This window comes from Streptomyces flaveolus (genome assembly GCF_014648815.1).
GTDB lineage: Bacteria > Actinomycetota > Actinomycetes > Streptomycetales > Streptomycetaceae > Streptomyces > Streptomyces flaveolus.
Genome location: NZ_BMRV01000002.1, coordinates 167,773 through 223,745 on the forward strand (window position 1 = coordinate 167,773; position 55,973 = coordinate 223,745).

Here is a 55,973-nt window from a genome sequence, read left to right on the forward strand (position 1 = left end):
GCCAGTGGATGGGCACCATCAGCACCAGCCCGACGCCGACACCGCCGACCGCGGCGATCAGGAACTCGCCGATCCCGCCGGCCCAGGTGGCGCCCTCGCCGACCGCCGCCGCGAGGGCGACCTTGTAGGCGGTGATCGCGGTGGCGTCGTTCACCAGGGACTCGCCCTGGAGGATCGTGGTGATCCGGGACGGCAGTCCCACCCGGCGCGCGACCGCCGTGGCCGCGACCGCGTCCGGCGGGGCCACCACCGCACCGAGCACCAGCGCGGCGGTCAGCGGCAGCCCCGGCACGATCAGGTAGGCGGCGCAGCCGACCACGAAGGTCGCGAAGAGCACGTACCCCACGGACAGCAGCGCCACCGGCCGCAGCTGGGCCCGCAGGTCGAGGTAGGAGCTGTCGGTGGCCGCCGTGTACAGCAGCGGGGGCAGCAGCAGGGGCAGGACGATGTGCGGGTCCAGGGTGTAGTCCGGCACCCCGGGCACGTAGCTGACCGCCAGACCGGCCGCGACCAGCAGCAGCGGCGCCGGAACCGGGGTGCGCCGGCCCGCCGCGGCGATCGCGGCACTCCCCGCCACCAGCAACAGCAGCGGCATCACGTCCATGGTCCTCGCCCACCCTTTTCCTTCGCGCGGTCATCCGCACGCCCGTCGTAACCTGGCAATCATGAAACAGTGCACGCACGCCGACGCGCTGCCGCACCCGGAGCCGAAGCCGCTGGGCGACACCTGCCCGGAATGTCTGGCCGAGGGGACGGATCCGGTGCAGCTGAGGCTGTGTCTCACCTGCGGCCACGTCGGTTGCTGCGACTCCTCGCCGAGGCAGCACGCGACGGCGCACCACAAGGAGACCGGCCACCCCGTGATGCGGACCTTCGAGCCCGGGGAGACCTGGCGCTGGTGCTTCGTCGATCACGTGCTCGTGTGACCCCTGTACGACTGCGCCGGGGGACGGTTCGACCGTCCGGCGCCTGGGTACGTCAACCCGGCGCGCGCTCTCCCGATTTGGGCCCGCCGAACCCCTAGCCACTGTGCGTGTTCATGTGTTTACTATGAGTGACAGCAAGGGGTTGGGGTCTCGGGGACAGGAAAGTTCGGAGCGCGATAACGTCACCGCTGAACCACGCGTCGCGTTACCCCGGGGGGCGACCCTCGGCCCTGTAACGCTTGTACCACCTTGGAGGTGAGGGTGTCCCAGATCGCAGGCGAGCCCGCGACCCAGGACTTCGTGGAAGTCCGGCTGCCGGCCGCGGGTGCCTACCTGTCGGTGCTGCGTACGGCGACGGCCGGCCTCGCAGCCCGTTTGGACTTCACCCTCGACGAGATCGAGGACCTGCGCATCGCAGTGGACGAGGCCTGCGCGATCCTGCTGCAGCAGGCCGTGCCCGGCTCGGTGCTCAGTTGTGTCTTCCGCCTCGTCGACGACTCGCTCGAAGTCACTGTCTCGGCGCCGACCACGGACGGTCACGCCCCCTCACGGGACACCTTCGCCTGGACCGTCCTGTCCGCTCTCGCGGGCAAGGTCTCCTCCGCCGTGGACGAGGACAAAACCGTTTCGATCAGCCTCTACAAACAGCGCGGCGCGGGACCCGGGCCGACGTGAGGAACGGGGACGGGCCGGTGCGGGACGAAGAGCGCGGCACACGAGAGCGGTCGGCCGAGGGCGCACGTTCTGAGAACGAGGCCCCGCGCATGGCGGACGGCATCGACGGCATTCCCGAGCAGGCCCGGCAGCACCCGGAGGACGAGGTCCCTCCGGGGGCCGGGGGCGGTGCCGTGCGGAGCGCGCCCACGGCCGGGCGGACCGGGGGCACGCCCGCCCGGCCCGGCCGAGCGGAGGCGAGGGCTCGGGAAAGGGCGACGGGCGGGACGATGAGCGAGCACGAGCGACACTCCGACGACCGGGCGCCTGGCGCGCGCGGCACGCAGGGCACGCGGCACGACCCGCAGGACCGCAGCGGGGCGCGGGCCCTGTTCTTGGAGCTGCGCACGCTGACGAAGGACACCCCCGAGTACGCGGAACTGCGCAACCGGCTGGTCCGCATGCACCTGCCGCTCGTCGAGCACCTCGCGCGCCGCTTCCGCAACCGGGGCGAGCCCCTGGACGACCTCACGCAGGTCGCCACCATCGGGCTGATCAAGTCCGTCGACCGCTTCGACCCGGACCGCGGGGTGGAGTTCTCCACCTACGCGACGCCCACGGTCGTCGGCGAGATCAAGCGGCACTTCCGGGACAAGGGCTGGGCGGTGCGCGTCCCGCGCCGGCTCCAGGAGCTGCGGCTGGCCCTGACGACGGCCACGGCGGAGCTCTCGCAGCTGCACGGCCGCTCCCCCACGGTCCACGAGCTCGCCGAGAAGCTGGCGATCTCGGAGGAGGAGGTCCTGGAGGGCCTGGAGTCCGCCAACGCGTACTCCACGCTGTCCCTGGACGTCCCGGACACCGACGACGAGTCGCCGGCGGTCGCGGACACCCTCGGCGCCGAGGACGAGGCGCTGGAGGGCGTCGAGTACCGGGAGTCGCTCAAGCCGCTGCTGGAGGACCTGCCGCCGCGCGAGAAGCGGATCCTGCTGCTGCGTTTCTTCGGCAACATGACCCAGTCGCAGATCGCGCAGGAGGTCGGGATCTCCCAGATGCACGTGTCGCGGCTGCTGGCGCGCACACTGGCGCAGCTGCGGGAGAAGCTGCTGGTCGAGGAGTAGCCGTCGGCGCCGGTCGCGCCCGTTACTTCTCGACGCGGCCGGGACCGCGGATGCCGAGGGCCCGGGTCGTCGTGGGGTTCACGAGCAGGACCAGCGCCGTGACGGACACCACGGCGAGCACGATCCCCGCCGGGATGGCCACGCTGTCGGCCTGCAGCAGGTTGTAGGCCACCGGCAAGGCCATGATCTGCGTGATCACGGCGGGCCCCCGGCTCCAGCCGCGCCGCGCGAGCAGCCCGCGCGCGGCGAGCAGCGGCAGCAGGGCGAGGACGATCAGGGTGACGCCGCCGGTGACGGCCGAGGTCCGGTCGTCGGGCTGCCCCGTGAGCCCCTCCACGAGCATCCAGGCGCCGCCGACGACGAGCGCCAGCCCCTCCAGCGCGGCGAGCGCGGCCGCGGCGGTCAGCCGGCCGGGGCGAGGGCCCGCCTCTTCGGCGGCTTCGGCTTCGGGGGTGGGGTTCTGCTCACTGCTCACCCCTGCAGGGTAGCCCGCACGACGCCGGTGTCCGCGGCCCGGTCCCGCGCCGGTCTCTTACCTGATCCCTACCTCGGTCTGGGCCGGGGTACCGCCCAGTAGGTACCCTGCACACCATGCGTGCACTTCTCGTGGTCAACCCGGCGGCAACCACCACGAGCGCGCGCACGCGCGACGTGCTGATCCACGCGCTCGCGAGCGAGATGAAGCTGGAGGCGGTCACCACCGAGTACCGCGGCCACGCACGCGACCTCGGCCGGCAGGCGGCGCTGAGCGACGACATCGATCTCGTGGTGGCCCTCGGCGGCGACGGCACGGTGAACGAGGTCGTCAACGGCCTGCTGCACGCCGGACCCGACCCGGAGCACCTGCCCGGCCTCGCGGTCGTGCCCGGCGGTTCCACCAACGTCTTCGCCCGCGCCCTCGGCCTGCCCAACCACGCGGTGGAGGCCACCGGCGCCCTGCTGGACGCGCTGCGCGAGGGCAGTGAACGGACCGTCGGTCTGGGGCTGGCGTCCGGCACGCCGGGCTCGGAGGACGAGGCCGTGCCGGCCCGCTGGTTCACCTTCAACGCCGGACTGGGCTTCGACGCCGGTGTGGTCGGCCGGGTCGAGCAGCACCGCGAACAGGGCAAGAAATCCACACACGCTCTCTACGTCCGCCAGGTGGTGCGCCAGCTCATCGGTGAGCCGCACCGCCGCAGCGGCACCATCACGCTGGAACGCGCCGGTGAGGACCCGGTCACCGATCTGGTGCTGTCCATAGTCTCGAACACGTGCCCGTGGACGTTCCTCGGGAACCGTCCGATCTACGCGTCGCCCGAGGCGTCGTTCGACACCGGGCTCGACGTGTTCGGACTCAGCCGGCTGTCGACGGCCGCGGTCGCCCGGTATGGCACCCAGTTGCTCACTTCGTCCCCCGAGCGCGGCCCCCGCGGAAAGCACGCCGTCTCCCTGCACGATCTGAGTGCCTTCACCTTGCATTCGAAGGTGCCCCTGCCCCTCCAGATGGACGGTGACCACCTGGGGCTGCGGACGAGCGTGACGTTCACAGGCGTACGCCGTGCACTGCGTGTGATTGTGTGAGCAGAACCGGCAAAAGTCCTTTCACTCGAACGTTTAGACCAGGGTCCACCCCATAGAAGTACGGCTGTGACCTAGTCGACACCGAAGAATCAAAAAAAACTTTCCGGAAGGGGTTGTATCCACCGCCGAGGTTTGCGAGTCTCTTCTTGGCGATCGGGACGGCCCGCAACACCAGCCTCCACAGATCACCGGAACCCCTCTTCAAACCCAAGGACCACGCCGGGAACCTGGCGGTAGGCCCTTCCCTTGTTGAGGGATTCGTGAAAGCGTTCACATTCACAAGCATCCTGCACAGTCATACCAAGGAGAGGTAGCAGCCATGGACTGGCGTCACCGCGCCGTTTGCCGCGAGGAAGACCCCGAGCTCTTCTTCCCCATCGGCAACACCGGTCCCGCGCTGCTGCAGATCGAGGAAGCCAAGGCCGTCTGCCGTCGCTGCCCTGTCATGGAGCAGTGCCTGCAGTGGGCGCTCGAGTCCGGTCAGGACTCCGGCGTCTGGGGTGGTCTCAGCGAGGACGAGCGCCGCGCGATGAAGCGCCGTGCCGCCCGCAACCGGGCTCGTCAGGCTTCCGCCTGACCAGTCACCCCTGCTGACAGCCTGAGCTTGGCGGCGCGTACAGCGAGTACGCAACTCCCGCCCCCGAGCCGCAGCGCGCAGTACCCCGATGCTCCGCATCGCATGAGCACTGGCCTCGGACCCTCACCGGTCCGGGGCTTTTTGCTGTCTCCGGCCCCCCGCTCCCCCTCCTGCTTCCGCCCCGGCCCCCGCCGCTCCTACTTCTCCGCCGGAACCGGGATGTCCAGGATCACGCGGGTGCCGCGCTCGGGGGCCGGGACCATGTCGAAGGTGCCGCCCAGCTCACCCTCGACCAGCGTGCGGACGATCTGCAGCCCGAGATTGCCGGAACGGTGCGGGTCGAAGTCCGCGGGCAGGCCGACACCGTCGTCCTGGACGGTGACCAGCAGCCGTGCTTCCTTCGTCGTCCCCCCGCGCACCGCGGAGACCTCGACCGTGCCGGTGTCGCCCTCGCGGAAGCCGTGCTCCAGCGCGTTCTGCAGGATCTCGGTCAGCACCATCGACAGCGGGGTGGCCACCTCGGCGTCCAGGATGCCGAAGCGGCCGGTGCGCCGGCCGGTCACCTTGCCGGGCGAGATCTCGGCGACCATCGCCAGCACCCGGTCGGCGATCTCGTCGAACTCCACGCGCTCGTCCAGGTTCTGAGACAGCGTCTCATGCACGATCGCGATCGAGCCGACCCGGCGTACCGCCTCCTCCAGCGCTTCGCGGCCGCGCTCGGACTCGATGCGCCGGGCCTGGAGCCGGAGCAGGGCCGCCACCGTCTGGAGGTTGTTCTTGACCCGGTGGTGGATCTCCCGGATGGTGGCGTCCTTGGTGATCAACTCTCGCTCACGGCGGCGCAGTTCCGTGACGTCGCGCAGCAGCACCAGCGAACCGATGCGCGTGCCCTTGGGCTTGAGCGGGATGGCGCGGAACTGGATCACCCCGTCGTGCGCCTCGATCTCGAACTCGCGCGGCGCCCAGCCGCTGGCCACCTTGGCGAGCGCCTCGTCCACCGGGCCGCGGGAGGGGGCGAGTTCGGCCGTGGTCCGGCCCAGGTGGTGGCCGACCAGGTCGGCGGCGAGGCCCATCCGGTGGTAGGCCGACAGCGCGTTCGGGGAGGCGTACTGGACGATGCCGTCCCCGTCGACGCGGATCAGGCCGTCGCCGACCCGGGGCGAGGCGTCCATGTCGACCTGCTGGTTCTCGAAGGGGAAGGCCCCGGCGGCGATCATCTGCGCGAGGTCGGAGGCGCTCTGCAGGTAGGTGAGCTCCAGACGGCTCGGCGTGCGCACGGTGAGCAGGTTGGTGTTACGGGCGATGACGCCGAGGACGCGGCCCTGGCGCCGTACGGGGATGGATTCGACGCGGACCGGGACCTCCTCGCGCCACTCCGGGTCGCCCTCGCGCACGATCCGGCCCTCGTCCAGGGCGACGTCCAGCATGGGGCGCCGGCCGCGCGGGACCAGGTGGCCGACCATGTCGTCCTGGTACGAGGTCGGGCCGGTGTTGGGCCGCATCTGGGCGACGGACACGTACCGGGTGCCGTCGCGGGTGGGGACCCACAGGACCAGGTCGGCGAAGGAGAGGTCGGAGAGGAGCTGCCACTCCGAGACCAGCAGGTGGAGCCACTCGAGGTCGGAGTCGTCGAGGGCGGTGTGCTGGCGTACGAGTTCGTTCATGGAGGGCACGTGGCCGAGCGTACCTGGCGGTACGGACAGCGATCGAAATCGGCCAGATTCCGCGGCGTCGGGGCCCGGAAACACCCGCGGGCCGCGGCGCCTGGGAGGGACCCTCAACCCTCCCGGCACCGCAGCCCGGAGCAACATCGGCCGATGGGGTGTGCGGTCCCGGTCGGCCGAAGGATGAGGAGCCGGGGCAGTCAGGGCAGAGAGCTCCGGTTCCTCGGTCCGCCCTCCTGTGCGGGGAAGGCGGAAGTCCGACGTCCATCTCGCATGAGAGTCGCGGCCAGTGTCTCGGTGACCATTGTGGACTAGACCACTAGCCATGTCCATGCGGTGGACGGTCTTTGCAGTTGTCGTGTTCCGACGACCACCCGGACGTCCGGGTGGTCGCCTGAAGCCTAACCCTGTTGGCTCACGAGCGGGGCCGGACAGCCGGGGCAATTTCCGCGCGCACGTCGGCGCGCGTCCCGGTCCGGCCGCCGTTTCGACACGCCTGCGGGGCCCTCCTCTGTTAGATTGGTCTAAACCACATAGCCAGTCCCGGGCACCGGGTGGGTCCCTTACTTCGAAACGGCAGGCAAGCGTGGAAGTTGTCATCGTTCCCGACGCCAGGGCGGGCGGCGAGCTCATTGCCGAGGCCATGGCGCAGTTGCTGCGGCGCAAGCCCGACGCCCTGCTCGGGGTCGCCACCGGCTCGACGCCGCTGCCCGTGTACGAGGCGCTGGCGGCCCGGGTGCGTGCGGGCTCCGTGGACACCGCGCGGGCGCGGATCGCCCAGCTCGACGAGTACGTGGGGCTGCCGGCGGAGCACCCGGAGTCGTACCGCTCGGTGCTGCGGCGCGAGGTGCTCGAACCCCTCGGGATCAGCATGGACGCGTTCATGGGTCCGGACGGCACGGCCGCCGACGTGCAGGCCGCGTGCGAGGCCTACGACCGCGCGCTCGGCGAGGCCGGCGGGGTGGATCTCCAGCTGCTGGGCATCGGGACCGACGGGCACATCGGGTTCAACGAGCCGTGCTCCTCGCTCGCCTCACGGACCCGGATCAAGACGCTGACCGAGCAGACCCGCGTCGACAACGCGCGGTTCTTCGACGGCGACATCGAGCAGGTCCCGCACCACGTGATCACGCAGGGCATCGGCACCATCCTGGAGGCCCGGCACCTGGTGCTGCTGGCCACCGGCGAGGGCAAGGCGGACGCGGTCGCCGCGAGCGTGGAGGGCCCGGTCGCGGCCGTGTGCCCCGCCTCCGCGCTGCAGCTGCACCCGCACGCCACGGTCGTCGTCGACGAGGCCGCCGCGAGCAAGCTGAAGCTCGCCGACTACTTCCGGCACACCTACGCCCACAAGCCCGACTGGCAGGGCATCTGACCGACAGGTCCGCGCACACCACCTGCGGACCCGAAGGCGGAAGGCGCCGCACCCCCCGATCGGAGGGTGCGGCGCCTTCGTCGTGACGGGCCGGGTGCTCGGGTCAGACGCCCGCGACGACCTCCGCCGCCGCCCGGCCGCAGACGCGTGCCGCTCCGTGGGTGGCCACGTGCAGGGCACCGCGGGGCTCGGCTTCGGGGACGCCCATCTCGACCACGATCGTGTCGGGCCGGGCCGCCAGCAGGGTGTCGAGGGCCGCCGCCATCCAGGGGTGGCGGTGCTCGTCGCGGACGACCGCCACGACGCGGCGCGAGCCGGCCGCCGCCAGCACCTCGTCCCCGGCCTGCGCTCCGGCGAAGCTGCCGGTCTCGGTGCCCGGGAGCAGGCGGCCCAGCTCGGCGGCGACACCCCAGGGGGTCTCGTCGCCGACCGCGATGTTGGCGACGGGGGTGAGCGCGGCGACGTACGGCGGTGCGGTGAGGGGGGTGAAGCCCTCGGCGCCGGTGACGCGCAGGGCGCGGCGGGCGGCGCGCAGGCCCACGTCGCCGTCGGCGGTCACGGACCGCGAGGCGTCCGCCCGGGCCGCCGACGTCCAGCGGGCCAGGGCGCGCACCCGCTCGGCCGCGTCGGCCAGGCGTTCCTCGGGCAGCTCGCCCGAACGGACCGCCTCCACCAGGGCGTCGCGCAGTCGCCGTACGGTCTCCTCGTCGGCGAGGCCGCCGCCCACGCAGATCGCGTCGGCGCCGGCCGCGACGGCCAGCACGCTGCCGCGTTCGATGCCGTAGGTGCCCGCGATGGCCCGCATCTCCATGCCGTCGGTGACGATCAGACCGTCGTAGCCCAGCTCGCCGCGGAGCAGGTCGGTCAGGATGCGGCGGGACAACGTTGCCGGACGGTCCGGGTCCAGGGCCGGGACCAGGATGTGGGCGCTCATCACCGCGCGGCTGCCGGCGGCGACGGCCGCGCGGAAGGGCACCAGGTCGCGCTCGGCCAGCACCGAGGCGTCCACGTCGATGCGCGGCAGGGCGTGGTGGGAGTCGACGGCGGTGTCTCCGTGCCCCGGGAAGTGCTTGGTGCAGGCGGCCACGCCCGCCGACTGCAGCCCGGTGACGTAGGCCGCGGTGTGCCGGGCGACCAGGTCGGTGCCGGCGCCGAAGGAGCGCACGCCGATGACCGGGTTGCCGGGGTTGGAGTTGACGTCGGCGGACGGGGCCCAGTTCAGGTTGACGCCGCAGGCGGCGAGGCGGCGGCCCAGTTCCGCGGCGACCTGCCGGGTGAGCCCCACGTCGTCCACCGCGCCGAGGGCGAGGTTGCCGGGGAAGGAGGAGCCGGCGCGCACCTCGAGACGGGTGACGTCGCCGCCCTCCTCGTCGATGGCGACCAGCACGTCCTCGCGCTCGGCGCGCAGCTGGGCGGTGAGGGCGGCCAGTTGTTCGTCCGAGGCGATGTTGCGCCCGAAGAGGCCGACGGAGGCCAGGCCCTCTCCGAGGCGGCGCAGCACCCAGTCGGGGGCGGTGGTGCCGGTGAATCCGGGCTGGAGGACGGTCAGCGCGTCGCGTGTGAGCGTGTCGGTACCGCTGGCGATTGTCGTCATCGGATGGCGTTATCCCTTCACGGCGCCGGCGGTCAGGCCGCTGACGGCCTTGCGCTGCAGGAAGACGAAGAGGATCAGGATGGGGACGGCGAAGAGGGAGGAGGCGGCCATGGTCGCACCCCAGTTGTCGCCGAAGACGGTCTGGAAGCTGGTCAGCCACAGCGGCAGGGTCTGGGACTCCGCCTCCTTGTTGACGACCAGGACGAGGGGGAGCTCGTTCCAGGCGGTGATGAAGCCGAACATCGAGGTGGACATCAGGCCCGGGGCGAGCAGCGGCAGGATGACCAGGCGGAACGACTGGGCGCGGGTGCAGCCGTCGACCATCGCGGACTCCTCCAGCTCCTTCGGCACGGCGGCGACGAAGCCGCGCAGCGTCAGGATGGTGAAGGGCAGGATCATCATCATGTAGAAGAGCGTGAGCGGGACGAGGCTGTTCAGCATCGACGCGTCGCGCACGATCATGTAGATGGCGATGACCATGACTTCCCAGGGCGCCATCTGGGCGAGCATGAAGCCGACGATGAAGCCGCGCCGCCCCTTGAACCGCATCCGCGCCAGGGCGAAGGCCCCGGCCAGCGCGATGATCAGCGAGAAGACGACCGCGCAGACGGTGACGATGAGCGAGTTGGTGACGTAGGTCCAGAAGTGGTCGGCGTCGACCGCGGTCTTGAAGTGCTCGAAGGTGATGTCGGTCGGGAACCAGACCGGGTCCTCCGAGATGATGTCGCCGGTCGGCTTGAAGGCCGTGGCGAACATCCAGTAGACGGGGAAGACGAGGCCGATGAACAGGACGACGGCCGTGACGTTGGGCCACAGGCGGCCGAAGAGTGAGCGCTTCACAGCTCGTCCTCCTCTTGCTTGAGCACGATCCTGAGGTAGTAGGCGGTCAGGCCGAGCAGGATCAGGATGGTCAGGACCGCGATCGCGGCGCCCATGCCGTAGTGCTGGTTGCCGACGCCCTCGATGTAGGCGTAGACGGGCAGGATCTCGGTGAGACGGTCGGGGCCGCCGCCGTTGAACGTGTAGACCTGGACGAACGCCTTGAAGATCCAGATGATCTCCAGGAAGGTCGTCGCGTAGAGGAACGGCCGCAGGAACGGCAGGGTGACCGTGGTGAAGCTGCGCCAGACGCCGGCCCCGTCGAGGGAGGCGGCCTCGTAGAGCTCGCCGGGGATGGTGGTGGTCGCGGCGTACAGGTTGATCGCGACGAACGGGACGGACATCCAGACGATCAGCACGGTGACGACGAAGAAGGTCGACATCTGGCTGCCGGTCCAGCTGAAGTCGGCCATGGAGTGCCAGCCGAGCTTGTCCAGGACCCAGTTGACGACGCCGAAGCGCTGGGCGAAGAGCCACTGGTAGACGGTGGTCGCGGCGACCACCGGCATCGCCCAGGCCAGCACCAGGCCGATCATCAGCACGAACCGCATCACCCTGCCGAGGCGGGCGAGCAGCAGGCCGATCAGGCCGCCCAGCACCATGGTGAGGACGACGTTGACCGCGGTGAAGAGGATCGAGCGGACGGTGACCCGCCAGAAGTCCTCGCCGGTGAGGACCTCCTTGTAGTTGTCGACGCCGGTCCACTCGGTGACGTGCTGGATCAGCTGCGCCATGTTGAGGTTCTGGAAGGACAGCAGGCCGTCCTTCAGCAGCGGCCAGCCGAGCAGCAGCACAGTGGCCGCGCAGGCCGGCAGCAGCAACAGGTACGGGACGAGCGCGCCGGCGCGGGACGCGGCTCTCGGTTTCGCCTGGCCGGTGTTCCCGCCGTCCGCCTTGCGGACGTCCGACGGGCCTCGGGGCGGCCGTTCGGTCTGCACGGTCATGCTCGCGGTCTCTCTTCTTCTCGACCTGTCCAACTCAAGCCGGGGCGGGGGCCGTCGTGTGCCAGCCCCCGCCCCGGCTCACCCGGTGTTACTGCTGCTGCGCCAGGCGCTTGTTGAACTCGCCCTCGACCTGCTTGGCGGCCTCCGCCGGGGACTTGCCCTTCATGACGGCCGTCAGGTACGTCTTGATCGGGTTCGGGTCGTTCTCGACCGCGGCCCACTCCGGGATCAGCGGCGTGGTGCCGCCGGTCCCCGCGGCCGGCGCCGCGGCCTCGGCGGCGGCGTTGCCCTTCAGGTTGCTCTGCAGCGCCTCCTTGTTCGGGATGACGCCGTTGGCCTTGGCCAGGCCGCCCTCGTACTTGTCGGAGAGCGCGAGCTTCAGGAACTCCTTGGCGAGCTCCTGCTTCTTGCTGCCCGCGGCAACGGCCAGGTTGGAGCCGCCGAGGAAGACGCCCTCGGGCTTGTCCGCCGAGGCACCCGGGATGGTGAAGTAGCCGAGGTCCTTCTCGATCGCCGGGTTGGTGGCGATCGCCGTGGCGCCCTCCCAGCCCATGCCGATGAAGGCGCCGGTCTTGCCCTTGGCGAAGATCTCACCCTGCTGCGGGGTGGCCTCGTCCTTGTCCTTGGGGGCCTTGGAGAGGGCCTGGAACTTCTTGTAGGTCTCGGTGGCCGCGGCGACCTTCGGGTCGGACAGGTTGGAGACGTACTTGTCGCCGTCCTTCTTGACCAGCTCGCCGCCCTCGCCGACGACCAGGCCCACGAAGTGGTACCAGTTCTGGCCGGGCAGGTAGATCGGCTCGGCGTCGGTCTTCTCGCCGATCGTCTTGAGGTCGTTGTAGAACTCGTCGCGGGTCTTGGGCAGCTCCTTGATGCCCGCGTCCGCCCAGATCTTCTTGTTGTAGACGACGACGCGGTTGACCACGAACCACGGGGCCGCGTACTGCTTGCCGTCGAAGACGGCGGACTTGTTGAGGGACTCGGACCAGTCGGTACCGATCTCGCTCTTGAGGTCGCTCAGGTCCGCGAGGCCGCCGGTCTTGGCGTAGGCCGGGGTCTGGGTGTTGCCGATCTCGAAGACGTCGGGCGGGTTCTCCTCGGAGAGGGCGGTGGTCAGCTTCTGCTGGATACCGTTCCACTTCTGGATCTCGAACTTGACCTTGGCCTTGGTCTTCGCCTCGAACTCCTTGGCGAGGTCCGACTGCCACTGGTCGGGCGAGGAACCGTCCATCACCCACACGGTCAGCGTCTGGCCGGCGTAGCCGTCCGCTCCGGCCTTCTTGCCGTCGTCGCCGCCGTCGTCGCCCCCGCACGCCGCGATCGAGACCATCATGCCCGCGATACCGATCGCGGCTATCAGCTTGCGCTTCACGCCACCCTCCTCAGGGATGCCACAAAACCCCCCTGCCTCCCCGCGGTTGCTCGTCGACGCGGACCGCCCATGGGGCCGGGACCTGGACCAATGGTGTAGACCAGTACGGGGAGCTTGGCCCAGACCAATAGGGCTGTCAAGGGTGTTCAAGCGCCCTCCGGGCGTCCGTGATGCGACCGAGATATGCAGGGACCTTTCATTGCGCAAGCGACACATCGGACGGACCGGTGCCGGGTGTACCACCGTCGCCGGACGCGGCGCCGGGACCGGCCGGACGGCGCGTACCAATGACCTCGGGCGGCGCGGTGGACTAGACCAACGGGGGCCTCGGAGGTATACAGAAGGGATCACGGAGCGTGCGGGACACTCCCGGCACCAACCCGTGCCACGATGTGAGCCGTGGCCGATAGGGGATGTCGGTCGCTTCGGCACCCGGAGCCGGGAAGGCAGAGCATGAGCACCGACGTCAGCAGTGCGGAGAACGAGGGTGGGGCGACCGTCCGTACCGCGCGCGTGCCCAAGTACTACCGACTGAAGAAGCACCTGCTCGACATGACCCGGACGCAGGCGCCGGGCACGCCGGTCCCGCCCGAGCGCACACTGGCCGCGGAGTTCGACACCTCGCGCACCACCGTGCGCCAGGCCCTGCAGGAACTGGTCGTCGAGGGCCGCCTCGAGCGCATCCAGGGCAAGGGCACCTTCGTCGCCAAGCCCAAGGTGTCGCAGGCGCTGCAACTCACGTCGTACACCGAGGACATGCGGGCCCAGGGCCTCGAACCCACGTCGCAGCTGCTGGACATCGGCTACATCACCGCCGACGAGCGGCTGGCGGAGCTGCTGGACATCACGGCGGGCGGGCGGGTGCTGCGCATCGAGCGGCTGCGCATGGCCAACGGCGAGCCCATGGCCATCGAGACGACCCATCTGTCGGCGAAGCGCTTCCCCGCGCTGCGCAGGTCGCTGGTGAAGTACACGTCCCTCTACACGGCCCTCGCCGAGGTGTACGACGTCCATCTCGCCGAGGCCGAGGAGACCATCGAGACCTCGCTGGCGACCCCGCGCGAGGCCGGCCTGCTCGGCACCGACGTCGGCCTGCCGATGCTGATGCTCTCCCGGCACTCGCTGGACCGGACGGGCCAGCCGGTGGAGTGGGTCCGGTCGGTGTACCGGGGCGACCGCTACAAGTTCGTGGCCCGCCTCAAGCGTCCCCAGGACTGAGGGGTGCCGCTCCCCTCCGGCACGCGACATTGCGGTTGAGGACCGATATACGGACGAGGTCTTCCGCTCTCTTGACGCCGTCACCTACATTTTCGTGCGCACTGCACCAGGTGATCAGCGAGGGGACGGAGCCACCGCATGTCACAAGCCCCAGAAGTGAACAGAGGGCCGACGGTGACGCCGGTGCGCGTCGTCATCGCCCTCTGCCTTGTCGCACCGTTCGTCGCCATGCTGTGGGTCGGTTCGTACGCCAAGACCGACCCCACGTTCATCGGCATCCCGTTCTTCTACTGGTACCAGATGGCGTGGGTGCTGATCTCCACCGTGCTGACGGTGATCGCGTACAAGCTCTGGCAGCGTGACCAGCGCGCCCGCCGGGAAGGCGGTGCCAAGTGAACGACGGCGTGAACGGCGTCGCACTCGCCGTCTTCATCTTCTTCTTCGTGCTCGTCACCGCGATGGGCTTCCTGGCCGCCCGCTGGCGCAAGGCCGAGAACGAGCACAGCCTCGACGAGTGGGGCCTCGGCGGCCGCTCGTTCGGCACCTGGGTCACCTGGTTCCTGCTGGGCGGCGACCTCTACACGGCGTACACCTTCGTGGCCGTCCCGGCGGCGATCTACGCGGCGGGCGCGTCCGGCTTCTTCGCGGTGCCGTACACGATCCTCGTCTACCCGCTGATCTTCACCTTCCTGCCCCGCCTGTGGTCGGTGTCCCACAAGCACGGCTACGTGACGACGTCGGACTTCGTGCGCGGCCGGTTCGGCTCCAAGAGCCTGTCGCTCGCGGTCGCCGTCACCGGCATCCTCGCCACGATGCCGTACATCGCGCTCCAGCTGGTCGGCATCCAGGCCGTACTGGACGTGATGGGCGTCGGCGGCGGCGAGGACACCAACTGGTTCGTCAAGGACCTGCCGCTGCTGATCGCCTTCGGTGTGCTGGCGGCGTACACCTACTCGTCGGGTCTGCGCGCTCCCGCGCTGATCGCGTTCGTGAAGGACACGCTGATCTACATCGTGATCGCGGTGGCGATCATCTACATCCCGATCAAGCTGGGCGGCTTCGACGACATCTTCGCCAAGGCGGGCGAGGCGTTCAGCCAGACCAACGAGGCGACCGGGAAGCCACGCGGCGCGGTGGTACCGCCCGAGGCGGGCCAGTGGACGTACGCCACGCTGGCGCTCGGTTCGGCGCTCGCGCTCTTCATGTACCCGCACTCGATCACCGCGACGCTGTCCTCCCGCAGCCGTGAGGTGATCCGCCGCAACACCACGATCCTGCCGCTGTACTCCCTGATGCTCGGCCTGCTCGCGCTGCTGGGCTTCATGGCGATCGCGGCCGGGGTCAAGGTGAGCAACGGCCAGCTGGCGATCCCGCAGCTGTTCGAGGACATGTTCCCGGACTGGTTCGCGGGCGTGGCCTTCGCGGCGATCGGCATCGGTGCCCTGGTCCCGGCGGCGATCATGTCGATCGCGGCCGCGAACCTCTTCACCCGCAACATCTACAAGGACTTCATCAAGCCCGACGCCACCCCGGCGCAGGAGACCAAGGTCTCCAAGCTGGTGTCGCTGCTCGTGAAGGTGGGCGCGCTGGTCTTCGTCCTGACGATGGACAAGACGGTCGCGATCAACTTCCAGCTGCTCGGCGGCATCTGGATCCTGCAGACCTTCCCGGCCCTGGTGGGCGGCCTGTTCACCCGCTGGTTCCACCGCTGGGCCCTGCTCGCCGGCTGGGCGGTCGGCATGGTCTACGGCACGGCCGCCGCGTACGGGGTCGCCTCGCCGACGCAGGCGCACTTCGGCGGCTCCTCGAAGGAGATCCCGGGCATCGGCGAGATCGGCTACATCGGTCTCACCGCGTTCGTGCTGAACGTCCTGGTCACCGTGGTCCTGACCTTCGTCCTGAAGGCCGTCAAGGCGCCCGACGGCGTCGACGAGACCCGGCCGAGCGACTACACGGCGGACGCGGGCGACCCCGGCGTCCAGGTGGAGCTGCCCCCGGCCACCGCGGGCACCTCGCACTGATCCCCCCGCGAGCGACGGGCCGTCGGAGAAATCCGGCGGCCCGTCGTCGTGCCCGTCGGGCACACTCGGCCCATGGACTTCGCGATCCGGCCGGCGTCACCCGACGAGTACGGGACCCTCGGCAGCATCACCGCCCACGCCTATCTCCACGACGGCCTCCTCGACTTCGGCGAGAGCGACCCCTACCTCGGCGAACTGCGGAACGTCGCCGCGCGGGCCGCTTCCGCGGAGCTCCTGGTCGCCGCCGCGGACGGCCGCGTCCTCGGCGGCGTGACCTTCGTGCCGTCCGGCGGCCCCATGGCCGACATCGCCCGGCCCGGCGAGGCCGAGATACGCATGCTCGCCGTCGCCCACGACGCGCGGGGACGCGGCGTCGGCGAGGCCCTCGTACGGTCCTGTGTCGACCGCGCGCGGGCCGTCGAGGGCTGCGTACGCGTCGTGCTGTCGACCCAGCGGACCATGCGCACCGCCCACCGGCTCTACGAACGCCTGGGCTTCACCCGCACACCGGACCGCGACTGGAACCCGCTGCCGGAGCTCGACGACATCACGCTGCTCACCTATCAACTGACGCTCTGACACCGGCGCGGCACAACATCTGGGGGTGCTCGCGGAACCCGGCACAAGATGTATGCTCATGCTCGCTGTCGCCGCAGGGGAATCCGGTGCGAATCCGGAACTGTCCCGCAACGGTGTACTTGTGTGTGTTCGCGTACCCGCGTGAGCGCGCACGGGCTTCAGTCCGAGGACCTGCCGACAGTGCGCCCGGCCGTCCCGGTCCGGGTGCCATGACGTCCGGGCCTCGCGGAATGGGCCGGTGGACGCGACGCCGCGTGCGCTCGTGAGCTGCCCCTGCCCTCCGCCTGGCCCCGTGCCGAGCGAGGGAGTGCCCCACGTGACCATCGCGCCAGCCGACCCGGTTTCAGCGTCCGCTGCGACGGCTTCTGCGACCCCCGTGACCGAGGAAGCCGACGGACCCGGTGCCGCCCTGCTGCGGACCCTGACCGACCTCACCGCCGACCTCCCCGACGCCGACCCCGGCCGGGTCGCCGCCGCCGCCCTGCGCGGCCGGTCCGCGCGGGCCGACGAGGCGGAACTGCGGGAGCTGGCCACGGAGGCCGCGGCCGGTCTGATCTCGGAGGACCCGGTCTACTCCCGGCTGGCCGCCCGGCTGCTGACCATCGGCATCCGCGCCGAGGCCGCCTCCCAGGGCGTCACCTCCTTCACCGAGTCCGTCGCCACCGGCCACCGCGAGGGCCTGATCGCCGACCGCACCGCCGAGTTCGTGCGGCTGCACGCGGCCCGCCTGGACGCGCTGACCGACCAGGCCGCCGACGACCGCTTCGGCTACTTCGGGCTGCGCACGCTGTACAGCCGTTATCTGCTCCGGCACCCGCTCACCCGCAAGGTCGTCGAGACGCCCCAGCACTTCCTGCTGCGCGTGGCCGCCGGGCTCGCCGAGGACGACACACTCCGCTCGGTGGACGAGGTCGCCGCGCTCTACGGGCTGATGAGCCGCCTGGACTACCTGCCCTCCTCCCCCACCCTCTTCAACTCCGGCACCCGGCACGCCCAGATGTCGTCCTGCTACCTCCTCGACTCCCCCAAGGACGAGCTGGACTCCCTCTACGACCGTCTCCACCAGGTCGCCCGACTCTCCAAGCACGCCGGCGGCATCGGCATCGCCTACTCCCGCGTGCGCGCCCGGGGTTCGCTGATCCGCGGCACCAACGGGCACTCCAACGGCGTCGTCCCGTTCCTGAAGACCCTGGACGCCTCGGTCGCCGCGGTGAACCAGGGCGGCCGGCGCAAGGGCGCGGCGGCGGTCTACCTGGAGACCTGGCACGCCGACATCGAGGAGTTCCTCGAGCTGCGGGACAACACGGGCGAGGACGCCCGCCGCACGCACAACCTGAACCTCGCGCACTGGATCCCGGACGAGTTCATGCGCCGGGTGGACGCGGACGGACCCTGGTCGCTGTTCTCGCCCTCGGACGTCCCGGAGCTGGTCGACCTGTGGGGCGCGGAGTTCGACGCGGCCTACCGGGAGGCCGAGGCGAAGGGCCTGGCCAGGAAGACCCTCCCGGCCCGCGAGCTGTACGGCCGCATGATGCGCACCCTCGCGCAGACCGGCAACGGCTGGATGACCTTCAAGGACACCGCCAACCGCACCGCCAACCAGACCGCCGAGCCGGGCCACACCGTCCACTCCTCCAACCTGTGCACGGAGATCCTGGAGGTCACCGACGACGGGGAGACCGCGGTCTGCAACCTCGGGTCGGTCAACCTGGGCGCCTTCGTGGCCGGCGGCGACATCGACTGGGAGCGGCTGGACGCCACCGTCCGCACCGCCGTGACCTTCCTGGACCGGGTCGTCGACATCAACTTCTACCCGACCGAGCAGGCGGGCCGCTCCAACGCCCGCTGGCGCCCGGTCGGCCTCGGCGCGATGGGCCTGCAGGACGTCTTCTTCCAGCTGCGCCTGCCCTTCGACTCCCCCGAGGCCAGGACCCTGTCCACCCGCATCGCCGAGCGGATCATGCTCGCCGCGTACGAGACGTCCGCCGACCTCGCCGAGCGGAACGGTCCGCTGCCGGCCTGGGAGAAGACCCGTACCGCCCGGGGCGTGCTGCACCCCGACCACTACGACGTGGAGCCGGCCTGGCCGGAGCGCTGGGCGGCCCTGCGCGAGCGCATCGCGACGACCGGGCTGCGCAACTCGCTGCTCCTCGCGATCGCGCCGACCGCCACGATCGCCTCCATCGCGGGCGTCTACGAGTGCATCGAGCCGCAGGTGTCCAACCTGTTCAAGCGCGAGACGCTGTCCGGCGAGTTCCTCCAGGTCAACTCGTACCTGGTCGACGACCTCAAGCGGCTCGGCGTGTGGGACGCCCGCACCCGGGAGGCGCTGCGCGAGGCGAACGGCTCGGTGCAGGACTTCGCGTGGATCCCCGAGGACGTGCGCGCGCTGTACCGCACCGCCTGGGAGATCCCGCAGCGCGCACTGATCGACATGGCCGCCGCCCGCACCCCGTACCTCGACCAGGCCCAGTCGCTGAACCTGTTCCTGGAGACGCCGACCATCGGAAAGCTCTCCTCGATGTACGCGTACGCCTGGAAGCAGGGCCTGAAGACCACGTACTACCTGCGTTCCCGGCCGGCGACCCGCATCGCCCGCGCCGCCGGCCGGGCCACCGTGCCCGTGCAGGCCGCCCCGGACCCCGAAGCGGTCGCCTGCTCCCTGGAAAACCCCGAGTCCTGCGAGGCCTGCCAGTGATGAACGACACCACGAAGAACCTGCTCGACCCGGGCTTCGAGCTGACCCTCCGCCCCATGCGCTACCCGGACTTCTACGAGCGCTACCGCGACGCCATCAAGAACACCTGGCACGTGGAGGAGGTCGACCTCCACTCGGACGTCGCCGACCTCGCGAAGCTCAGCCCCGAGGAGCAGCACCTCATCGGACGGCTCGTGGCCTTCTTCGCGACGGGCGACTCGATCGTCGCGAACAACCTCGTGCTGACCCTCTACAAGCACATCAACTCCCCGGAGGCGCGGCTGTACCTGAGCCGGCAGCTGTTCGAGGAGGCCGTCCACGTCCAGTTCTATCTGACGCTGCTCGACACCTACCTGCCCGACCCGGACGACCGCGCCGCCGCCTTCGCGGCCGTGGAGAACATCCCCTCGATCCGGGAGAAGGCGGAGTTCTGCTTCCGGTGGATGGACTCGGTCGAGTCGATCGACCGCCTGGAGACCAGGTCCGACCGCCGCCGCTTCCTGCTCAACCTCATCTGCTTCGCGGCGTGCATCGAGGGCCTGTTCTTCTACGGCGCCTTCGCCTACGTCTACTGGTTCCGCAGCCGGGGCCTGCTGCACGGCCTGGCCACCGGCACCAACTGGGTGTTCCGCGACGAGACGATGCACATGTCGTTCGCCTTCGACGTGGTCGACACCGTCCGCAAGGAGGAGCCGGACCTCTTCGACGACGAGCTGCGCCAGCAGGTCACCGACATGCTGCGGGAGGCGGTCGAGGCCGAGCTGCAGTTCGCGCGCGACCTGTGCGGTGACGGCCTCCCCGGGATGAACACCGACTCGATGCGGCAGTACCTGGAGTGCGTGGCCGATCAGCGTCTGGCGCGGCTCGGCTTCGCCCCGGTGTACGGCTCCGAGAACCCCTTCTCCTTCATGGAGCTCCAGGGTGTTCAGGAGTTGACCAACTTCTTCGAGCGGCGTCCCTCCGCGTACCAGGTGGCGGTGGAGGGCACCGTCGACCTGGACGAGGACTTCTGAGTCTCCCTCCGTGTGACGGACTCCGGGGCCTGCCGGGCCTCCCGGTCCTCCTGGGCCTTCCTGATCTGACGGTCGATGCGCCGGTCGCGCACGATGCCGATCACCGAGGGGAGGACCATGAGGACCAGGAGTCCGAAGGTCAGGAGCATTCCGATCAGGGCTTCTGTCTGGTCTGCGTTCATAGACACCACTGTCGCGCTCCAGACTCCTTACCGTGAGTGGCAGGACTGCCGTAGGACCTCGATTTCCTGCCACTTCCGAGGCACACTGGCGGCATGCTGAAGAACGTGGCCGCCGTTCTGCTGGACGGCGCGCATCCCTTCGAACTCGGCGTCGTCTGCGAGGTCTTCGGCGTCGACCGCAGCGACGACGGGCTGCCCGTGTACGACTTCGCGGTGGTCTCCGCGGAGGGCCCGACGCTGGGCACCCATGTCGGGGGGCTCACCGTCTCGACGCCGTACGGGCTGGACCGGCTCGACGAGGCCGACCTGATCACCGTGCCGGCCGGGAGCGACTACGCCCGCCGCGCGTACCCGCCCGCGCTGCTGGACGCCCTGCGGCGGGCCGTGGACCGGGGGGCGCGGGTGCTGAGCGTGTGCTCCGGGGTCTTCGTGCTCGGCGCCGCGGGGCTGCTGGAAGGCCGGCGGTGCGCGGTGCACTGGCACCACGCCGACGAGCTGACCCGGCAGTACCCGGGGGCGCGGGTCGAGGCGGACGTGCTCTACGTCGACGAGGACCCGGTGATCACCTCCGCCGGCACCGCCGCCGGGATCGACGCCTGTCTGCACATCGTGCGCAAGGAGCAGGGTCCGGAGGTCGCCAACAAGATCGCCCGGCGCATGGTCGTACCGCCCCACCGGGACGGCGGCCAGGCGCAGTACATCGAGCGGCCGCTGCCGCGCTCCTCCTGCGACACCGTCGGCGAGGTGCTGTCCTGGATGGAACAGCACCTCGACCAGGAGGTCACCGTCGAGCAGCTCGCGGCGCGGGCGCACATGTCGCCGCGCACCTTCGCCCGCCGCTTCCAGCAGGAGACGGGCACGACCCCCTACCGCTGGATCCTGCGCCAGCGCGTGCTGCTGGCCCAGCGGCTGCTGGAGGCGACGGACGAGACGATGGACGCGGTGGCGTGGCGCGCCGGCTTCGGTACGGCGGCGGCCCTGAGGCACCAGTTCGTCCGGGCTCTCGGCACCACCCCGCACGCCTACCGGCGCGCCTTCCGGGGCCCCGGAGCCGCCGCCTGAGACGCGTCCCCGCCGTGCTCACCTCGCCACGGGCCGGACCAGCAGGTCGTGGGGACGCAGCGTGATGCCGACGCGCACCGCGTCGTTCGAGCCCGCCACCTGCTCGAAGCGGTACCTGGTCGCGAGGGCCGCCGTGATCAGCGTCAGCAGTGCCATGGAGAAGTGGTCGCTGGGGCACTTGCGATTGCCCAGGCTGAACGGCCGCATGGCGTATTTCGGCAGTTCCTTCACGCGTTCCGGAAGCCATCGGTCCGGGTCGAACTCCAGGTTGCGGGCGTACGACTTCGGATCGCGCTGGATTGCGTACGGACTGTAGATGATGTCCGCACCGGCCGGAATGCGATAGCCACCGAGTTCCGTCTCGACCACGGCGCGCCGCGTCAATACCCATACCGCGGGGCGCAAACGCATGGCCTCCACGATGACATTGGCGGTGTGCGTGAGCTTGCGGACGTCCTCGAATGCCACAGGGCGCCCACCGGTGACCGCTTCGACTTCGTCGCGTATGCGGTCGGCATGTTCCGGGTGTTCGGCAAGTGCCTGAAGCAACCACATGATCGTGGAGGCGATGGTTTCACTGCCGGGGGTGAGTATCGCGACGACCTGGTCGTGGATCTCCTGTTCGCCGATCGGGTCGCCATTGTCGTCCTCGGCCTCCAGCAAAGCCGTCAGCAAATCGTCCGGCTTTTGACCGGATGCGCGGCGCTCGGCGATGATCTCGTCGACCAGGAGGTGCAGATCGGCCAGCGCGTTGTTGAATTCGCGATTGGCCGGCAACGGCAGCCGGTACAGCGGCCCGAGCGGGACGACCATCCGCTGGTACATGCCGCGGAACACGGTGGCGAGGGCGACGCACAGGCGCTCGGCGCGCTCGTCCATGTACTGGCCGCGCAGCAGGCAGCGGGCCGCGACGCGCACGGCGACGCGGAAGGACTCGGAGGTGGCGTCGATCGTCTCCCCCGGCCGCCAGCGCTCGGTGAGCGCGTGCGCCTCCTCCTCCATGATCGGCCCGTAGGCGGGGATCGCGTCGAGCTTGAAGGCGGGCTGGATGGTGCGCCGCTGACGCCGGTGCAGCGGGCCGTTGGCGGTGGCCACGCCCTCCTTGCCGAGCAGGCCCTCCAGCGACTCCCACAGCGGGCCGGCGATGTGGTAGTCGGGGCTCAGCGCGAGGGCGCCGGTGAGCGCCGGCGTGGTGACCGCGTACACGGTCTTCGGGCCGAGCCGGATGCGCACGACGTCGCCGTGGTCGCGCAGCTGGGCCATGAAGGCCAGCGGGTCGCGGGCCAGCTTCCAGCCGTGGCCGAGGAGCGGGACGCCGCCGCCCGCGACGGGCGGCTCGCGCAGCTCCGGCGCGCGATCGGTCCGGATATCGGGGTTGACGGACTCGACGGTCATTTCTCACCTGCCGCTTCGTTGTTGACGTACGGGGGCGTGGACCGGTCGTCCCAGCTGTCGACCATGTACCGGCCGGACTCGTGGTGGAACCAGTAGACGGAACTGAACCAGTTCCGCATATTGCCGACGTTGGCCCGCACGGCGCCGCCCAGTTCCTTTCCGCGTACGGTTCCGTCGTCTAGTTCGTCGGCGAACCGTAATACGTCCCGTTCGACGACGAGGAATTCCGTGATGCATTCCTCCACGCGTCGCCGGACTTCTTCTATCGCTTCTTCCAGGGTCAGTTGGTGATGGCTGATGAGACTGATTCCGAGATTGTGGACCTCGTCGCCCGCTATTTCCTTCGGGAGCGAGCAGAGGTCGTTGTACCAGGCGGCGAATTCCTGGCTCAGCAGTGCCGCCCGCCGGTATGCGGGGTGCTTTCGCACGGCGTCGGGCAGTTCGCACCCCGCACTCGGCTCCAGCAGGTCGGTCCAGATCCAGTGCGCGAAGGTGAGCCGGCGCAGTGCGAGGTACTCCTCGACGCCGGGCACGATTCCGTGGGTGCGGTTGTGGAATTCGCGGTCGTACGCCTCGATCACCGCGTGGAAGTGCCGGGCGAACCGGGCGTTCCACGTCGGCGTCAGGAAGGCGTACAGCCGCAGCACGCTGTCGGCGAATCCGGCGACCAGCGCGTCCTCGTGGTGCAGGTGGTCCACGGGTGAGTCCAGTGCCGTGTGCAGCCGGTCGCGCAGCTGCCGCCAGGCGGCCGGACGGCCGTGGACGATGTCCCGGTCGTGCCGGTCGTCCCAGACGAAGAACCACGCACTGTAGTCGGCTATCGCCTGAAGGACCTCGTCGGGGGCGCCCAGGTAGTACCCGGCCATGAGGTCCGTGTAGCACAGGCCGTCGGCATATTCCTCGACCTTGTCCGCCGGCATGAGCCGCTTTTCGAGCAGCCAGGTGCGGGTCTTCTCCTGGAGCTTCGGCCAATACGGGTGCAGTTGCCGGGGAAATTCCGCCTCGATCACCGGGAGTGAGAGCTGCGGTGGAACTGCGGTCGCGGTCGGTGTCGCTGTGGTGCCGTGTGGGAAAGCATGCACGAACAAACCCCTCTCAGCCGCCGGTGGCGCACTCCTCCCGCTGAGCGGGGCGTGCGCCGTTGCGTATCCCCGCTCTTCCATTCAGCACCACAACTGACCGTTCTGGGAACGGATTTGCTCCATTCACTACCCGACGGCGCCGGAATTTTCCTGTTGTGTGTCGGCTTTTGGATCTCCGGGCGGGCGACAGGGATCGAACGGGTGACGGGCAGACGAACGGCGCCCGCTCGGGTCGGACCCGAACGGACGCCGTGCGCCTGGGGCTTGTGAGGCCGGGGTGAGGTCTCAGTCGTTCGCGACCACGGGGTAGCGCGGCTCGTTCTCGGCCATCTGCCGCAGCGCGTCCTTGCGTTCGCGCTTGGAGAGCCGGTCGATGTAGAGGTACCCGTAGAGGTGGTCGGTCTCGTGCTGCAGACACCGCGCGAAGTAGCCGGTGCCGCGCACCTTGACCGGGTTGCCCCGCTCGTCCTGACCGGTCACCTCGGCGTAGTCGGGGCGGGCGAGCGGCGCGTAGGCGGTCGGCACGGACAGGCAGCCCTCGTTGCTGTCGTCCAGACGACGCCGGTCGGCGGGCAGTTCGACGAGGCGCGGGTTGCAGACCACGCCGACGTGGCGGACGCCCTCGTCGTCGGGGCAGTCGTAGACGAAGACCTTCTTGTCGACGCCGATCTGGTTGGCGGCCAGGCCCACGCCCTCGGCGGTGCGCTGGCTGGCGAACATGTCGGCGACCAGCTGCTGGAGCTCCTCGCCGAAGTCGGTGACGTCCTGGCACTCCTTGTGCAGTACGGGATTGCCGACCACCGTGATCGGACGCGAGGTACCGCGCTCACGCCAGGCCGTCTCGCGCTCCTCGCAGTCCTCGGTGTCGACGACGAAGCCCTCGTCGTCCACGGGGAGCACGCCCGCGTGCTGCTGATCGGTGTCCTGCTGCGCCATGACCGACGTACGCCTTCCTCATGAAACCCGGGTTGATGCCTGTTACAGGGTACGGGGAACGGGACGACGACCTCAGCAGACCTCTTCGAGGTCCCGCCAGTCCCGGGAATCCGGGCTGTCCGCCACCCACCCGTCCAGCAGCCCCCGCACCAGGGAGGCCGGCGCGGCCACCCCGCACTCGCGCTCCGGTACCCACAGCTGCCCGTCGGTCCGGTGCCCGAGCGGCCCGGGGTGCCCCGGTTCACTGTGATCGTGCGGGTCGAGATGCTCGCCGTCGCCCTCGTCGGACGGCATCCGGGACTCCGAGCACATCCGGCACAGCAGCCGCACGGAGGACGACCAGTCCTCGGCGGCGAAACCGGCGTCGGCGGCGAGCTGCTCCAGCGCGTCCCGGTCGGCCTCGGTGGCGGCCTCCAGGAGGACCACCCAGGTGGGGACGGGCGACGGCGCCCACAGCTCGATCTCGTCGAAGACGGGGTACGCGTGCCCGGCGGCCGTGGTCCGCTCCCCGTGCGGGACGCCGTCGTGCAGCACGACCTCGCCCCAGCGCCGCCCGGAGGACGGCAGCGGAATGGACAGCACCTCGACGCGGGCGGGGTCCAGCCGCCGCCCCCACACCACCTCGGCCTCGCCCTCGGGCGACAGCCGTACGGCCGCGCTGCCGAGGTCCATGCCGAGGGGTTCACCGGCGTCCGTGGCGTCGCCGGGCGTCTTCAGCCCGTACGCCTGCCATGCGCGCCGGGCCAGCGGCCAGTCCTGGAGGGCGGTCGCGGCGATGCCGACGTTCCACCAGTCGGGCGCTCCGCTGTCCCGGTCGAGCAGCGCCACGGCCCTCAGGCCCGCCGCTCTGGCCTGCTCCCAGTCGTGCCGGAACTTGTGCAGCAGGGCGAGGTTGAACCACGACTCCGACAGCCAGGGTTCCAGGTCGGCCGCTCGCGTCAGCAGCGCGCCCGCGTCCTCGTAGCGACCGTCGCCGATCAGCGTGAACGCGCGGTCGGTGGCCTGCCGCCAGGAGGCGGAGGGCCGGTGCCGTCCCTTGCCGAAGATCCTCACGATTCCCGCCTGCCAGTTCCGTTCTGTGGGCTGGCTGTGCCTTTCCGCGCCCCCGTACACCCTCTCCTGCGCATCAAACCATGTACGGCCTGCGGGGCGCTCATTACCCATGGGTTACCCAGCCGAGGGCGAGGTAAGGCTGCCTCGGGAGAGCACTCGGGCCAGTGCCTCCACGACTTCCGGAGCGTAGTCGCCGGCCGTGGCCAGGCGCAGCTCCTCCAGCACCGTGAGGTCGCCGCCGGGCCCGGCGTCCCGTGCCTTCTCCTCGTAGGCGTTCACCGCGCGCACGATCCGCGCGGCGACCGGCTGCTCGTGGCAGGGGTCGGCCTGCCGCTCCACCACCACGGCGACGGCCGCGTCGACGCCGGTCTGGCGTACCACGGCCCCGCCGAGCAGCGCGATCCGCCGCTGTTCGGACACGGGCAGGCCCGCCGTGGCCCCCGCCGGGACCGGGTCGACGAGGCTCAGCTGTCCGATGTCGTGCATGAGGGCCGCGTACTCCAGCACCGTCAGCTCGGGCCCGGACAGCCCCAGGTCCCGCCCGACGGCCGCGCTGAGCTCGGCGACGCGGCGGGCGTGCCCGGCCGGGGTGTACCCGGCGATCTCGGTGGCCCGGGCCAGGGAGGCGATGGTCTGCCGGTAGGTGGCCCGGACGGCGGCGTAACGCCGGTAGGACAGCTGGGTGAGCAGCAACGGCACGCTGAAGACGGGCAGCGCCCACAGTCCCGCGACGGCCACCGCCAGCGCCATCACCGCCCCCGTCGCGCACACCGCGGAGGTGATGCCGACCATGGCTCGCAGCTCCTCGCGCAGCAGCGGGCCGAAGGGCCAGCCGGTCCGCGCGTGCGCCGGTGCCGCGGCGAGCACCGCGTCGCACAGCGCGGTCAGGGCGAGCAGCGCGATCAGCAGCAGCGCGTAGGCGGGGCCGCCCCAGTCACGGAAGGTGCCCTGACCGGCCGGCAGCTGGAAGCACACGGCGGCGAAGGCGACGGTGAGCAGGCGCCGCGCCAGGTGGTCGAGCACGGGCCCGTCGCCGCGCGCGACGTGCGGGACGCTGCCGAGCAGCGAGGCGACGAGGACCACGGTGACGGTCTGGGCGGCCCCGTGGTGCACGGGTTGTCCGGCGTTCTCCCCGAGCAGGGCGTACGCCAGCGCTCCGGCGGTCCCGAGCGGCGCCGTCTCCCGGCCCTCGTCCCCGGCCCGGCGGGTGAGCTCGCCGAGCGCGACGAGGATCCCGAAGGCGAGCGCGACGGGGCGCTCCACGGTGCCCGACCACAGCACGGAGGCGAGGCACACGAGCGCGACGAGGGCGGCGCCGGCGTGCATCAGGAGCACCGCCGGGGTCCGCGCCCCCGCCCCGGGCCGCTCCCGCAACGACCAGGGACCGGCTCGGCCACGGCCGGTCGGGGCGGGATGGAGGCCCCCCGTCGCCCCGGCCGCCCCCGGCGGCGTCACCGCGCGCCCCTTCCGGCCCGCGGGACCGGCGTCCGGTCGCCGGCGGAGCCGACCGCCGGCTGCCGTGCGTCCCGGCCGGCCCGTCCCGGCGCCCCGGCCCCGCGGACACGCGTGTCGTGCGCCGGCCGCCTCACGAAGCCCCCCTCGCCACACTGTCGTGCGCGTCCTCGCTGCGGCCGTCGACCGCCCCGGACGGGCGGACGGGGGGGACGTCGGAGGTCACGGCCGGGTGCCAGCCGTGGTGTTCCAGGGCCCGCACCAGCGCCAGGACCATCCGGGGGTCGAAATGGGTTCCCGCGCACCGCTGGAGCTCCTCCACGGCCGCCGCGACGGGCCGCGCCCTGCTGTAGGAGCGTGTGGACGTCATGGCGTCGAAGGCGTCGGCGACGGCGACCACCCGGGCCGACTCGGGGATCTGGCCGCCCGCCAGCCCGTAGGGGTATCCGCTGCCGTCCAGGCGTTCGTGATGGTGCAGTACGGCGGCCCGGGCCTCGCCGAGAAAGCGGATGCCGCGCACCATCTCGTGCCCGTACTCGGGGTGCAGCTCGATCACGCGCCGTTCCTCGGGTGTGAGCGGCCCGTCCTTGCGCAGCAGCCGTGTGGGCACGCCGAGCTTGCCCACGTCGTGCAGGATCCCGGCGAAGCGGAGCGTCTCGACGCGTTCGTCGTCCAGCCCCAGCTCGCGGGCGATCATCATCGAGGCGTGGCCGACCCGCTCACTGTGCCCGCGGGTGTAGCCGTCCTTGATGTCGACGGCCTGGACGAGGGCGCGGATGGTCGCCTGGTGCGCGGCCCGCTCCCGGTGGTACTGGGCGAAGGCCCACCACGCCACGCACATCGGCAGGAGCACGAGCAGCGCTGCGACCGGACCGTAGGGGCTGCGCCACAGGACGGCCATCATCAGACCGGCGAGCCCGTGCACGGCGATCGGGGCGAGCGAACGGAAGAACAGCCCCCGCCACGCCCGCCGTGACGGCACCCTGTCGGCCAGCGCCAGGATTCCGCCGTCCAGCAGGGTCAGCACCAGGCAGAAGCCCAGCACCGCGGCCCCGGCCGGCACGAGCGCGTAGGGGAAGTCGGAGGCCGCGACCGCGTCCCGTCCGCCGAACTCCGCGTGCACCCGGGCCGCGGCCCATACGGCGAGGGTCAGCTGCGCGGCCCGCCAGATCCGGCGCAGGGCGGTCGGGCGTTGGGTCACCGGGGACAGCAGGGCCCCCGGCAGCGCCACGAGTGCGGCGGCGGGCGGCGGAAGCAGAAAGGCCCCGGCGAGCAGTACGGGGTAGCAGGTCCCGACGAACCGGGTCCGGGCGACCTGCTCGCAGCCCGCGTACAGCCCGGCGAGCAGCAGCACGGCCCACCAGGGCGTGGCCACCTGGGGCAGCGGGCGCAGACAGAGCAGGGCGGCGAGGACGACACCGGCGACATACGCACGCGCCCGTGCCGGTACCGCGTCCATGAGCGCCTCCCCCGGCCGTGCCTGTCAGGCTCGCGAGCCTAGATTCGGCGAGAGGGGGAGGCGGGCGGATGCCCCGCGGATTAGCACGTACGAGTGACGCGTCACACGGGGCCCGCCGGGCTCAGGACTCCTGCGGTGTGGACGGCGCGGCCGTCACGTCGTGCTCGGGCACCGACTGGCCCGAGCGGATCAGGTCGATCCGGCCCATGACCTTGGAGCGCAGGTCACCCGGCACGTCGTCGTGTCCGCAGCACCGCTTGACCAGCTTCTTCACGGCCTGCTCCAGCCCGTACTTCTCCAGGCAGGGCGAGCACTCCTCGAAGTGGTGCTCGAACTTCACGCAGTCCGAGTCCGGCATCTCCCGGTCGAGGAACTCGTAGAGATGATCGAGGATTTCGCTGCAATCCGTCTCGTGCGGCTCTCCGCAGCTCATGACCCCGAGCCTTTCGCTTCGTTCGACTCTCCGGCGCCGGCCGGGACCAGACCACGGTCGCGGGCGTAGTCCTCCAGCATGCCGCGCAGCTGACGGCGGCCCCGGTGCAGCCGGGACATCACCGTACCGATGGGTGTCCCCATGATGTCCGCGATCTCCTTGTAGGCAAAGCCCTCGACATCGGCCAGATAGACGGCGATGCGGAACTCCTCGGGGATCGCCTGGAGCGCCTGCTTCACGTCCGAGTCGGGCAGGTGGTCGAGCGCCTGCGACTCGGCGGAGCGCAGCCCCGTCGACATGTGCGACTCGGCGCGCGCGAGCTGCCAGTCCTCGATCTCCTCGGCCGCGCTGCGCTGAGGTTCGCGCTGCTTCTTGCGGTAGGAGTTGATGAAGGTGTTGGTGAGGATGCGATACAGCCACGCCTTGAGGTTGGTGCCCTCACGGAACTGATGGAAGGACGCGTACGCCTTGGCGTAGGTCTCCTGCACCAGGTCCTCGGCATCGGCCGGGTTGCGGGTCATGCGCAGCGCGGCCGAGTACATCTGGTCGAGGAACTCGAGCGCGTCCCGCTCGAAGCGCGCGCTGCGCTCCGCGGTCGACTCCGCGCCCGTGCCCCGGCCCTCGGGCTGCTCCGCCTGGCCGTGTTCGGTCCCTGCGTCGGTCCCAGTGACCGGACCCACCTCCTCCAGTGACGTCGCGGAGACGAAACCGGCCCCGCTCGAATCGGAGGATAGACGACGATCCGGTCCGCCCGCCGCCCGAACAGGGGCGGTCTTCGCCGCGTGCAGCACCGTCCAGTCCAGGTCGGCGCGGCTGCTGCGACTTGGGCAGAAGGCTGATGCCATGCGGCGGACTTCCTCTCGTACGGCGTCGGTGCTGATGCTCAGCAACTCTGTATGTCGGCCACAACAGTGGTCGCCCGCCGGTCATTCCCGGGCCCTCAGCCGAGTGAGCGGGCCCACTCCGCGACGCCGTCGGTGATCATTCGCAGCGCCTCCTCCTGCGTGATCCCCGCCCGCTTGGGCACGGCGAAGCCGTGATCGCCGTACGGCACCGGGGTCAGTTCGTAGGTCCCCTCGGGGAACTCCTCCGGCTTCCCGAACGGATCATTGCCGCCCTGTACGACGAGGGTGGGCACCCCGGCTCCGAGCAGTTCCCCGGCGCGGGACTTCTCCGGCTTGCCCGGCGGGTGCAGCGGGAAGCTGAGGGCGAGGACGGCGTGGGCGCCCAGCTCGGTGGCGGTGCGGCAGGCGACGCGGGCGCCGGCGCTGCGGCCGCCCGAGATCACCGGCAGGCCGGGGCCGTTCAGCGCGGGCCAGACACCCCGCCAGCCGGTGTCCAGGGTCTTCGGGGCGGGCGCCAGCTTCTTGCCGGCCACCCGCCAGGGCTGTTCGACCAGGGCCACGGTCACGCCCCGCGCGGGCAGCGCCGCCGCCAGTGCCGCCAGGTCGCGCGCCTCGATGCCGCCGCCGGCGCCGTGGCTCGCGGCGAGGACGAGCCGGGGCTTCGCGGCCGGGTGCCAGGTGATGCGGGCGGCGCCGGCCTCCGTGTCGATGATCTCGGTCTTCACGTCAGAAGAGTGTGCCCTCTTCCGGCCCGTCCAGCTCCTTCAGCAGCTCCGGCCCGTTGTTGCGGACGTTGCTCACGGCCGTGGAGACGGGGAACGCGCGCATCATCCCGGCGGGCGGGGGCGACAGCAGGGAGGTGAGGTCGTCGGGGTCGGTGCGCGCCGGGTCGAGCCAGGCGTCCCATCGGTCCGGCGTCAGCATCAGCGGCATCCGGGGGTGGATGTCGGCCAGGGCGTGCGGGCCGTCGGCCGGGGCGACGGCGAGCGGCGTGGCCTCCGCCTCGGTCGTGATCACCGAGCACGTCACCCACCAGGCCCCCGGGTGGTCGTCCGGCAGCGTCTTGTCCCGCCAGAACTCGTACAGCCCCGCCATGGCGAACACGGAACCGTCGGCCGGGGTCACGAAGTAGGGCTGCTTGCGGGGCCGCTTCCTGCGCCCCTCGACCTCCAGGTCCCGCTCCTGCTTGCCGGTGACCCACTCGTAGTAGCCGTCGGCGGGCAGGATGCAGCGCCGGGTGGCGAAGGCGCGGCGGTAGGAAGGCTTCTCGTGGACGGTCTCCGCGCGGGCGTTGATCATCCGGGCGCCGCCCTCGGGGGTCTTGGCCCAGGAGGGGACGAGTCCCCACTTCAGTTTGCGCAGCTGGCGAACCGGCTTCGGGTCCTGGACGTCCTTCAGAGGACGGTCCAGGACGGCGTAGACCTCCTTGGTGGGGGCCACGTTGTAGTCGGGCTCCAGGGTCTCCTCGGGCTCCCACTTCTCGATCTCAAAGATTCCTGCGAGATCCTCGGGTCGACGACTCGCCGCATACCGTCCGCACATACGTGCCACACTGCCAGACCCCGCGCTCGTACGAGGAGCCTTCACCCCCTATGGACCACCTCGCATCGGTCTCGCCCACCTCCCTGTGGGCCGAGGTCACCGGCACCCAGCCCGACCCCGAGCTGTGGGTGGTGATCGCCACCCTGGTCGCCGCGCTCGCCGTCGTCGTGCCGCGCCCGCTGTGGCGGACGGCGCGCAACGCGATCACCATCGCCCACGAGGGCGGTCACGGGCTCGTGGCGCTGCTCACGGGGCGCACGCTGACCGGGATCACCCTCCACTCGGACACCAGCGGCCTGACCGTGAGCCGGGGCAAGCCGCACGGGCTCGGCATGATCCTCACCGCGGTGGCCGGCTACACGGCTCCCTCGCTGCTGGGTCTCGGCGGGGCCGCGCTGCTGGCCTCGGGGCGCGTCACGCTGCTGCTGTGGGTGGCGACGGCGCTGCTGGTCGCCCTGCTGGTCATGATCCGCAACGCGTACGGGGTGCTGACGGTCGTGCTGACCGGCGGGACGTTCCTGCTGGTGTCCTGGCTGGCCGGCCCGCAGGTGCAGGCGGCGTTCGCGTACGCGGCGGTGTGGTTCCTGCTGCTGGGCGGTGTGCGGCCGGTGTTCGAGCTCCAGGCCAAGCGGGCGCGGGGCGGGGCCGGCGACTCGGACGCGGACCAGCTGGCCCGGCTGTCCCACGCGCCGGCGGCGGTGTGGTTCTTCCTGTTCCACGCGGTCTCGCTGTGCTCGCTGATCGGCGGGGGCCGCTGGCTGCTGGAGCTGTGAGCGGGGCCCCCGGGGCCGGTGGCCGCGCGGGCGCCGAGAACTGCCGCATATATGCACGGCAATTCCCATGTCGCAGTTTCGGTCGGATTTCGCCGCCTTTGATCAAGATCTCCGATCGGCTTCAGCCATTAAAGTGGGGCCCATGACCGTGAATCCCGCGCACACCGCCCTCTGGCCCGCCCCGCACGCGAGCGGAGCCGTCGACGCGACCGTCCATGTGCCCGGGTCCAAATCGGTCACCAACCGCGCCCTGGTGCTGGCCGCCCTCGCCTCCGAGCCCGGGTGGCTGCGCCGCCCGCTGCGCTCCCGGGACACCCTGCTGATGGCCGGGGCACTGCGGGCGATGGGCGTCGAGATCGAGGAGGGTGTCGGTCCCGACGGCACCGGCGAGTTCTGGCGGGTCATCCCGGCCGGTCTGCACGGTCCCGCCACGGTCGACGTCGGCAACGCCGGCACGGTCATGCGCTTCCTCCCGCCGGTGGCCACGCTCGCCGACGGCCCCGTCCGCTTCGACGGCGATCCCCGTTCGTACGAGCGCCCGCTGCACGGGGTGATCGACGCGCTGCGCGCGCTCGGCGCCCGCGTCGACGACGACGGGCGCGGCGCGCTGCCGATGACCGTGCACGGCGGCGGCGCCCTGGAGGGCGGCCCGGTCGAGATCGACGCGTCGTCGTCCTCGCAGTTCGTCAGCGCCCTGCTGCTGTCCGGCCCGCGCTTCAACCAGGGCGTCGAGGTCCGCCACACCGGCTCGGCGCTGCCGTCCATGCCGCACATCCGCATGACCGTCGACATGCTGCGCTCGGTCGGCGCGCAGGTGGACACCCCGGAGTCCGGCGGCGAGCCGAACGTCTGGCGGGTCACGCCGGGCGCGCTGCTCGGCCGCGACCTGACGGTCGAGCCGGACCTGTCGAACGCCCAGCCGTTCCTGGCGGCGGCGCTGGTGACCGGCGGCAAGGTGGTGATCCCCGACTGGCCGGCCCGCACCACCCAGCCCGGTGACCGGCTGCGCGAGATCTTCACCGACATGGGCGGTTCCTGTGAACTGACCGACTACGGCCTCGTGTTCACCGGATCGGGTGCCGTGCACGGCGTCGACGTGGACCTCGGCGAGGTCGGCGAGCTCACTCCCGGTATCGCGGCCGTCGCGGCCCTCGCGGACTCCCCCTCGACCCTGCGCGGGGTGGCGCACCTGCGGCTGCACGAGACGGACCGGCTGGCCGCGCTGACCAAGGAGATCAACGGGCTCGGCGGCGACGTCACCGAGACCGCCGACGGGCTGCACATCCGCCCGCGCCGCCTGCACGGCGGGGTCTTCCACACCTACGAGGACCACCGCATGGCCACCGCCGGCGCGATCATCGGCCTCGCGGTCGAGGGCGTGGAGATCGAGAACGTGGCGACGACCGCCAAGACACTGCCCGACTTCCCCGACCTGTGGACCGGGATGCTCGGGGCGTAGGGACCGTTCGCCATGCGCCGCTACGGCAAGCACACCGACGAGGACGACATCCGCTCCCGCCCCAACCGCAAGGGCAACCGTCCGCGTACGCACATCCGGCCCAAGCACGAGGACGCCGCCGAGGGACTCGTCCTCACCGTGGACCGGGGCCGGCTGACGTGCCTCGTCGAGGACCGGATCATCACGGCGATGAAAGCACGCGAGCTGGGCCGCAAGGCGGCGGTCGTCGGCGACCGGGTGGCACTGGTCGGCGACCTGTCCGGCACGAAGGACACGCTCGCGCGGATCGTCCGCATCGCGGAGCGCACCTCGGTGCTGCGCCGCACGGCGGACGACGACGACCCCTACGAGCGGGTGGTCGTCGCCAACGCCGACCAGCTCGCCATCGTCACCGCCCTCGCCGACCCCGAGCCGCGCCCGCGCCTGATCGACCGCTGCCTGGTCGCGGCGTTCGACGGCGGCCTCACCCCGCTGCTCGTGATGACCAAGTCGGACCTCGCCCCGCCCGACGAACTGCTCGGTCTGTACGGCGCGTTGGACATCCCGTACGTCGTCACGAGCCGCGAGGAGCTGGAGAACGGCGCCGCGGCCGACCTCGTTCGGGAACATCTGGACGGCAAGATCACGGCCTTCGTCGGCCACTCCGGCGTCGGCAAGACGACCCTCGTCAACACACTCGTGCCCGAGGACCGCCGCCGGGTCACGGGCCACGTCAACGCGGTGACGGGACGCGGCCGGCACACGACGACCTCGGCACTCGCCCTGCCGCTGTCCTCGAAGACGGGCGGCTGGGTCGTCGACACCCCCGGCGTACGGTCGTTCGGGCTCGCCCACGTGGATCCGTCCCGCGTGATCAACGCCTTCCCCGACCTGGTGCCGGGCACCGAGGGCTGCCCGCGGGCGTGCAGCCACGACGAGCCCGACTGCGCGCTGGACGCGTGGGTCGCCGAGGGTCACGCCGACCCGGCGCGGCTGTACTCGCTGCGCCGGCTGCTGGCGACGCGGGAACGGACGGAAGGCGACTGACCTCCGCGTTGTTTGCCGTGCCGTGCGACCGGCAAGTGCATAATCGCACCAAGCCGGATCCAAGCCCGAGCAAAAGCCGACGAATCGACGAAGCGGTCACGGTACGGGACCACGGGAGGACGACACATGGCGTGGCTGCTGGTCATAGTGGCCGGGGTGCTCGAGACCGGCTTCGCCGTGTGTCTGAAGCTCTCGCACGGCTTCACCCGGCTCTGGCCCACGATCGCGTTCTGCGCCTTCGCACTGGGCAGTTTCGGCCTGCTGACCCTGTCACTGAAGAAGCTCGACGTCGGCCCGGCGTACGCCGTGTGGACCGGGATCGGGGCGGCGGGCACCGCGATCTACGGCATGGTGTTCCTGGGTGACCTGGTCTCCACGCTGAAGATCGTCTCGATCAGCTTCGTCATCATCGGCGTCATCGGGCTTCAGCTGTCGGGCTCGGCGCACTGACTCCTCCGGCCGTCACGGCGCCAACTGCCGTGGCAGGACGGTACGGACGAGTTCCGACACGCCGCCCTCGGCGGGGGGAGCCGCGACGCAGGACAGGGCGATCCGGACCGTGAGCTCGCAGGTGCGGGCGAGGTCGGCGGCCTCCGCGCGGGGAACGCCGGGCCCGGACAGGGCGGCGACGGCGCGGTCGCGGACGAGCGCCACGAAGTCGCCGGGCGAGGGCAGCGGGCCGTCGGCCCGGCGCTGGGCCGGCACGGCGGAGGAGGACGACGGTACGGCCCCCGGCGCGGGGGCGGGCAGCCACGCACCCCAGCAGCCGGTGAGCATGGCCCGCACCAGCGCGTTCTCCCCGGCCGCGGAGGTCGTCCACTCGGCCGCCGCGGTGAGCCGCTCGCGTGGGTCGCCGAGCGCGGAGAGCGCGCGTTCCACACCGGCGAGATACCCGTCCGCCTCCCTCCGCACGAGCGCCCGGCCGAGGCCCTCCTTGCTCCCGAACTCGTTGTACAGCGTCTGCCGCGACACCCCGGCCGCCGCCGCCACGTCCACCATCCGCACAGCGGCCCACGGCCGACGCGCCAGCGCCGTGTACGCGGCGTCGAGCAGGGACTCCCGGGCTGCGGGCATCATCGCCTCCCTCGGCCGAAGCGACTCAGCGCCCAGATTTGACGGGTATGCCATACCTGTCAAGGGGCCTTGCACTCTCCCACCGCACGGCCGCCGCAGCCACGCCGGCCGGCGCAGCCACGGGCACTCCCGCCGTCCAGCCTGGCCTCAGGCACTCCTGCCCTCCGGCGCAGCTGCGGGCAAGTCGTACCTCCGCCAGTGCCTGAACGGCCTGGGAGGTACCCCCAGGGCGGCACGGGTGGGCGGTGGGGGTCCCCCGCTCGAGAGAGCCGAGAGTGCGGGAGGCACCGCGCCACGCCGGGCGACACCACCCACCCCGGCCCCGCACCGACACGCCCGCACCCCCACCAACACCGGCCTCACCGGCCGGCCCCCACAACGCCCCGCACAAACCCTGGTGGCCCCGCCCCACCCCCGCCCGATACCGTGGCCGCATGCCGGACTACCTCGACGACCTCCGCCTCGCCCACGTCCTCGCGGACGCCGCCGACGCCGCGACGATGGACCGCTTCAAGGCCCTCGACCTGAAGGTCGAGACCAAGCCGGACATGACCCCGGTGAGCGAGGCCGACAAGGCCGCCGAGGAACTCATCCGCAACCACCTCGCCCGCGCCCGCCCCCGCGACTCCGTCCTCGGCGAGGAGTACGGCACCGAGGGCGCCGGCCCCCGCCGCTGGGTCATCGACCCGATCGACGGTACGAAGAACTACGTGCGCGGCGTCCCCGTCTGGGCCACCCTGATCGCCCTCATGGAGGCCGGCGAGGGCGGGTACCAGCCCGTCGTCGGCCTCGTCTCCGCCCCGGCCCTCGGCCGCCGCTGGTGGGCCGTGAAGGACCACGGCGCCTTCACCGGCCGCAGCCTGACCTCGGCGTCCCGGCTCCAGGTCTCCCAGGTCTCCGCGCTCTCCGACGCCTCCTTCGCGTACTCCTCGCTCAGCGGCTGGGAGGAGCAGCGCCGGCTGGACGGCTTCCTGGACCTGACCCGCGAGGTGTGGCGCACGCGCGCGTACGGGGACTTCTGGCCCTACATGATGGTCGCCGAGGGCTCGGTCGACCTGTGCGCCGAACCCGAGCTCTCCCTCTGGGACATGGCCGCGAACGCCATCATCGTCACGGAGGCCGGCGGCACCTTCACCGGCCTGGACGGCCGACCCGGCCCGCACAGCGGCAACGCCGCGGCGTCCAACGGCCGGCTCCACGACGAGCTGCTCGGTTATCTCAACCAGCGCTACTGAGTCCCCCCGCACGCCCGCCGACTCGCCCTCCGCGCCCCCTTGTTGACCCCCGCTTTACCTGCCACTCTGAGAGTCCCCCCACTTGTGAACTTGTGAATCCATGAACTAACTCATGGATCACCGGCAGGAGGTGGCTCCACCCATGCTCGTCCGCGAAGCCATGAGCTCGGTCGTCCTCACCATCGGCCCCACCCACACCCTGCGCCAGGCCGCCGCACTGATGTCCGCCCGCCGCGTCGGCGCGGCCGTGGTGCACGACCCCGACGCCGGCGGCATCGGCATCCTCACCGAACGCGACATCCTCAACTCCCTCGGCCGGGGCCAGGACCCGGACGCCGAACGCGCCCACGCCCACACCACCACCGACGTCGTGTTCGCCGCGCCGTCCTGGACCGTGGAGGAGGCGGCCGGGGCGATGGCGCACGGCGGCTTCCGCCACCTCATCGTCCTCGAGCACGACGAGCCCGTCGGCATCGTCTCGGTCCGCGACATCATCCGCTGCTGGGCACCGGTGCGGCGGCAGCGCGAGGCGCCGGCGGTGATCGCCTGACGCCGTCCGGCGGACGACGACCGGGCGGTACGACGAAGGGCCGGACCCCCGTTCCCGGGGGTCCGGCCCGCCGCTACGACAAGCGGTCCAGTGCTGGACGTCAGCCGCGCAGGGCCTGGACCGCGGCCTCCAGCCGCTTGCCGAAGTCACCGTCGGCCTGACGGAAGTTGTTGATCGCGCGCTCGATGATGTCCTCGCGCGAGACCTGGGAGATGCCGCCGGCCAGGTTGGCGACCAGGCGCTCCTTCTCCTCCTCCGTCATCAGGCGGTAGAGGTTGCCCGCCTGGACGAAGTCGTTGTCCTCGGCGTGCCTCGGGGTCTCGTGGTCACCGGTGACACCGGAGACCGCGACCGGCTGCCACAGGGCTCTGTCCGTCTGGAACGGGCCGCCGAAGCTGTTCGGCTCGTAGTTCTTCGCACCCTTGTGGCGGCCGTCGTACAGGTAGCCGTCACGGGAGTTGGTGCGCGCCTCGGTGGCGTGCGGGCGGTTCACCGGCAGGTGGTCGGCGTTGATGCCGACGCGGTAGCGGTGGGCGTCGCCGTAGGCGAAGAGGCGGCCCTGGAGCATCTTGTCCGGGGACGGGCCGATGCCGGGCACGAAGTGCGCCGGGGAGAAGATCGACTGCTCGACCTCGGCGAAGATGTTCTCCGGGTTGCGGTTGAGCTCCAGCTTGCCGAACCAGACGATCGGGTAGTCCGCGTGCGGCCACACCTTGGTCAGGTCGAACGGGTTGAAGCGGTAGGTCGCGGCCTCGGCGACGGGCATGATCTGCACGCCGACCGTCCAGGACGGGAAGTCACCGCGCTCGATGGCCTCACGCAGGTCGCGCTGGTGGGAGTCGGGGTCCTTGCCCGCGAGGGCCTCGGCCTCCTCGACGGTCAGGTTCTTGATGCCCTGGTCCGTCTTGAAGTGGTACTTCACCCAGAAGGCCTCGCCGGCCGCGTTGTTCCACTGGTACGTGTGCGAGCCGAAGCCGTCCATGTGCCGGTAGGAGGCCGGGATGCCGCGGTCACCGTGCAGCCAGGTCACCTGGTGGGTCGACTCCGGCGACAGGCTCCAGAAGTCCCAGACGTTGTCCGCCTCCTGCGAGCCCGTGTACGGGTCGCGCTTCTGGGTGTGGATGAAGTCGGGGAACTTGATGGCGTCCCTGATGAAGAACACCGGGGTGTTGTTGCCGACGAGGTCGTAGTTGCCCTCTTCGGTGTAGAACTTCAGCGCGAAACCACGCGGGTCACGGACGGCGTCCGCCGCACCCAGGTTGCCCGCCACGGTCGAGAAGCGGAGGAAGGTCTCCGTCTCCTTGCCGACCTCGGAGAGGAAGGCGGCGCGCGTGTACTTGGTGACATCGGCGGTGACCGTGAAGGTGCCGTAGGCACCGGCGCCACGGGCGTGCACGACACGCTCCGGGATGCGCTCACGGTTGAAGTGGGCCAGCTTCTCGAGGAGGAGCTGGTCCTGGACGAGCACGGGGCCGCCGACGCCCGCGGTCTCGCTGTTCTGGTTGTCGGCTACCGGAGCACCGGCCTCCGTAGTAAGCGGTCCCTGAGTCACGTACGCCTCCTGCGCCAATCCTGCAAAACCTGTCCCTTGGCTAATGCCGTTCCCGATCCTACAATGGACAATGTCTAAGTCAAGTAAGACTCCAAAGTCACACCCGTTCGGGACCTGGTCCCCCTTGCTGTTAGGCTGGTCTGTATGAGTGACCTACTGGAACGGCTGCGTGGTCGCGGATGGCGCATGACCGCGCAGCGACGCGTCGTGGCCGAGGTCCTCGACGGCGATCACGTCCATCTGACCGCCGACGAGGTGCACGCCAGGGCTGTCACGAAGCTGCCGGAGATCTCCCGGGCGACCGTCTACAACACCCTGGGCGAGCTGGTCTCGCTCGGTGAGGTGCTGGAGGTCGCGACGGACAAGCGCGCGAAGCGGTACGACCCGAACGCTCACCGGCCGCACCACCACCTGGTCTGCGCGCAGTGCGGCGCGATCCGCGACGTCCACCCGACCGGCAATCCGCTGGCCGACCTCCCCGACACGGAGCGCTTCGGCTTCACGGTCTCCGACGTCGAGGTGACGTACCGCGGCACCTGCCCGAACTGCGCCGCGGCGTAACCCGGTTCGCACGAGAGCCCCGGCACCGATGGGTGCCGGGGCTCTCGCGTTGCGCTGATGCGCCGAAGCTCCACGCGCCGAACACACCAACGCACCGAGGGCCGGAACCCTTTCGGATTCCGGCCCTCGGCCTTCAGTAGCGGGGACAGGATTTGAACCTGCGACCTCTGGGTTATGAGCCCAGCGAGCTACCGAGCTGCTCCACCCCGCGTCGATGAATGGAACACTACGTCACCCGCATGACAAGAAGCAAATCGCAGCTGTCGGGCGCACCAGCACCCCCGTCCACGCCGGGCCGCACGACCCACCCGCGCCCGGCACGGGCACCGGCGCCCTGGACGCACGCCCCAAGCTCGGCGCAGCGCTACGCCGACAGCTCCTGCCGCAACGCGTCCCGCAACCGAGCCGCCCGCTCCGCAACCTCCTGCGGCCCCAACGACACCGCCCGGTCGGCCCACCGCTGCCCCTCGTCCAGCTCCCCCCGCCGCGCGCACACCAGCGCGAGCCGCAACGCCGCCCGCCCGTGCCCGGCGTCGGCGGCTCGGCGCCACCACACGACGGCCTCGGGCTCGCTGCCCTCCCGCGCCAGCAGCAACCCCAGGTTGAACGCGCCGTTGCGGGAGCCGGCCTCGGCCGCCTCCCGGTACCACCGCGCCGCCTCCACCACGTCGCCCCGTGCCGCGGCCAGCATCCCGACGCGCACCTGGGCCCGGCGGTGGCCCTGCGAGGCCGCCCGCTCGTACCACTCCTCGCACTCGGTCTTCTCCTGCGCCGGCTCCCCCAGCTCGTGCGCGGGCGCCGGCGGCCGGCGCGCGTCGAGCAGCGTGGCCAGGCGGTACGCGGCCTCCGGACTGCCGCCGCCCGCCGCGCACCGCAGGAACCGCTCCGCCTCCGGCTCGTCGCCGTCCCGCAGCCGCGCCATGCCGACCTGCAGGGCCGCTTCCGTGTGCCCGGCGGCGGCGGCCCGCTCGTACCAGCGCAGTGCCGCGAGGTCCTCGCCCCGTCCCGCGTGCAGGATGCCGAGGTTGAAGGCGGCGTCCACGCTGCCCGCCTCGGCGGCCTTGGAGAACCACGGCTCGGCGCCGACCGCGTCCCCGCCCCGGAGCAGCAGGATCGCCAGCGCGTTCGCGGCCTCCCGGTGTCCGGCGTACGCGGCGCGCCGGTACCACTGCTCGGCCTGTGCCGTGCGGCCCTGCTCGGCACAGAGCAGCCCGAGGTTGTAGGCACCGTTGTCGTCCCCGGCGTCCAGCGCGGCCCGGTACCAGCGCTCGGCGGTCTGCGGCTCGCCGCGCTCGGCGTGCAGCGCGCCCAGCGCGTTGGCCGCGTTGCCGTCGCCGTCCTGCGCGGCCCGCAGCCACCACACGGCGGCGCTCTCGGTGTCCCCGGCGTCGCGCAGCAGGAAGCCCAGCGCACAGGCCGCGCGCGGCTCGCCGTCCTTGGCGGACGTCAGGTACCAGCGCCCGGCCTCCCTGAGCTCGCCCCGCCGCTCCAGGATCGCCCCGAGGTGCAGTGCGGCCCGCCGGTGGCCACGCGCGGCGGCCTGCCGGTACCACTGCTCGGCCTCCTCGCTCCCTTCTTCGGCCCGGTCGGCCCGGTCGGTCACGGAGCGCAGGACACCGGCATCGCCGTCGCCGTCGAGGTCCCGACCGGCGCGCCGGTCCAGCGTCCGGGCCAGCCGGTACGCGGCCTCCCGGTGCCCCCGCTCGGCCGCGGCCCGCATCCACCGCTCGGCGCCGGCGGTGTCGGCGCGGTGCTCCAGCAGGTCGGCGAGCGCGTAGGCGCCCAGCACGTGTCCCTGTTCGGCGGACTGGCGGAGCCAGTACTCGGCGGCGGGCTCGTCCCCGCGCTCGCGGAAGTGCCGCCCCAGCGCGTGAGCGGCCGCACAGGACCCGGCGACGGCGGCGATCCGCCACCATCCGGCGGCCTCGTCGGCATAGCCGCGCTGGTGCAGCAGGACACCCAGGTTGTTGGCGGCGGCGCGGTCACCGGCCGCGGTGGCGGCACGCAGGTGGGACTCGGCTCCGTCGAGATCACCACGGCGCAGCAGCATGGCCCCGAGCACGCTCATCGCCTCGACGTCACCGGCCTCGGCGGCGATCCGCCGGCGTACCTCCTCGGCGGCCTCGTCGGCGGCTTCCTGAGCCTCGTCCCCGGTCTCCTCCCGGCCGGACGGCTGCACAAAACGCCCCGTCTCGAACAGATTTGCCATCTCCCCCATAACGTCCATCGTCGCACCACCCGCAACCCGGGTACACCTGGTATACCGCAGTCATTGAGGTCACTTCAGCGTTTTGTCGACATGCCCACAGGGAGACAAGTCAAACACGGATCGCCCCAACTCCCCCCACCGGCGCGGCCGTCGCCGTCATCGGCACATGCGTTCGCACATCACAAAGGCCCGGATCCCTTTGGGAATCCGGGCCTTCGTCGCCGTTCGCACGTAGCTCACGACTTCAGTAGCGGGGACAGGATTTGAACCTGCGACCTCTGGGTTATGAGCCCAGCGAGCTACCGAGCTGCTCCACCCCGCGCCGTTGTGTTCACAACCGTATCACGGCGCGGGATGGGCGTTTGACCAGCTCAGCCGCTGCCCGACCCGCCGGCGCCGCCGGTCGGGGTCGGACTGGGACTCGCCTTGCCGTCCTGGGTCTTGTCGTCCGTGTTCTTGTCGCCGTTCTTGTCGCCGTTGTTGTCGCCACCGCTCCGGCCGGCCTGGGCCTGCGCGTCCTCGGCCTTCTGGAGGGCGTCCTCCAGGTCCTTCTGCGCCTTGCCGTACGCCGCCCAGTCGTTCTGCTTGAGAGCTTCCTGACCGGCCTCGAAGGCCTTCTGGGCGTCGTCCAGCGCGTCCTGGACCGTGGGGTTGGTGGACGTCGGCGGCGGTGTCGTGGTGTCGTCCCCCTGGTCCGGTGGCTCGGTGGCCGAACCCTTCGCCCCGAAGACCTTGTTCAGGGCTTCGTCGAGCGTGTCCTCGAAGGCGGTGTTGCCGCCGTAGGACACCAGCACTTTCCGCAGCAGCGGGTACTTGAGGTCGCCGCCGCGCACGTAGACCGGTTCCACGTAGAGCAGCCCTCCGTCGAGGGGCACCGTCAGCAGGTTGCCGTACTCGACCTCCGAGTCGCCGCCTCTCAGCAGCCTGATGGACTCGGCGATGTCCTGTTCGGAGTTGAACTGGCTCTGGACCTGTTTGGGTCCGTTCACGGTCGTGCTCGTCTGCAGCTTCAGGACTCTGATCTTGCCGTAGTCCTTGGTGCCCGCTTCCGCGTCGACCGCCATGAACGCGCTGAGGTTGTCGCGTCCGATCGGCGTGAACGTCGTCGTCAGCGAGAACGCCTGCTGCTTCTGGTCGGGCATCTTCATGCTCAGGTAGTACGGCGGCACCGCGTCGCCCGACTTGTTGGTCGGGTCGTCCGGCACCTGCCACACCTCGCTGCCGCTGAGGAACGTCGTGGCGTCCTTCACGTGGTAGCGGGTGAGCAGCTCTCGCTGGACCTTGAACAGGTCCTGCGGGTAGCGCAGATGGGCCATCAGCGCGTCGGAGATCTCGCTCTTGGCCTTGACCGTGTCCGGGAACGCCTTCATCCAGGTCTTCAGGACCGGGTCCTGGGTGTCCCACTGGTACAGCTTGACGTCGCCCGTGTACGCGTCGACGGTCGCCTTCACCGAGTTGCGGATGTAGTTGACCTGGTTCTGCTGGGCCACCACGGCGCGCGAGTCGTTGCGGGCGGTCAGCGAGTCGGCGGTCGTGTCACCGAGCGTCGTACGGGAGGCGTACGGGTAGCCGTTCGTCGTCGTGTAGGCGTCCACGATCCACTGGATCCGGCCGTCCACCACCGCCGGGTAGGCGTCGCCGTCGATGGTCAGCCACGGGGCGACCGCCTCGACGCGCTCCTTCGGCGTGCGGTTGTAGAGGATCTTCGACCCGTCGCCGATGGCGCCGGAGTAGAGGATCTGCGGCTCGCTGAACGCCACCGCGTACGCGGCCCGGTTGATCGGGTTGGACAGGTCCACCCCGCCGTCGCCCTTGTAGCTGGTGGTCTTCTCACCGTTGTCGTCGGAGTAGTCGATCTCCTTCTGGGGACCGCCGACGATGGAGTACGTGGTGGTCTTCTCGCCGTAGTAGACCCGCTGTTCGTACGTCCCGAGGTCGCCCTTGGACGGCAGGTCGGACTCGGTGAAGACCGGGCGGCCCTCGGAGTCGACCTGGGTGCCCTTGGCGGCGACCACGCCGAAGCCGTGGGTGTAGCGGAAGTGGTTGTTGATCCAGTTCTTCTTCGGGATCCCGGCCAGGTTCAGCTCGCGCAGACCGATGACCGTGTCCTGGTCCTTGCCGTCCTTGGAGTAGCGGTCGACGTCCAGGTTGTTCGGGAACGCGTAGTAGTTACGCATCTGCTGGAGCTGCTGGAACGTCGGCGAGATGATGTTCGGGTCCATGATGCGGATCGACGCCGTCGCATCGACGTCGTCCCGGAGCCCGGTCTTGTCGTCGGTCTTGCTCTCGCCGGCGTACTCGGTGACCTGGGTGCCCTCGATGTCGTAGGCCTTGCGCGTCGCCTCGAGGTTCTTCTCGACGTACGGCGCCTCCTTGGCCTGCTCGTTGGGCTGCACCTCGAACTTCTGGACCAGCGCCGGGTACAGACCGCCGATGAGGATCGCCGAGAGCACCATCAGGCCGAAGCCGATCACGGGCAGCTGCCAGGTGCGCCGCCACAGGGTGGCGAAGAACAGCAGCGCGCAGATGACGGCGATGCAGAACAGGATCGTCTTGGCCGGCAGGTAGGCGTTGGCGTCGACGTACCTCAGCCCCGTCCAGTTGTCGGTCGCCTTGAAGTCGCTGGACTTCACCGCCAGTCCGTACCGGTCGAGCCAGTACGCGACCGCCTTGAGGGCGACGAAGACGCCGATGAGCACCGACAGGTGGCCGGTGGCCGCGGCCGTGGCGCGCGCTCCCGGGCTGGTGACGCGCAGGCCGCCGTACAGATAGTGGGTGAGCGCGGCGGCGATCACCGAGATGATCACGGTCGCGAAGCCGAAGCCGAGCAGGAACCGGTACCAGGGCAGGTCGAAGGCGTAGAAGGAGACGTCCAGCTTGAACTGGGGGTCCTTCTGCCCGAAGGGCACGCCGTTGACCCACATCAGCCACGTCCGCCACTGGCCGGAGGCCGACGCGCCGGCGATCAGGCCGACCAGGGCGGTGATGCCGAGCAGCAGCCACTTCTTGTACGGGGCGATGCCCATCCGGTAGCGGTCGAGGTTCTGCTGCTCCATCGACATGGCGCTCAACGGCGGGCGGAGCCGGTGGGCCAGCCAGATGTTGAGGCCGACGGCGAGCGCCATGAGCAGGCCGAAGACGAAGAAGAGACCGATCTTCGTCCACAGCGTCGTCGTGAACACCGACGAGTAATGGACCGACCGGTACCACAGCCAGTCCGTCCAGAAGCCCGCGAACATGGTGAACGCCATGCCGAGCACGGCGAGGACACCGAGCGTCATCAGCAGAGTGCGGACACGCCGGGACGGGCGGCCCACTCTGATCCGTGGCCCCGTCGGGCCTCCGCCTCGGTCCGGCATCTGGAAAGCCAAGGTGCGCACCTCGAAGTCGCTGTTGATCCGTCAGGCCCTCGGGTTCGTGGGCCCCCCGTGCGCCCCCGTCGTCGTGGGCCCACACCTATGCAACTTACTCATCGTTTACTCGGTTCCCGATTCGGCCCAGGAACGAGGCAGGATTGTGACCATGTCCAACACCCCCATGGCAGCGAGCCCCCTCACCCGGGCCGTACTCGAGATCGACGAGTACGTCTCCGGCCTCGGCTGGGACCAGCCCGCACGCCTCTTCGCCCTTGTCGACACCGCACGGCTGCGGGCCGACCAGCCCACGCTCGCGGACCGGCTCGGTCTCCAGGAGGAGACGGAGAGCTCCGGCTTCACCCCGATCGAGCAGGACGAGATCCCCACGGACCAGCCGCTGGACGAGTTCCTCGGAACCATCGCCTGGCCCGACGCCGTGGTCGGCTGCGCGCTGGCCGTGGAACGCCTGATGCTCCCGCCGTCCGCCGAGGCCCAGGTGCCGGCGGACCTGGACGGGGAGAAGCTGACGCGGTGGGTGGCCGAGCACCCCGACCGTCAGGAGGTCCGCATGACGGTCGCGGTGCTGCGTGACGGCGCCCGTGAGTCCGCCCTGCGGCTGCGGGAGAAGGACTCCGCCACCGAGGTCCTCACGGGTTCCGATCTGGTGCCCGGTCTCGCCCAGGCGCTGACGGCGACCTTCGAGGAGTAGTCCCGGACGGTCCCGGGCGGCCCCTCGGGCTGCCCGGGGCGCCCTCTAGCCGGCCGTGCACTTCGGCAGGTCGTCGGTCTTCCCGGTGCGGATGTCGTCGAGGGCGCCGAGGGCGTCGTCGATGGTGTCCACCTTCACGAGGGTGAGCCCGTCCGGGGTGTCGGCGGCGGCGGACGCGCAGTTGTCGGCGGGCGTCAGGAAGTACCGGGCGCCCTTCTCCCGCGCGCCGATGGTCTTCATCCCGATGCCGCCGATCGGACCGACCTTGCCGGCGTCGTCGATCGTCCCGGTGCCGGCGACGAACGTGCCGCCGGTGAGGCTGCCCGGCGTGAGCTTGTCGTAGATGCCGAGCGCGAACATCAGACCGGCGCTGGGTCCGCCGACGTCGGCGAGCTTGATGTCGATGGAGAAGGGGAACGTGTGGTCCGTCCCGGCGCTGATGCCGACGATGGCACGCTTCTCGCCGGCGTCGTCGGAGGTCGCGGTGGTGATCGTGACGTCCTGGGTCTTCGTGGGCGTCCGGCCTTCCTTCTCCGCGGCGGCCTGCTCCTTGGCGGGCACGATGGTGAAGACGACGTCCTGGCCGGGCTTGTGCTCGGTCACCAGGTCGGCGACGTCACCGGGCTCCTTGACCGTCGTGCCGTCCACGGCCCGGATCACGTCACCGGCGTGCAGCCGGCCCTGGGCCGGGGATCCCTTGACGACCGTGGAGACGATCACCCAGGACTTCACCGGGATGTCCAGTGCCTTCAGGGCGGCGACCTTCGCGCTCTCCTGGGACTGGCTGAACTCCTCGGCGTTCTCCTGGGTGGCCTCCTCCTCGGTCTTGCCGTCCGGGTAGAGCGTGTCGTGCGGCACCACCCGGTTGTCGTGCGAGAACCATCCGTAGACGGCCTCCACGAGGTTCATCCGGTAGTCGGCACTGGTGACCCGGACGGTGGTCATGTTCAGATGACCGCTCGTCTCGTACGTCTTGTGCCCGGAGATCTGCAGCACCGGCTCGCCGTCGTGGTCCCCGAGCGTGTTCACCGTCGGCCCCGGTGACATCTCCGAGTAGGGCACGGGGATGAACACACCCGCGCACAGGAGCGCGATCAGCATCAGGGTGGAGGCGAGCATCGTCGCGGTGCGGCGTGGCATGGGACGACATTACGGGACGCGGCTGTCGGAGCATCGTCAGGGCGACACCCGTCAGGCTCCGGTACGGGACCTCTCCATCGCCTCGCGGAACCGGGCGTACCCGTCGAGCTCGGGGCCGTCGCTCCGCATCTTGCGGGTGCGGTTGGCCCAGCTTCCCCACAGACCCGCGGCCACCGCGGCGACCAGCGGAATCAGCAACCAGGCGAGCGCCGCCATGCCGACCTCCCAACCCCATGAGCTCCGCGACTGACTGATCAGCAGATTAACCATCCGCCGTGACAACGCTCACGCCGGGGGGCCGGTTACGCAACCGGAGTCAGGGGGATCGGCGAGGTTCGTCCCTCAGCAGGCGCCGACCCACTCCTCGGTTCCGTCGGAGAAGGTCTGGTGCTTCCAGATGGGCACCTCGTGCTTGAGGTCGTCGATGAGCTTCCGGCAGGCGTCGAAGGCCTCGCCCCGGTGCGGGCAGGAGACGGCGACGACCACGGCGAGGTCCCCGACCTCCAGGTCCCCCACGCGGTGTACGGCGGCGAGCGCCCGTACGGGGTACTCGGCGACGACCTTCTCGGCGATCCGCCGCATCTCGGCCTCGGCACTGGGGTGACACGAGTAGCCGAGCCGGTCGACGTCGGTGCCCCCGTCGTGGTTCCGCACGGTCCCGACGAACAGCGCGGTCCCGCCGGAGGCGTCGTCCCCGACGGCCCGGAAGACCTCGTCCACGGAGAGGGGCGTCTCCCGGATGCCGATCAGCTTGACGGGGTCCGGGGCGGCCTGCTCACCGGGGTGGTCGTTCGTGGATGCCATGGGCCCATCGTGCCCCACGGTGCGCGCGGCACGGAATAGCGTCATCGCCCGGCACTCGCGCGTACCGCCTTGGAGCCTCCTACAGGACGGCGCCCGCCTCAGATCCGCCGCCGGGCCTTCCGCGCCCGCCGGACCACCGCCGCCGCGCCCAGCAGGGCGACCGTCGCACCCGCGGCCCCGGCCGCCGTCGCGTCCTTGCGCCCGAGACGCCGCCCGGCGACCGTGTGCCGGCCCGCGACCTCCTCCAGCAGCTCCGCGAGTACCTCCTCGTTGGTGTACTTCGGCCGCCACCCGGCGTCGTGCAGCCGGCTGCCGCTCACCACCCAGGGGTACATCGTGTACGCCAGGTCCCCGGCCGGGGAGGGCGTCAGTCCGATCCGGTGCAGGCGGGCCGCGGCGCCCAGCGCGACGGCCGACGGCAGCTCCATCCGCCGGATCCCGCTGAGCTCCTCGACCTCCTCCTGCTCCAGCCAGCCGTCGCACCCGACGGCCAGCTCCCCCTCGGCCTTCTCCAGGACGGCGTACTCGAGAGCACTGCACAGATCGTCGACGTGGCAGAACTGCCAGGCGGGCCGCGACCCGGCCACCACGAGCAGCCGGGGCGACTCGAAATACCTGGTCAGCGCGGTGTCCATGCCCCCGACCAGGACCGCTGGGCGGACGACGGTCACGTTCAGGCCCGGGTGGGCGCGCGGCGCCCGGCGCGCGAGGCGCTCGATCTCCAGCAGGTCCCCGACCCCGGTGGCCTCGGCCGTGGCGCGCAGCTCGGCGTCCTCGGACAGCGGCAGCTCGTTGTCCGGCAGCGCGCCGTAGACCATCGCGGAGGTGCACAGCACGACGCGGTGCACTCCGGCCGCCGCGGCGGCGGTCAGCACGGTCTGCGTCCCCCGGACGTTGTAAGCCGTCCGGGCGGCCGCGTCGGTCTCCAGATCGAGGTCCAGTGCCAGGTGCACCACGACGTCCGCGCCCCGCAGTTTCTCGGCGATGGCCGGGTCCCGCACGTCCAGGATCTGCCAGCGCGCGTCCGCGCACTCGCCGCGCCGCTCGTCGATGGCGACGACCTGTCTGACCTCGTCGGACGCGGCCAGTCGGGCCGTGAGCAGGGCGCCGATGCCGGAGGCGGCACCGGTGACCGCGACGACGGGTCCGCGCGCGCCGGGGGCGGCGGAACTGGTTGACTGGTTTCGCGCTGCGCGAACCTGCGGATCTGGGGAACTCACCGGGCGTCTCCAGCGGTTGTCTTCAGTACGGGCGCGAGTGACGCGTACGTACCAGGTGGCATCCATCCTGCCGCAGGCCGTCAGTCGGCGAAGCACCGAGGCCCGAACCGCCGCGGGTGTCTACGCTGGGTGGTGATGTCGGGCAGCCGTGCCGCCGGAAAGAACCGGCGGCCCTACCAGCCGAGGAACCCCGTGAGTGACACCCCATTCGGATTCGGCCTTCCGCCGGAGGAGCCGGACGACGGCGACGAAGGCAAGAAGAAGGACCAGCAGAGCGGCGGTGGTCAGGGACCGGCCAACCCGTTCGGTTTCGGGATGTCCGGAGCCGGTGGCCTTGGAGGCCCCGGTGCCGACAACCCGTTCGCTGCCATGTTCGGTTCCATGAACCCCACCGACCTGGGCGCCGCCTTCCAGCAGCTGGGCCAGATGCTCTCCTACGAGGGCGGCCCGGTGAACTGGGACATGGCCAAGCAGATCGCCCGCCAGACGGTCGCCCAGGGCACCCCGGACGGTACGAAGGACGCGAGCGTCGGCCCCACCGAGCGCAGCGCCGTCCAGGAGGCCGTCCGCCTGGCCGACCTGTGGCTGGACGACGCGACCGCCCTGCCCTCCGGCGCGGGCTCCGCGGTGGCCTGGAGCCGCGCGGAGTGGGTCGAGGCGACCCTCCCCGCCTGGCGTGAGCTCGTCGACCCCGTCGCCGAGCGGGTCGGCACCGCCATGGGCGACGTGCTGCCGGAGGAGATGCAGGCCATGGCCGGCCCGCTGATCGGCATGATGCGCTCCATGGGCGGCGCCATGTTCGGCACCCAGATCGGTCAGGCCGTCGGCGTGCTCGCCGGCGAGGTCGTCGGCTCGACCGACGTGGGCCTGCCGCTCGGCCCGGCCGGCAAGGCCGCGCTGCTGCCGGTGAACATCGAGGCGTTCGGCAAGGACCTGGGCGTCCCCCAGGAGGAGGTGCGGCTGTATCTCGCCCTGCGCGAGGCCGCACACCAGCGCCTGTTCGCGCACGTGCCGTGGCTGCGCTCGCACCTGTTCGGCGCGGTCGACGGCTACGCCCGCGGGATCAAGGTCGACACGGCCAAGCTCGAGGACGTGGTCGGCCAGTTCGACCCGCAGAATCCCGAGCAGCTGCAGGAGGCACTCCAGCAGGGCATGTTCCAGCCGGAGGACACCCCGGAGCAGAAGGCCGCCCTGGCCCGTCTGGAGACGGCGCTGGCGCTGGTCGAGGGCTGGGTGGACGCGGTGGTGCACGCCGCCGCCAAGCCGCGCCTGTCCTCCGCGGACGCGCTGCGCGAGACGCTGCGCCGCCGTCGCGCCTCGGGCGGTCCGGCGGAGCAGACGTTCGCCACGCTGATCGGCCTGGAGCTGCGCCCGCGCCGCCTGCGGGACGCCTCGCGTCTGTGGGCGTCCGTGACGGACGCGCGCGGAGTGGACGGCCGGGACGCCCTGTGGGCCCACCCGGACATGCTGCCGAACGCCACCGACCTGGACGACCCGGACGGCTTCGTGCACCGCGAGCAGCTGGACTTCTCCGAGCTGGACAAGATGCTCGGCGAGGCCGCGGGCAAGACGGACCTGAAGAAGAAGGACGAGAAGGGCCAGGACGAGGCCGACGGCAAGGGCGACGGCGCCGAGTGACCCTCCACGACGACGCGGTCCTGGTCCTCAAGGGCCACGAGGGCCAGGACGAGCTGCGTCAGGTCTACCTGGACCATCTGGCGGCGCATCCGGACGGCATGTGGAAGGCCTGCGCGGACGGGCACATCACGGCGAGCGCCCTGGTGGTCGACCCGTCGCGCGAGCGCGTGCTGCTCACCCTGCACCGGAAGATGCGCATGTGGCTGCAGATGGGCGGACACTGCGAGCCGGTCGACGAGACGCTGGCGCGCGCCGCCCTGCGCGAGGCCACGGAGGAGTCGGGCATCTCCGGACTGACCCTGCTGCCCGGCGGTCCCGTGCGGCTGGACCGCCACCACACGCCCTGCGCCTGGCACCTGGACGTCCAGTACGCGGCGGTGGCTCCCGAGGGGGCCGTGGAGGCGATCAGCGACGAGTCCCTCGACCTGCGCTGGTTCCCCTACGCCGAGGTCGCGGACGTCGCCGACGAGTCGGTCGTCCGCCTGGTGGAGGCCACCCGCGCCCGACTGTGACCGGTGAGGGGTGACCGCACCCGCGGTCACCCCTCACCGGACTGTGGCTGTGTCCCGCGGTCAGCTCCAGACGTTGCCCTGGTTCTGACCACGGGCGCCCTGCTGTCCCATGCCGTACTGCGCGGCCAGGCCCGACCCGATCTGGGCGTTCTGCGGCGGCAGCAGCTCGCTGGGCTGCACGAGCGCGAAGCCGCTGCCCATGAAGCTGAGCTCCCACCCCTCGCCGGTGTTCCCGCGGCGCCGCCACACCCCGGAGGAGTGCGTCTGGGCCTGCATCTGCACGCGCAGACCGGTGGACCAGGCGACGATCGCGTCAGCGTCGCAGTTGACGTACTTGTCGGGCGTCACCTGCATCAGCAGCGGGGAGCCCGAGGTCATCAGCGCGACCCTGCCCCGGCCGGTGATGTTGAGCTGGTACTTCCCCGAGCCGGAGATGCCGTACAGGCTGTCGACGGCGATGACCTCGTGGTGCAGGGAGGAGTCCATGGCCAGGACGTAGCTGCTGTCCACGGTGAGACCGTCCTGCTCGACCTCCATCACGTGGATGCACTGGGCGAGGTTGGCGAAGTAGACGGTGCCCTGCCCGTGGCAGCGCATCAGGTCCAGGCCCTCACCGGTGTGCGCACGCGCGCGTGACTGGTTGTTGCTCTGGTACTCGGCGTCGAACTCGACGAGGCCCTGATAGGCGACCATCGTGCCCTTGCGGGCGAGCACGTCGTCGTGGCCCTCCAGGGCAACGCGGAGCATGTGCTTGTTCTGCAGGCTCCAGCGTTCCTGGGTCTGCTGGTCGTTGTACGCGAAAAGCGGGCTCTGCATGATGTTCTGGCTCCCCCTCAGCCCCGGACCCGGAGGCGGTCGGTGCTGTCCTCGCTGGGCTGGACGACGACGATGCCCTGACCGGAGAAGGCCATCTGGTAGGCCTCGCCGCTGCCGCGGCCGATCAGCGACTGCGCCTTGAAGCTGCGCTTGCCCTTCACCTTGAGGTTCGGGGACCAGGCGACGAGCGCGTCGGGGTCGACGTACGTCTCGTCCTCGCCACCGCCGCAGTCGACGACGATCGGCTTGCCCCGGGAGGTGAGCGCCACCCAGCCCTGGCCGGAGATCTTGGTGTTCCACAGGCCCTGGCCGGCGAACTTCGCCAGTCCCTTGACCCGCTCGACGCCCCAGGTGAGGTGGGCGTCGAAGGCGAGCAGGTTCGTGGCGTTGACGCTGATCCCGTCGCCGTTGAGGTTGATCACGACGACGTTCGCGCCGTAGTCGGCGAGGTAGAGCAGCCCGTCGCCGGAGCACTTCATCAGCGGCGCGCCCTCGCCGGTCATCCAGTCCTTGGCGATCTGGCGCACGGCCGGCGGGTTGGGCTCGTACTGGACGAAGCCCTCGTAGGCGACCATCGAGCCCACGCGCGCGAGGAGGTCGTTCCCGGTCTGCATGGCGACCTTCAGCATGTGGTTGCCGTGGTTCTCCATGCGGGCGGTGACCGGCGCGGGGGCGTAGCCCGCGAGCGGCTGGTTCATGTCGGGCTCTCCCTCAGATCTCGTACGGCTGGACGACGACGAAGTTGCCGGGCGCGGCCCGGAACTGCAGGTTGACGCTCTCGCCCGTGTCGCCCGCGTAGGAGTTGCGGCGCATCCGCACCTGGCTGGAGACGACGACCTGGGCGGCGGCCGACCAGGCGACGACGGCGTTGCAGTCGGCGAACGTCGTGGGCGTGACCGGCAGCACCACGGGCACGCCGTGGGTCTTGACGACGACCGTGCCGGTGCCCTGGAACTGCATCGTGAACAGCGCGCCACCGGGGATGCCATGCCCCTCGATGCGGCGGACCTCGTACTGGAGGCTCTCGTCGAAGGCCAGGACGTTCTCCGCGGAGACGCAGACGGCGTCGCCCTGGAGCTCGATGGGGTGCAGCATCGCCGAGTTGTCGGCGAGGAACACCTGTCCCTTGCCGGAGCAGCGCATCAGCTGCATCTCCTGGCCGGTCGCGTTGCCTACGACCCGGCCGGCGAATCCGGCGCCCTTGTAGCTGAAGTCGACCTTGCCCTGGTAGAGCACCATGCTGCCCTGCCGGGCGAGGACGGGCTGTCCTTCGGCACCGAGGTCGACGCGGACCAGCTTCTTGTTCTGCTGGGTCCAGCGCTGCCCGGGCGCCGTCTCGCGGAACTGCTGGAGCGCGGCGGCCACGCCGGGGCCCTGCGGGGCGGCCTGGGGCACGGCCTGCGGGGCACCGTACGGTGCCTGCTGCCCGTAGCCCGGGGGCGGGGCCGGCTGACCGTAACCGGGCGGCGGGGGCGGGGTCTGGGGGGCAGGGGGCTGGCCGTAGCCGGGGGGCGGCGGGGCGGTCTGGCCGGGGACCTGGCCGTACGGCTGCTGCTGACCCGGCTGGCCGAACGGCGCGGGCGCCGGGGCCGGGGGCGGCACCGGGGAGCCGCCGGGCGGGGTGTGCAGGGGCGCGATGATGGTCGGCGCGGCGTGCACGTTGGGCGCGGGCGCCGGGGGCGGCGTGCTTCCGGGCGGCGCTGCGAAGCCCTGCGGAGCGGGGGCCGGAGCAGGAGCCGGCGCGGGAGCAGGAGCCGGCGCGGGTGCAGGAGCCGGCGCGGGTGCAGTTGCAGGGGCGCCGAAGGCCGGGGGTGCCGATGCCTGGGCGGGCGGGGCGAAGCCCGGGGCGGCACCGGTCTGCGGCTGCTGCGCCTGCTGTGGCGCGGGAGCCTCGTCCTCGGCCACCTCGCCGCCGAAGTTCCTCAGCAGCGCCTCGAGACCGCCGTCGAATCCCTGCCCGACGGCGGCGAAGCGCCACACGTCCTTCAGATAGAAGTCGCCCAGCATGACCGCGCGCTCGGTGGAGAACTCCGACCCGCTGAACGGATACCGGGCCACCTCCTCGCCGCCCGCGACGATCCGGATGTATCCGGGGCCGACCTGCGACATCTGCCCGGCGCCGTCGATCGTCGCCGTGAAGGACAGCTTCTGGATCTGCGGCGGGATCCTGTCCAGGGTCACGCGGAAGGACTCCGTGTCACCCGCCTGCGCACCCAGGAGCTGGATGGACTCCTCGGGGGTCTTCGGCTGGTTGAAGAAGACGAAGTACCGGTCGTCGGAGAGCCGTTCGTCGGCGTCGAGCCCGAAGCAGCTGATGTCGAAGGTCAGACCGGGGCCGGAGATCTGCACGCCTACGTACAGATCCGTGCCCGCGGTGAGGTCACTGATCCTGGCCTTGTGGCCGCGTTGGAATTCCCTGGCCATGCGTTACGACCGTCCCCCATCCGAATGTGAGTGCGTCGCGTCAGGCTAACGGCAAACGCGGACACCGGACGATGTCGGTACAGAGCCGGTACAGAACGCGCGCCCACCCGTACCGGACGCCTTTCCGCAGCCCTGTCACTCGCTCCTGGCGCCGGGCACGTGCGGCAGCCGGTCGGCGGCGACCACACCTTCGAGGTAGCCCCGGGCCCGCTCGGTCCGGGGGTACGCCTCCAGCAGCCGCCAGAACCGGGGCCCGTGCCCGGGGACGAGCAGGTGAGCCAGCTCGTGGAGGAGTACGTAGTCGACGACGTACTCCGGCATGCCCTGGAGGCGGTGCGACAGGCGGATGCTGCCCTCGGCCGGGGTGCACGAGCCCCACCGCGTGTTCTGGTTGGTGACCCAGCGCACCGAGGCGGGCCGGGCCCGGCCCTCGAAGTATTGGGCCGACAGCCGCTCGGCGCGCTCGGCCAGCTCGGTGTCGCCGAGGACGCGCTTGCTCTCCTGGGCGGCCAGCTTGTCCAGCATGACGCTCACCCAGCGTCGTTCCTCCGCCTCGGACATCCGGGCGGGGATGAGCACGACGGTGCGATCGCCCTCGCGGTACGCGGAGACCGTCCGGCGTCGACGGGTGCTCCTGCGAACCTCGATCGCGCTCGCCCCCGTGCCGCTCGGCGGCGGACTCGTCGGCGTGCGCTGGGGCGCTCCGGCGCGGTGCAGTGGGTCGGCGGACACGCCCCGACGTTACCCGCTGCACCCGGCGAAGTCCCGGCTCCGGGACGGGTCCGCGCCGATCCGCACGACAGCTTGTACGACAAACACCCACCACCTGTGGACAACTTTCGACGCCTCGCGGCCAATCCGGGCATGCTGGCACTCGCCGGCGGACGTGTGGCCGACCGCACAGCCACCGCACGTCCGGCCACCGCCGGCGCACGGGGACGTTCGAGGACTTACGGGGGTTCTGTCATGCATCCGATGGTGAAGCCCGCGCTCAGGCGCGGGTGGCGCGATCTCAACACCGTGCAGTTCGGGATGACCCCGGCGCACGCGCTCACGCTCCGCCCGGTGGACACGGCGACGGGCAGCTTCCTCGACCTGCTCAACGGCACCCGCGGGCCGGCGCTCCTGCGCGAGGAGGGGCGGCGCATGGACCTGCCGGACGGCCATGTCGACCGGCTGGTGGAACGGCTGGCGGGGGCCGGGCTCCTCGACGACTCCCGGGGCGGCGGGCCGGCCGCCGACTCCCTGCGGGAGAAGAAGGAGGTCCTCGACCGGCTCCGCCCGGACC

At 71.0% G+C, this 55,973-nt stretch carries 54 protein-coding genes, 2 tRNA genes and 1 riboswitch (2 of these 57 only partly in view); of the genes, 24 read left to right on the top strand and 32 right to left on the bottom strand.

Annotated features, from left to right (window positions below; all coding sequences use genetic code 11):
• Positions 1 to 604, bottom strand: partial view of a Na+/H+ antiporter gene (locus tag IEZ05_RS04675; protein ID WP_189228714.1) — the start only. The gene continues 992 nt to the left of window position 1, outside the view; only the first 604 of its 1,596 coding nucleotides appear in the window; the start codon lies at positions 602 to 604; its stop codon lies off the left edge, out of view.
• A 61-nt stretch (positions 605 to 665) separates the two neighbouring features.
• On the opposite strand from IEZ05_RS04675, the gene IEZ05_RS04680 reads away from it, so the two are divergent.
• The 3 genes from IEZ05_RS04680 to IEZ05_RS04690 all read left to right on the top strand — a co-directional run bounded on the left by IEZ05_RS04680 (position 666) and on the right by IEZ05_RS04690 (position 2,698).
• Complete coding sequence (locus tag IEZ05_RS04680) at positions 666 to 926, top strand: UBP-type zinc finger domain-containing protein (RefSeq protein WP_189228715.1); 261 nt, start codon at positions 666 to 668, stop codon at positions 924 to 926.
• Between the two features lie 261 nt (positions 927 to 1,187).
• Positions 1,188 to 1,601, top strand: coding sequence for an ATP-binding protein (locus IEZ05_RS04685; RefSeq protein ID WP_003973726.1), 414 nt, complete (start codon positions 1,188 to 1,190; stop codon positions 1,599 to 1,601).
• Positions 1,602 to 1,618: 17 nt separating this feature from the next.
• Positions 1,619 to 2,698, top strand: coding sequence for an RNA polymerase sigma factor SigF (locus tag IEZ05_RS04690; protein WP_229869568.1), 1,080 nt, complete (start codon positions 1,619 to 1,621; stop codon positions 2,696 to 2,698).
• Between the two features lie 22 nt (positions 2,699 to 2,720).
• Here IEZ05_RS04690 and IEZ05_RS04695 read toward each other — a convergent pair whose 3' ends face one another.
• Positions 2,721 to 3,173 (bottom strand): hypothetical protein, encoded by a 453-nt coding sequence (locus IEZ05_RS04695; RefSeq protein WP_189228717.1) that lies wholly within the window; start codon positions 3,171 to 3,173, stop codon positions 2,721 to 2,723.
• A 116-nt stretch (positions 3,174 to 3,289) separates the two neighbouring features.
• Between IEZ05_RS04695 and IEZ05_RS04700 the strand changes: the two genes are divergently transcribed.
• Together IEZ05_RS04700 and IEZ05_RS04705 are read left to right on the top strand one after the other, a co-directional pair.
• Positions 3,290 to 4,258 (top strand): diacylglycerol/lipid kinase family protein, encoded by a 969-nt coding sequence (locus IEZ05_RS04700; RefSeq protein ID WP_189228718.1) that lies wholly within the window; start codon positions 3,290 to 3,292, stop codon positions 4,256 to 4,258.
• 319 nt (positions 4,259 to 4,577) lie between these two features.
• A complete protein-coding gene (locus IEZ05_RS04705) occupies positions 4,578 to 4,835 on the top strand; it encodes a WhiB family transcriptional regulator (protein WP_003973730.1) in 258 nt (85 codons plus the stop codon).
• Positions 4,836 to 5,032: 197 nt separating this feature from the next.
• Here IEZ05_RS04705 and IEZ05_RS04710 read toward each other — a convergent pair whose 3' ends face one another.
• Complete coding sequence (locus IEZ05_RS04710; RefSeq protein WP_189228719.1) at positions 5,033 to 6,508, bottom strand: sensor histidine kinase; 1,476 nt, start codon at positions 6,506 to 6,508, stop codon at positions 5,033 to 5,035.
• A gap of 577 nt (positions 6,509 to 7,085) precedes the next feature.
• On the opposite strand from IEZ05_RS04710, the gene nagB reads away from it, so the two are divergent.
• Positions 7,086 to 7,871 carry a glucosamine-6-phosphate deaminase gene (gene nagB / locus IEZ05_RS04715; protein ID WP_077796539.1) on the top strand — a complete coding sequence of 262 codons (786 nt, stop codon included), beginning with the start codon at positions 7,086 to 7,088 and terminating at the stop codon, positions 7,869 to 7,871.
• Between the two features lie 103 nt (positions 7,872 to 7,974).
• Here nagB and IEZ05_RS04720 read toward each other — a convergent pair whose 3' ends face one another.
• From IEZ05_RS04720 to dasA, 4 genes are all read right to left on the bottom strand, one after another.
• The gene (locus IEZ05_RS04720; RefSeq protein ID WP_189228720.1) at positions 7,975 to 9,465 is read right to left on the bottom strand and encodes a glycoside hydrolase family 3 protein; all 1,491 of its coding nucleotides are present in this window, start codon (positions 9,463 to 9,465) and stop codon (positions 7,975 to 7,977) included.
• Between the two features lie 9 nt (positions 9,466 to 9,474).
• Positions 9,475 to 10,305 (bottom strand): carbohydrate ABC transporter permease, encoded by an 831-nt coding sequence (locus tag IEZ05_RS04725; protein ID WP_189228721.1) that lies wholly within the window; start codon positions 10,303 to 10,305, stop codon positions 9,475 to 9,477.
• On the bottom strand, positions 10,302 to 11,288 hold the full coding sequence (locus IEZ05_RS04730) for a carbohydrate ABC transporter permease (protein ID WP_189228722.1): 987 nt from the start codon (positions 11,286 to 11,288) through the stop codon (positions 10,302 to 10,304). The genes IEZ05_RS04725 and IEZ05_RS04730 overlap by 4 nt, the downstream gene beginning before the upstream one ends.
• 88 nt (positions 11,289 to 11,376) lie before the next feature.
• Positions 11,377 to 12,657: a N,N'-diacetylchitobiose ABC transporter substrate-binding protein DasA gene (gene dasA, locus IEZ05_RS04735; RefSeq protein WP_189228723.1), complete on the bottom strand. Its 1,281-nt coding sequence runs from the start codon at positions 12,655 to 12,657 to the stop codon at positions 11,377 to 11,379.
• A gap of 453 nt (positions 12,658 to 13,110) precedes the next feature.
• Between dasA and IEZ05_RS04740 the strand changes: the two genes are divergently transcribed.
• The 6 genes from IEZ05_RS04740 (at position 13,111) to IEZ05_RS04765 (ending at position 20,186) form a co-directional block, all read left to right on the top strand.
• Positions 13,111 to 13,875 (top strand): GntR family transcriptional regulator, encoded by a 765-nt coding sequence (locus tag IEZ05_RS04740; RefSeq protein WP_189228724.1) that lies wholly within the window; start codon positions 13,111 to 13,113, stop codon positions 13,873 to 13,875.
• A gap of 138 nt (positions 13,876 to 14,013) precedes the next feature.
• Positions 14,014 to 14,271, top strand: coding sequence for a DUF3311 domain-containing protein (locus tag IEZ05_RS04745; protein WP_189228725.1), 258 nt, complete (start codon positions 14,014 to 14,016; stop codon positions 14,269 to 14,271).
• Positions 14,268 to 15,896 (top strand): monocarboxylate uptake permease MctP, encoded by a 1,629-nt coding sequence (gene mctP, locus IEZ05_RS04750; protein WP_189228726.1) that lies wholly within the window; start codon positions 14,268 to 14,270, stop codon positions 15,894 to 15,896. The genes IEZ05_RS04745 and mctP overlap by 4 nt, the downstream gene beginning before the upstream one ends.
• Before the next feature lie 72 nt (positions 15,897 to 15,968).
• Positions 15,969 to 16,475 (top strand): GNAT family N-acetyltransferase, encoded by a 507-nt coding sequence (locus IEZ05_RS04755; protein WP_189228727.1) that lies wholly within the window; start codon positions 15,969 to 15,971, stop codon positions 16,473 to 16,475.
• 52 nt (positions 16,476 to 16,527) lie between these two features.
• Positions 16,528 to 16,668, top strand: a riboswitch (cobalamin riboswitch).
• 123 nt (positions 16,669 to 16,791) lie between these two features.
• Complete coding sequence (locus IEZ05_RS04760; RefSeq protein WP_189228728.1) at positions 16,792 to 19,173, top strand: ribonucleoside-diphosphate reductase subunit alpha; 2,382 nt, start codon at positions 16,792 to 16,794, stop codon at positions 19,171 to 19,173.
• Positions 19,173 to 20,186, top strand: a complete 1,014-nt coding sequence (locus IEZ05_RS04765) for a ribonucleotide-diphosphate reductase subunit beta (RefSeq protein WP_189228729.1) — start codon at positions 19,173 to 19,175, stop codon at positions 20,184 to 20,186. Before IEZ05_RS04760 ends, IEZ05_RS04765 begins: the two co-directional genes overlap by 1 nt.
• Here IEZ05_RS04765 and IEZ05_RS04770 read toward each other — a convergent pair.
• Positions 20,099 to 20,368: a hypothetical protein gene (locus IEZ05_RS04770; protein WP_189228730.1), complete on the bottom strand. Its 270-nt coding sequence runs from the start codon at positions 20,366 to 20,368 to the stop codon at positions 20,099 to 20,101. The genes IEZ05_RS04765 and IEZ05_RS04770 overlap by 88 nt on opposite strands.
• A 93-nt stretch (positions 20,369 to 20,461) precedes the next feature.
• On the opposite strand from IEZ05_RS04770, the gene IEZ05_RS04775 reads away from it, so the two are divergent.
• A complete protein-coding gene (locus IEZ05_RS04775; RefSeq protein ID WP_189228731.1) occupies positions 20,462 to 21,430 on the top strand; it encodes a GlxA family transcriptional regulator in 969 nt (322 codons plus the stop codon).
• A gap of 18 nt (positions 21,431 to 21,448) precedes the next feature.
• Here the strand turns inward: IEZ05_RS04775 and IEZ05_RS04780 are convergent, their stop codons facing one another.
• The 10 genes from IEZ05_RS04780 to IEZ05_RS04825 form a co-directional block, all read right to left on the bottom strand.
• Positions 21,449 to 22,825 carry a bifunctional albaflavenone monooxygenase/terpene synthase gene (locus IEZ05_RS04780; RefSeq protein WP_189228732.1) on the bottom strand — a complete coding sequence of 459 codons (1,377 nt, stop codon included), beginning with the start codon at positions 22,823 to 22,825 and terminating at the stop codon, positions 21,449 to 21,451.
• Positions 22,822 to 23,907 (bottom strand): epi-isozizaene synthase, encoded by a 1,086-nt coding sequence (gene cyc1 / locus IEZ05_RS04785; protein WP_189228733.1) that lies wholly within the window; start codon positions 23,905 to 23,907, stop codon positions 22,822 to 22,824. The genes IEZ05_RS04780 and cyc1 overlap by 4 nt, the downstream gene beginning before the upstream one ends.
• Before the next feature lie 285 nt (positions 23,908 to 24,192).
• Entirely contained in the window at positions 24,193 to 24,843 is a 651-nt protein-coding gene (gene def / locus IEZ05_RS04790; protein ID WP_189228734.1) for a peptide deformylase, read from the bottom strand.
• A 72-nt stretch (positions 24,844 to 24,915) separates the two neighbouring features.
• On the bottom strand, positions 24,916 to 25,896 hold the full coding sequence (locus IEZ05_RS04795; protein WP_189228735.1) for a tetratricopeptide repeat protein: 981 nt from the start codon (positions 25,894 to 25,896) through the stop codon (positions 24,916 to 24,918).
• A gap of 114 nt (positions 25,897 to 26,010) precedes the next feature.
• The gene (locus IEZ05_RS04800) at positions 26,011 to 27,222 is read right to left on the bottom strand and encodes an HD-GYP domain-containing protein (RefSeq protein WP_189228736.1); all 1,212 of its coding nucleotides are present in this window, start codon (positions 27,220 to 27,222) and stop codon (positions 26,011 to 26,013) included.
• Positions 27,223 to 27,481: 259 nt separating this feature from the next.
• Positions 27,482 to 28,807 carry an HD-GYP domain-containing protein gene (locus IEZ05_RS04805; RefSeq protein WP_189228737.1) on the bottom strand — a complete coding sequence of 442 codons (1,326 nt, stop codon included), beginning with the start codon at positions 28,805 to 28,807 and terminating at the stop codon, positions 27,482 to 27,484.
• A gap of 121 nt (positions 28,808 to 28,928) precedes the next feature.
• The gene (rsrA, locus tag IEZ05_RS04810) at positions 28,929 to 29,240 is read right to left on the bottom strand and encodes a mycothiol system anti-sigma-R factor (protein ID WP_189228738.1); all 312 of its coding nucleotides are present in this window, start codon (positions 29,238 to 29,240) and stop codon (positions 28,929 to 28,931) included.
• On the bottom strand, positions 29,237 to 29,920 hold the full coding sequence (sigR, locus tag IEZ05_RS04815) for an RNA polymerase sigma factor SigR (RefSeq protein ID WP_003973756.1): 684 nt from the start codon (positions 29,918 to 29,920) through the stop codon (positions 29,237 to 29,239). Before sigR ends, rsrA begins: the two co-directional genes overlap by 4 nt.
• A 260-nt stretch (positions 29,921 to 30,180) precedes the next feature.
• Complete coding sequence (locus IEZ05_RS04820; RefSeq protein ID WP_189228739.1) at positions 30,181 to 30,810, bottom strand: alpha/beta hydrolase family protein; 630 nt, start codon at positions 30,808 to 30,810, stop codon at positions 30,181 to 30,183.
• Position 30,811: 1 nt separating this feature from the next.
• On the bottom strand, positions 30,812 to 31,627 hold the full coding sequence (locus IEZ05_RS04825; protein WP_189228740.1) for an SOS response-associated peptidase: 816 nt from the start codon (positions 31,625 to 31,627) through the stop codon (positions 30,812 to 30,814).
• A 50-nt stretch (positions 31,628 to 31,677) separates the two neighbouring features.
• Here IEZ05_RS04825 and IEZ05_RS04830 point away from each other — a divergent pair, with 50 nt between their 5' ends.
• The 4 genes from IEZ05_RS04830 (at position 31,678) to IEZ05_RS04845 (ending at position 35,335) form a co-directional block, all read left to right on the top strand.
• Positions 31,678 to 32,400 (top strand): M50 family metallopeptidase, encoded by a 723-nt coding sequence (locus IEZ05_RS04830; protein ID WP_189228741.1) that lies wholly within the window; start codon positions 31,678 to 31,680, stop codon positions 32,398 to 32,400.
• A gap of 142 nt (positions 32,401 to 32,542) precedes the next feature.
• A complete protein-coding gene (gene aroA, locus IEZ05_RS04835; protein ID WP_189228742.1) occupies positions 32,543 to 33,859 on the top strand; it encodes a 3-phosphoshikimate 1-carboxyvinyltransferase in 1,317 nt (438 codons plus the stop codon).
• 12 nt (positions 33,860 to 33,871) lie between these two features.
• On the top strand, positions 33,872 to 34,885 hold the full coding sequence (gene rsgA / locus IEZ05_RS04840; protein WP_189228743.1) for a ribosome small subunit-dependent GTPase A: 1,014 nt from the start codon (positions 33,872 to 33,874) through the stop codon (positions 34,883 to 34,885).
• A gap of 126 nt (positions 34,886 to 35,011) precedes the next feature.
• The gene (locus tag IEZ05_RS04845) at positions 35,012 to 35,335 is read left to right on the top strand and encodes a DMT family transporter (protein WP_189228744.1); all 324 of its coding nucleotides are present in this window, start codon (positions 35,012 to 35,014) and stop codon (positions 35,333 to 35,335) included.
• Positions 35,336 to 35,347: 12 nt separating this feature from the next.
• Here IEZ05_RS04845 and IEZ05_RS04850 read toward each other — a convergent pair whose 3' ends face one another.
• Entirely contained in the window at positions 35,348 to 35,962 is a 615-nt protein-coding gene (locus IEZ05_RS04850) for a TetR/AcrR family transcriptional regulator (protein ID WP_189228745.1), read from the bottom strand.
• 431 nt (positions 35,963 to 36,393) lie between these two features.
• On the opposite strand from IEZ05_RS04850, the gene hisN reads away from it, so the two are divergent.
• Complete coding sequence (hisN, locus tag IEZ05_RS04855; RefSeq protein WP_189228746.1) at positions 36,394 to 37,194, top strand: histidinol-phosphatase; 801 nt, start codon at positions 36,394 to 36,396, stop codon at positions 37,192 to 37,194.
• Positions 37,195 to 37,336: 142 nt separating this feature from the next.
• Positions 37,337 to 37,744, top strand: a complete 408-nt coding sequence (locus tag IEZ05_RS04860) for a CBS domain-containing protein (protein ID WP_189228747.1) — start codon at positions 37,337 to 37,339, stop codon at positions 37,742 to 37,744.
• Between the two features lie 100 nt (positions 37,745 to 37,844).
• Here IEZ05_RS04860 and IEZ05_RS04865 read toward each other — a convergent pair whose 3' ends face one another.
• Positions 37,845 to 39,296 carry a catalase gene (locus tag IEZ05_RS04865; RefSeq protein WP_189228748.1) on the bottom strand — a complete coding sequence of 484 codons (1,452 nt, stop codon included), beginning with the start codon at positions 39,294 to 39,296 and terminating at the stop codon, positions 37,845 to 37,847.
• A gap of 144 nt (positions 39,297 to 39,440) precedes the next feature.
• Here IEZ05_RS04865 and IEZ05_RS04870 point away from each other — a divergent pair, with 144 nt between their 5' ends.
• On the top strand, positions 39,441 to 39,857 hold the full coding sequence (locus tag IEZ05_RS04870) for a Fur family transcriptional regulator (RefSeq protein ID WP_189228749.1): 417 nt from the start codon (positions 39,441 to 39,443) through the stop codon (positions 39,855 to 39,857).
• Between the two features lie 137 nt (positions 39,858 to 39,994).
• Here the strand turns inward: IEZ05_RS04870 and IEZ05_RS04875 are convergent.
• The 4 genes from IEZ05_RS04875 to IEZ05_RS04890 form a co-directional block, all read right to left on the bottom strand.
• Positions 39,995 to 40,068: transfer RNA gene (locus IEZ05_RS04875), tRNA-Met, on the bottom strand.
• Between the two features lie 153 nt (positions 40,069 to 40,221).
• Positions 40,222 to 42,084, bottom strand: coding sequence for a tetratricopeptide repeat protein (locus tag IEZ05_RS04880; protein ID WP_189228750.1), 1,863 nt, complete (start codon positions 42,082 to 42,084; stop codon positions 40,222 to 40,224).
• Positions 42,085 to 42,314: 230 nt separating this feature from the next.
• Positions 42,315 to 42,388, bottom strand: a tRNA-Met gene (locus IEZ05_RS04885).
• Between the two features lie 49 nt (positions 42,389 to 42,437).
• A complete protein-coding gene (locus tag IEZ05_RS04890) occupies positions 42,438 to 45,425 on the bottom strand; it encodes a UPF0182 family membrane protein (protein ID WP_189229209.1) in 2,988 nt (995 codons plus the stop codon).
• Positions 45,426 to 45,588: 163 nt separating this feature from the next.
• On the opposite strand from IEZ05_RS04890, the gene IEZ05_RS04895 reads away from it, so the two are divergent.
• Entirely contained in the window at positions 45,589 to 46,131 is a 543-nt protein-coding gene (locus IEZ05_RS04895) for a PPA1309 family protein (protein ID WP_189228751.1), read from the top strand.
• A gap of 45 nt (positions 46,132 to 46,176) precedes the next feature.
• Here the strand turns inward: IEZ05_RS04895 and IEZ05_RS04900 are convergent, their stop codons facing one another.
• The 4 genes from IEZ05_RS04900 to IEZ05_RS04915 form a co-directional block, all read right to left on the bottom strand.
• A complete protein-coding gene (locus tag IEZ05_RS04900) occupies positions 46,177 to 47,271 on the bottom strand; it encodes a YlbL family protein (protein ID WP_189228752.1) in 1,095 nt (364 codons plus the stop codon).
• A 51-nt stretch (positions 47,272 to 47,322) separates the two neighbouring features.
• Complete coding sequence (locus tag IEZ05_RS04905) at positions 47,323 to 47,487, bottom strand: hypothetical protein (RefSeq protein ID WP_189228753.1); 165 nt, start codon at positions 47,485 to 47,487, stop codon at positions 47,323 to 47,325.
• Between the two features lie 126 nt (positions 47,488 to 47,613).
• Positions 47,614 to 48,075 (bottom strand): molybdenum cofactor biosynthesis protein MoaE, encoded by a 462-nt coding sequence (locus IEZ05_RS04910; RefSeq protein WP_189228754.1) that lies wholly within the window; start codon positions 48,073 to 48,075, stop codon positions 47,614 to 47,616.
• A gap of 98 nt (positions 48,076 to 48,173) precedes the next feature.
• Positions 48,174 to 49,295 carry an SDR family oxidoreductase gene (locus IEZ05_RS04915; protein WP_189228755.1) on the bottom strand — a complete coding sequence of 374 codons (1,122 nt, stop codon included), beginning with the start codon at positions 49,293 to 49,295 and terminating at the stop codon, positions 48,174 to 48,176.
• 192 nt (positions 49,296 to 49,487) lie between these two features.
• Here IEZ05_RS04915 and IEZ05_RS04920 point away from each other — a divergent pair, with 192 nt between their 5' ends.
• A complete protein-coding gene (locus tag IEZ05_RS04920; RefSeq protein ID WP_189228756.1) occupies positions 49,488 to 50,933 on the top strand; it encodes a zinc-dependent metalloprotease in 1,446 nt (481 codons plus the stop codon).
• Positions 50,930 to 51,445 (top strand): NUDIX hydrolase, encoded by a 516-nt coding sequence (locus tag IEZ05_RS04925; protein ID WP_189228757.1) that lies wholly within the window; start codon positions 50,930 to 50,932, stop codon positions 51,443 to 51,445. The genes IEZ05_RS04920 and IEZ05_RS04925 overlap by 4 nt, the downstream gene beginning before the upstream one ends.
• Positions 51,446 to 51,505: 60 nt before the next feature.
• On the opposite strand, the gene IEZ05_RS04930 is transcribed toward IEZ05_RS04925, so the two are convergent.
• The 4 genes from IEZ05_RS04930 to IEZ05_RS04945 form a co-directional block, all read right to left on the bottom strand.
• A complete protein-coding gene (locus IEZ05_RS04930; protein WP_189228758.1) occupies positions 51,506 to 52,261 on the bottom strand; it encodes an AIM24 family protein in 756 nt (251 codons plus the stop codon).
• A gap of 17 nt (positions 52,262 to 52,278) precedes the next feature.
• A complete protein-coding gene (locus IEZ05_RS04935) occupies positions 52,279 to 52,959 on the bottom strand; it encodes an AIM24 family protein (RefSeq protein ID WP_030974882.1) in 681 nt (226 codons plus the stop codon).
• A 13-nt stretch (positions 52,960 to 52,972) separates the two neighbouring features.
• Complete coding sequence (locus IEZ05_RS04940; protein ID WP_189228759.1) at positions 52,973 to 54,685, bottom strand: TerD family protein; 1,713 nt, start codon at positions 54,683 to 54,685, stop codon at positions 52,973 to 52,975.
• Between the two features lie 135 nt (positions 54,686 to 54,820).
• Entirely contained in the window at positions 54,821 to 55,417 is a 597-nt protein-coding gene (locus IEZ05_RS04945; RefSeq protein WP_189228760.1) for a M48 metallopeptidase family protein, read from the bottom strand.
• Positions 55,418 to 55,651: 234 nt separating this feature from the next.
• On the opposite strand from IEZ05_RS04945, the gene IEZ05_RS04950 reads away from it, so the two are divergent.
• Positions 55,652 to 55,973, top strand: partial view of a TOMM precursor leader peptide-binding protein gene (locus tag IEZ05_RS04950; RefSeq protein WP_189228761.1) — the beginning only. The gene runs 893 nt beyond the window's last position; only the first 322 of its 1,215 coding nucleotides appear in the window; it begins with the start codon at positions 55,652 to 55,654; the stop codon falls past the right edge of the window.

Bases quoted from the DNA above. Each gene is read 5' to 3' on its own strand.
- IEZ05_RS04890 (WP_189229209.1), bottom strand. From the start codon at position 45,425: ATGCCGGACCGAGGCGGAGGCCCGACGGGGCCACGGATCAGAGTGGGC.
- IEZ05_RS04940 (WP_189228759.1), bottom strand. From the start codon at position 54,685: ATGGCCAGGGAATTCCAACGCGGCCACAAGGCCAGGATCAGTGACCTC.
- aroA (WP_189228742.1), top strand. From the start codon at position 32,543: ATGACCGTGAATCCCGCGCACACCGCCCTCTGGCCCGCCCCGCACGCG.
- IEZ05_RS04805 (WP_189228737.1), bottom strand. From the start codon at position 28,807: ATGGACGCGGTACCGGCACGGGCGCGTGCGTATGTCGCCGGTGTCGTC.
- IEZ05_RS04935 (WP_030974882.1), bottom strand. From the start codon at position 52,959: ATGAACCAGCCGCTCGCGGGCTACGCCCCCGCGCCGGTCACCGCCCGC.
- rsgA (WP_189228743.1), top strand. From the start codon at position 33,872: ATGCGCCGCTACGGCAAGCACACCGACGAGGACGACATCCGCTCCCGC.
- IEZ05_RS04755 (WP_189228727.1), top strand. From the start codon at position 15,969: ATGGACTTCGCGATCCGGCCGGCGTCACCCGACGAGTACGGGACCCTC.
- IEZ05_RS04910 (WP_189228754.1), bottom strand. From the start codon at position 48,075: ATGGCATCCACGAACGACCACCCCGGTGAGCAGGCCGCCCCGGACCCC.
- IEZ05_RS04745 (WP_189228725.1), top strand. From the start codon at position 14,014: ATGTCACAAGCCCCAGAAGTGAACAGAGGGCCGACGGTGACGCCGGTG.
- IEZ05_RS04845 (WP_189228744.1), top strand. From the start codon at position 35,012: ATGGCGTGGCTGCTGGTCATAGTGGCCGGGGTGCTCGAGACCGGCTTC.
- def (WP_189228734.1), bottom strand. From the start codon at position 24,843: ATGGCGCAGCAGGACACCGATCAGCAGCACGCGGGCGTGCTCCCCGTG.
- IEZ05_RS04800 (WP_189228736.1), bottom strand. From the start codon at position 27,222: ATGCACGCCGGCGCCGCCCTCGTCGCGCTCGTGTGCCTCGCCTCCGTG.
- IEZ05_RS04895 (WP_189228751.1), top strand. From the start codon at position 45,589: ATGTCCAACACCCCCATGGCAGCGAGCCCCCTCACCCGGGCCGTACTC.
- IEZ05_RS04700 (WP_189228718.1), top strand. From the start codon at position 3,290: ATGCGTGCACTTCTCGTGGTCAACCCGGCGGCAACCACCACGAGCGCG.
- IEZ05_RS04850 (WP_189228745.1), bottom strand. From the start codon at position 35,962: ATGATGCCCGCAGCCCGGGAGTCCCTGCTCGACGCCGCGTACACGGCG.
- IEZ05_RS04830 (WP_189228741.1), top strand. From the start codon at position 31,678: ATGGACCACCTCGCATCGGTCTCGCCCACCTCCCTGTGGGCCGAGGTC.
- rsrA (WP_189228738.1), bottom strand. From the start codon at position 29,240: ATGAGCTGCGGAGAGCCGCACGAGACGGATTGCAGCGAAATCCTCGAT.
- IEZ05_RS04870 (WP_189228749.1), top strand. From the start codon at position 39,441: ATGAGTGACCTACTGGAACGGCTGCGTGGTCGCGGATGGCGCATGACC.
- hisN (WP_189228746.1), top strand. From the start codon at position 36,394: ATGCCGGACTACCTCGACGACCTCCGCCTCGCCCACGTCCTCGCGGAC.
- IEZ05_RS04860 (WP_189228747.1), top strand. From the start codon at position 37,337: ATGCTCGTCCGCGAAGCCATGAGCTCGGTCGTCCTCACCATCGGCCCC.
- IEZ05_RS04720 (WP_189228720.1), bottom strand. From the start codon at position 9,465: ATGACGACAATCGCCAGCGGTACCGACACGCTCACACGCGACGCGCTG.
- IEZ05_RS04775 (WP_189228731.1), top strand. From the start codon at position 20,462: ATGCTGAAGAACGTGGCCGCCGTTCTGCTGGACGGCGCGCATCCCTTC.
- IEZ05_RS04730 (WP_189228722.1), bottom strand. From the start codon at position 11,288: ATGACCGTGCAGACCGAACGGCCGCCCCGAGGCCCGTCGGACGTCCGC.
- IEZ05_RS04930 (WP_189228758.1), bottom strand. From the start codon at position 52,261: ATGCAGAGCCCGCTTTTCGCGTACAACGACCAGCAGACCCAGGAACGC.
- IEZ05_RS04770 (WP_189228730.1), bottom strand. From the start codon at position 20,368: ATGAACGCAGACCAGACAGAAGCCCTGATCGGAATGCTCCTGACCTTC.
- IEZ05_RS04680 (WP_189228715.1), top strand. From the start codon at position 666: ATGAAACAGTGCACGCACGCCGACGCGCTGCCGCACCCGGAGCCGAAG.
- IEZ05_RS04880 (WP_189228750.1), bottom strand. From the start codon at position 42,084: ATGGACGTTATGGGGGAGATGGCAAATCTGTTCGAGACGGGGCGTTTT.
- IEZ05_RS04765 (WP_189228729.1), top strand. From the start codon at position 19,173: ATGAACGACACCACGAAGAACCTGCTCGACCCGGGCTTCGAGCTGACC.
- IEZ05_RS04905 (WP_189228753.1), bottom strand. From the start codon at position 47,487: ATGGCGGCGCTCGCCTGGTTGCTGATTCCGCTGGTCGCCGCGGTGGCC.
- IEZ05_RS04825 (WP_189228740.1), bottom strand. From the start codon at position 31,627: ATGTGCGGACGGTATGCGGCGAGTCGTCGACCCGAGGATCTCGCAGGA.
- IEZ05_RS04900 (WP_189228752.1), bottom strand. From the start codon at position 47,271: ATGCCACGCCGCACCGCGACGATGCTCGCCTCCACCCTGATGCTGATC.
- IEZ05_RS04740 (WP_189228724.1), top strand. From the start codon at position 13,111: ATGAGCACCGACGTCAGCAGTGCGGAGAACGAGGGTGGGGCGACCGTC.
- IEZ05_RS04705 (WP_003973730.1), top strand. From the start codon at position 4,578: ATGGACTGGCGTCACCGCGCCGTTTGCCGCGAGGAAGACCCCGAGCTC.
- IEZ05_RS04780 (WP_189228732.1), bottom strand. From the start codon at position 22,825: ATGACCGTCGAGTCCGTCAACCCCGATATCCGGACCGATCGCGCGCCG.